Annotated in this window: 27 protein-coding genes, 1 pseudogene and 1 other annotated feature; of the genes and pseudogenes, 21 read left to right on the forward strand and 7 right to left on the reverse strand. The window is 65.1% G+C overall.

Annotated features, from left to right (window positions below; genetic code table 11):
• Positions 1-55 precede the first annotated feature (55 nt).
• From ABD211_RS20860 to ABD211_RS20910, 11 genes are all read left to right on the forward strand, one after another.
• Positions 56-850 (forward strand): thiopeptide-type bacteriocin biosynthesis protein, encoded by a 795-nt coding sequence (locus ABD211_RS20860; protein ID WP_344134512.1) that lies wholly within the window; start codon positions 56-58, stop codon positions 848-850.
• Complete coding sequence (locus ABD211_RS20865) at positions 847-2,145, forward strand: lanthionine synthetase C family protein (RefSeq protein WP_344134441.1); 1,299 nt, start codon at positions 847-849, stop codon at positions 2,143-2,145. Before ABD211_RS20860 ends, ABD211_RS20865 begins: the two co-directional genes overlap by 4 nt.
• Entirely contained in the window at positions 2,142-4,190 is a 2,049-nt protein-coding gene (gene fxlM, locus ABD211_RS20870; RefSeq protein WP_344134444.1) for a methyltransferase, FxLD system, read from the forward strand. Before ABD211_RS20865 ends, fxlM begins: the two co-directional genes overlap by 4 nt.
• A 1-nt stretch (position 4,191) precedes the next feature.
• A complete protein-coding gene (locus tag ABD211_RS20875; protein ID WP_344134448.1) occupies positions 4,192-5,280 on the forward strand; it encodes a hypothetical protein in 1,089 nt (362 codons plus the stop codon).
• Positions 5,281-5,581: 301 nt separating this feature from the next.
• Positions 5,582-5,851, forward strand: a complete 270-nt coding sequence (locus ABD211_RS20880) for a helix-turn-helix domain-containing protein (RefSeq protein WP_344134515.1) — start codon at positions 5,582-5,584, stop codon at positions 5,849-5,851.
• Between the two features lie 88 nt (positions 5,852-5,939).
• Positions 5,940-7,076: a tyrosine-type recombinase/integrase gene (locus ABD211_RS20885; protein WP_344134451.1), complete on the forward strand. Its 1,137-nt coding sequence runs from the start codon at positions 5,940-5,942 to the stop codon at positions 7,074-7,076.
• Positions 7,077-7,481: 405 nt separating this feature from the next.
• Entirely contained in the window at positions 7,482-8,075 is a 594-nt protein-coding gene (locus ABD211_RS20890; protein ID WP_344134454.1) for a TetR/AcrR family transcriptional regulator, read from the forward strand.
• Positions 8,076-8,149: 74 nt separating this feature from the next.
• Positions 8,150-8,977: a TlpA family protein disulfide reductase gene (locus tag ABD211_RS20895; RefSeq protein ID WP_344134457.1), complete on the forward strand. Its 828-nt coding sequence runs from the start codon at positions 8,150-8,152 to the stop codon at positions 8,975-8,977.
• Positions 8,978-9,672: 695 nt separating this feature from the next.
• Positions 9,673-10,509 (forward strand): hypothetical protein, encoded by an 837-nt coding sequence (locus tag ABD211_RS20900; protein WP_344134460.1) that lies wholly within the window; start codon positions 9,673-9,675, stop codon positions 10,507-10,509.
• A gap of 683 nt (positions 10,510-11,192) precedes the next feature.
• Entirely contained in the window at positions 11,193-12,305 is a 1,113-nt protein-coding gene (locus ABD211_RS20905) for a hypothetical protein (RefSeq protein ID WP_344134462.1), read from the forward strand.
• Positions 12,306-12,382: 77 nt separating this feature from the next.
• A complete protein-coding gene (locus tag ABD211_RS20910) occupies positions 12,383-12,682 on the forward strand; it encodes a hypothetical protein (RefSeq protein WP_344134465.1) in 300 nt (99 codons plus the stop codon).
• Between the two features lie 106 nt (positions 12,683-12,788).
• Here ABD211_RS20910 and ABD211_RS20915 read toward each other — a convergent pair whose 3' ends face one another.
• Positions 12,789-13,847 carry a hypothetical protein gene (locus tag ABD211_RS20915; RefSeq protein WP_344134468.1) on the reverse strand — a complete coding sequence of 353 codons (1,059 nt, stop codon included), beginning with the start codon at positions 13,845-13,847 and terminating at the stop codon, positions 12,789-12,791.
• A gap of 101 nt (positions 13,848-13,948) precedes the next feature.
• On the opposite strand from ABD211_RS20915, the gene ABD211_RS20920 reads away from it, so the two are divergent.
• Entirely contained in the window at positions 13,949-14,524 is a 576-nt protein-coding gene (locus ABD211_RS20920) for a hypothetical protein (RefSeq protein WP_344134471.1), read from the forward strand.
• 230 nt (positions 14,525-14,754) lie between these two features.
• On the opposite strand, the gene ABD211_RS20925 is transcribed toward ABD211_RS20920, so the two are convergent.
• Positions 14,755-16,446: a hypothetical protein gene (locus ABD211_RS20925; protein WP_344134474.1), complete on the reverse strand. Its 1,692-nt coding sequence runs from the start codon at positions 16,444-16,446 to the stop codon at positions 14,755-14,757.
• Positions 16,447-18,512: 2,066 nt separating this feature from the next.
• On the opposite strand from ABD211_RS20925, the gene ABD211_RS20930 reads away from it, so the two are divergent.
• A complete protein-coding gene (locus tag ABD211_RS20930; RefSeq protein WP_344134477.1) occupies positions 18,513-21,917 on the forward strand; it encodes a hypothetical protein in 3,405 nt (1,134 codons plus the stop codon).
• Here the strand turns inward: ABD211_RS20930 and ABD211_RS33950 are convergent.
• Entirely contained in the window at positions 21,901-22,338 is a 438-nt protein-coding gene (locus ABD211_RS33950; RefSeq protein WP_425560474.1) for an ArsR/SmtB family transcription factor, read from the reverse strand. The genes ABD211_RS20930 and ABD211_RS33950 overlap by 17 nt on opposite strands.
• Entirely contained in the window at positions 22,335-23,453 is a 1,119-nt protein-coding gene (locus ABD211_RS20940) for a hypothetical protein (RefSeq protein WP_344134480.1), read from the reverse strand. Before ABD211_RS20940 ends, ABD211_RS33950 begins: the two co-directional genes overlap by 4 nt.
• Positions 23,454-24,552: 1,099 nt before the next feature.
• Here ABD211_RS20940 and ABD211_RS20945 point away from each other — a divergent pair.
• Positions 24,553-25,500 (forward strand): hypothetical protein, encoded by a 948-nt coding sequence (locus ABD211_RS20945; protein ID WP_344134483.1) that lies wholly within the window; start codon positions 24,553-24,555, stop codon positions 25,498-25,500.
• A 258-nt stretch (positions 25,501-25,758) separates the two neighbouring features.
• Here ABD211_RS20945 and ABD211_RS20950 read toward each other — a convergent pair whose 3' ends face one another.
• The gene (locus tag ABD211_RS20950; RefSeq protein ID WP_344134486.1) at positions 25,759-26,745 is read right to left on the reverse strand and encodes a DUF2199 domain-containing protein; all 987 of its coding nucleotides are present in this window, start codon (positions 26,743-26,745) and stop codon (positions 25,759-25,761) included.
• Positions 26,746-27,076: 331 nt separating this feature from the next.
• On the opposite strand from ABD211_RS20950, the gene ABD211_RS20955 reads away from it, so the two are divergent.
• Positions 27,077-37,177 (forward strand): polymorphic toxin-type HINT domain-containing protein, encoded by a 10,101-nt coding sequence (locus tag ABD211_RS20955; RefSeq protein WP_344134488.1) that lies wholly within the window; start codon positions 27,077-27,079, stop codon positions 37,175-37,177.
• Positions 37,178-37,183: 6 nt separating this feature from the next.
• Complete coding sequence (locus tag ABD211_RS20960; RefSeq protein WP_344134491.1) at positions 37,184-37,615, forward strand: hypothetical protein; 432 nt, start codon at positions 37,184-37,186, stop codon at positions 37,613-37,615.
• 202 nt (positions 37,616-37,817) lie between these two features.
• Here ABD211_RS20960 and ABD211_RS20965 read toward each other — a convergent pair.
• A protein-coding gene (locus ABD211_RS20965) for an IS3 family transposase (RefSeq protein ID WP_425560475.1) occupies positions 37,818-39,046 on the reverse strand; the annotation gives its coding sequence in 2 pieces (ribosomal slippage) (positions 37,818-38,758 and positions 38,758-39,046; 1,230 coding nt in all).
• Positions 38,667-38,768, reverse strand: a sequence feature (AL1L pseudoknot). It overlaps the preceding gene by 102 nt.
• Positions 39,047-39,147: 101 nt before the next feature.
• On the opposite strand from ABD211_RS20965, the gene ABD211_RS20970 reads away from it, so the two are divergent.
• The 4 genes from ABD211_RS20970 to ABD211_RS20985 all read left to right on the forward strand — a co-directional run bounded on the left by ABD211_RS20970 (position 39,148) and on the right by ABD211_RS20985 (position 43,537).
• Complete coding sequence (locus ABD211_RS20970) at positions 39,148-39,936, forward strand: hypothetical protein (protein ID WP_344134497.1); 789 nt, start codon at positions 39,148-39,150, stop codon at positions 39,934-39,936.
• Positions 39,937-40,069: 133 nt separating this feature from the next.
• Complete coding sequence (locus ABD211_RS20975) at positions 40,070-41,974, forward strand: hypothetical protein (protein ID WP_344134500.1); 1,905 nt, start codon at positions 40,070-40,072, stop codon at positions 41,972-41,974.
• A 60-nt stretch (positions 41,975-42,034) separates the two neighbouring features.
• A complete protein-coding gene (locus tag ABD211_RS20980) occupies positions 42,035-42,994 on the forward strand; it encodes a WD40 repeat domain-containing protein (protein WP_344134503.1) in 960 nt (319 codons plus the stop codon).
• Positions 42,995-43,036: 42 nt separating this feature from the next.
• Positions 43,037-43,537: a hypothetical protein gene (locus ABD211_RS20985; protein WP_344134506.1), complete on the forward strand. Its 501-nt coding sequence runs from the start codon at positions 43,037-43,039 to the stop codon at positions 43,535-43,537.
• Positions 43,538-43,798: 261 nt separating this feature from the next.
• Here the strand turns inward: ABD211_RS20985 and ABD211_RS20990 are convergent, their stop codons facing one another.
• Positions 43,799-44,524, reverse strand: coding sequence for a hypothetical protein (locus ABD211_RS20990; RefSeq protein WP_344134509.1), 726 nt, complete (start codon positions 44,522-44,524; stop codon positions 43,799-43,801).
• A gap of 43 nt (positions 44,525-44,567) precedes the next feature.
• Between ABD211_RS20990 and ABD211_RS20995 the strand changes: the two are divergent.
• Positions 44,568-45,986, forward strand: a pseudogene (locus ABD211_RS20995) (hypothetical protein); the annotation flags it as partial.

Raw genomic sequence — 45,986 nt, forward strand, 5'->3', positions numbered from 1 at the left:
CACTCCGAAACGGACATAGCCTCACGGACCGGCCTCTCAGCTGCTGCTCGCCGAACTGCACGGCGACCGGGGGACCCAGGACCACATCCTTGCGAGCCATCTGCCGGCACTGCTCGAACAACTCGCACAGCGGTGGGACGGAGGGTTGCCATGGTGGTTCGTACGGTTCCGTAACCCTGACCATCACCTGCGGCTACGACTGGACCTGCCGACATCCGACGACTTCGGTGCTGCGGCCGCCCTCGTTAGCGGCTGGGCCGACCAGTTGCATGCTGCCGGGCTGCTGAAGGACGTGCGCTACTGCACCTCCTATCCCGAGACCGGCCGATGGGGATCAGGGCCAGCACTCGCAGCCGTCGAAGAGGTGTTCCGCGCCGACTCTGCTGCCGTGCAAACGCAGTTGCAGCAGCCGCGCACGCCGTCACGTCGGGCACTGATGGCCGCCACGTGCGCCTCGATCGCAGTCGGGTACTTCGGCAGCGCCGAGGACGGCATGAGATGGCTTATCGACAACGTCCCAGCCGCCGCACCCGGACCGATCGACCGCACGCTGCTCAACGAAGCGGTGGTACTAGCTGATCCCAACGATGAGTGGGCCGCGTTGCGGGCCGCGCCTGGTGGCCCGGCGATCGTCGCCGCGTGGGCGCCGCGCGATGCTGCACTGGCCGCCTACAACCGCCACATGGTCGGACCGCACACGATCGGCGTCGACAGCGACGACGTCGCGGGCTCGCTGCTGCACCTGCACCACGCACGGGCCTACCGGATCGACTTCGACGACGAAGCGATCGCGCTGTATTTGGCTCGCTCCGCCGCCAAACGGTGGATCGCCCGCAGAGGAGCCTCATGACCCACCCAGCCGGCCAGCTCGCAATCGCGGTCGCCGACGAACTCGCCGACCCCAACCACATGATCAGGGACCTTCCCGAACAGCCGTGGCTTCGTCAGAGCTTGTGGCACGGCATGCCCGGCGTGATCATGTTGCACACCGAACTGGCCGCCGCCGAACAACGCCCGTGGCACCGCGTCCGGACCTGGGTCGACGCCGCGTGCGGCAATCAGATCACCACCGGCCCGCACACCAACCTGACGCATGGTGCGCCCGCCATCGGCCACGCCTTGGCCGGCGTCGCCGAGGTGAAGCCCGGCGCCTACGAGCGAGCGCTGCTCACCATCGACACCGCCGTCAGCGCAGACGCGCGCCGACGCGTCGACGCCGCACATGCCCGCATGGACGCCGGACAGCCGGCTACGTTGGCTGAGTTCGATGTCATCCGCGGCCTGGCCGGCATCGGAACTTACCTGCTGCGCCGCGAGCCTGATGGCACCGCTGTCCGTGCTGTACTGGAGTACCTCGTGCGGCTCACCGACACCGTCACGACTACCAGATGCACCGTGGTACCTGGCTGGTGGACGCCCACCGGACCGTCAGGACGGGCAGACAACCGGTACCCCGAAGGGCACCTCAACTCCGGTGTAGCGCATGGCATCGCCGGACCGCTTGCGCTGCTGGCCTACGCCGCTCGCGTGGGCGTGCTCGTCGATGGCCAACGTGCCGCAATCACTGCCATTACCAACTGGCTGAACAGCTGGCGCACCACCACTGCGGCAGGCGTCCCGGTCTGGCCGTACTGGATCACACCAGCGGAAGTCGGTACGCCCGCCCGCAGCCGGCCGGAGCAGCGGCCGTCATGGTGCTACGGCAGCGCGGGCGTAGTCAGCGCGCTGCACGCCGCCGCGCTGGTCGTCGCCGACCCCGAGGCAGCTGCCGATGCTGCCACCGTGCTGCTGCAAGCCCTCACCGACGCCGACCACCTGAACGCCACCGGCGACGACACGTCGCTGTGCCACGGGTACGCAGGATTGGCCCTGGTCGCGCTCCGGATCGGTACCGCCACCGCATCCGAGCCCGGCCCTCAACTCCTCGCGGTCGCCGACGCACTACTGGACCGGATCGCCACACACGATGCCAGCCCTGCCGACACAGCGGCGGCACTGCTGCGCCGCCCGTCGGGTCCAGGGCTGCTCGAAGGAGCCGCAGGAACCGCCCTGTGCTGTTGGGCCGCCGCCACCGGCACGGCGACCGGTTGGGACCGCAGCGTCCTGACCAGCAACCCGCAGAGGAAGGCTGACGAGCGATCATGATCTGGCATCAGCTCAATATCGAGTTCGACAACCCGGTGACCGCCGGCCGGGTCCTCATCGACGAACTCGGACCGGCGATGACCACCGCACAATCGGCCGGAGACCTGCACGGCTGGTGGTACCTACGGAAGAGCCCACTGCGGCTGCGCTACCAGGCCGCCGATCCGGTCCCAGGCCTCAGCGAACTACTCGACAAGCTTGTAAGCGGGGGAGACGCGCGCAGTTGGTGCATCGCCGTCTACGAGCCGGAAACGACAGCGTTCGGCGGTGACGACGCGATGGCCGTAGCCCACGACCTGTTCCACGCCGACAGCGCGCACCTGCTGGCCCAGCCCCGCCCGGTCGGCCTCGGCCAGCGCGAGACGACAGTGCTGCTCGCCAGCGTCCTTATGCGCGCCGCGGGCCTGGACTGGTACGAGCAAGGCGACGTGTGGCGGCTGCTCGCCGAGCACCGCAACGACGTCCCCACCGCGCGGACCGGCGACCTCTCACAGGTCCAGAGGCTCCACGACGCCACCCGTCACCTCATGACCATCTCAGCCCGGCCGCTATGCGCTGCAGGCAAGCCGATGCACGGCTTCGACGGCTGGATCGACGCCTTCGAGGCTGCCGGGCAAGCGCTGGCCCACCTCAACCGCCACGGGGACCTCCGGCGGGGCCTACGCGCTGTCCTCGCCCACCACCTGATCTTCCACGCCAACCGGGCCGGCTTGTCGCTCACCGACCAGGCCACCATCGCCCACATGGCGTTGAACAACGTGTTCACCGGCGGCGAGCACGGCCACACTACTAACCAGGAAGGATTGACCGTGACGGCAGCAGCCACGGCAGACGACATGACAAACGCCAGCTCCCTGCGCAACGCCCTGACCGATCAACTCGTTACACGGGGCGCGATCACGTCATCCGTGGTTGAGGACGCGTTCCGGTCCGTGCCCCGGCACCTGTTTCTGCCCGGCGTCGATACCGAGGCCGCATACGCGGACGCACCTATCTACACCAAGTACAGCGGCGACGGCACCCAGATCAGCGCCGCGTCGCAACCCGGCATCGTGGCCGTGATGCTGGCCCAACTTGATGCTCAGCCCGGCCACCGCGTTCTCGAGGCTGGGGCGGGTACCGGCTACAACGCTGCGCTGCTCGGCGCTGTCGTCGGTGACAACGGGTACGTCACCACGCTCGACATCGACGACGACATCGTGGACGGCGCCCGCCGTCATCTGCACGCCGCCGGTAGCGCCAACGTCGAAGCCCTCGTCGGCGACGGTGCGCTCGGCTACCCCGCGAACGCACCCTACGACCGGGTCATCGCCACCGTCGGCGCATGGGAGGTCCCGACCGCGTGGCTGGACCAGCTCGCCCCCGACGGCCGCCTGGTCGTGCCCCTGCGCCTGGCTGGAGCGGCGTCGCGGTCCATCGCTTTCGAGCGTGGCGAGGATGGCTGGACCAGCGTCGGTAGCGAGCTCGCCGTGTTCATGCCGCTGCGCGGCATCGGCGATGACGCCCGTACTGAGGTCAGCATCGACGCCGACGTCATCCTGCAAACCCACAAGGACCAGCCAGTCGACGGATCGGCTCTGGCCGGAGTGTTGAACGACGACCGGCGCGAGGTCTGGACGACGGTTACGTTCCCCGCCAACGTCCCGTACGAGTGGATGGACCTCTACCTCGCCGTCACCCTCCCAAATTCGATCATGCGGATGAACTGCAAGCCGACAGCCGCCCAGCGCGGCGTGGTCACCCCGATGTTCCCGTGGGGTTCCATGGCCACCACGCATGACGGGACGGTTGCCTACCTCACCACACGGGCCGCCGATCCAGCCGCCGACGGCCGCAGGCTCTACGAGGTCGGTGTCATAGGGCACGGGCCTCACGGCAGAAATCTTGCCGAGCAGGTGGCCGACGTCGTGCTTACCTGGAACGACAGCTACCGCGATAAGAGTGTCCGGTTCAGCATCCCCGACTCGGACGCCACCCACGACCCGGCATCCGGGCGTTTCGTCCTCGAGCGCCCGCACCACCCCATCGCCGTGGTCTGGGAATGACGTGGCCGCCGGCCGGCCCTTCGCACGGTTTCCCCTCGTCGCGCGGCCCCGGCCCGTCTGCATGCCGCTAGCGGACCGGGTTGCCGACCTGACCGCACGCGCCAGCGCCGCGACCGCAACCGGCGACCTTGCTAGCGCAGCGTCGGTATACAACCTGGCTGCACTGATCGCCTCCGACTGCGACCTACCGGACCTGGCCCGGCAGTGGTGCCACGACCACACCAGCGCCTACCTGCGCGCCACCAACCGCGGTGCGCAGGTAGGCCGCTACGCCCTGGAACCCATGGTCAACCTCGCCCGGCTACATATCCGCGCCGGACGCTCCGACAGCGGCTACCAACTACTCGAAGGTCTGTTCACCGCGATCACCAACGGCGACGACGTACGCGTCGAAGGTTTTACCGTTCCCGCGGACCTCATCGCCGGCGATGAGGAGCGCCGCACCGTCCGGGAGTGGTTATGGACCATTCTTCTCTCGGACGGCACCCGAGCGCTGGCCAGCGCGGGCCGATGGGCCCAAGCCCATCGGCAGCTGCGCGCCTACGGCGGGATCGGCAAGCGGATGCTCGACGGCCGCCAGGTCGCTGTCATCGCCCACGCCACCGCAGGCGACCTGGAGACCGCTCGCCGCCTCGTCGATACCACCGACCACGATGAGCAACCCTGGCTCAACGCCGTCACAGCCTGCCTGGCCGTCCTCTGCAACCCCGAACCCTTCGCAGACCAGGTCGATACGATGACGACGCAGTACCAACAGCTCGCCCTGAGCCCCGAACTCGCCGTCTTCGGCACCCGGCTCGGTTTGGCCGTGATCGAGGCGGCGGGCGGCCCGACTCACCCGGCTGCACAGGCAGCCACCACCCGGCTGGTCGACCACGCGATGGCGGTACGCGATGGCTACGCCGCCCGCGACGTGCTGAAGCATCCAGGCATCACCGCACTGCTCCAGTGGCGCCAGCAAGTCGCACTGTGTGCGGTCGTCCGCGCCAGCGCGTTGGATGGCAAGGACATGCCTCCGCGTCTGCGCCTTGAGATAGAAGGCGCACTGACCGCCGCCCGAGCGGTCATCCGCAGTGTGTCGACCGCCTAAACGCTTGGGACGGCCGTTCGCCCCTGCTGCACGCGACATGCGATCCGTATTGCTCTGATCATGTCCGGATGATGGTCAGACGTTCGAGCGTAGAGCCGACATACTGCACGAGACGAACACCGAACGTCCGCAACACCCCGACATCTGCGCGCACGACGAAAGAGTCGCTGAGACCGAACCGCCGCGTACTCGGCGAGATAGCTAGCGACCATTGATGTACAGAGGGGCGAGTCCTTTACGGACCCGCCCCTCTGTCTGTTCCCCGGCCACGATCGGCCACCCTTCCTCCTTGGAGCTCTCCATGGCTTTGCCATCCCGAATTCCCCGATCCACGCTCCCGACCCGTACACCTACCGACCGCGGATCAACCGGTCCGCTGCTCTACACGCCCGCCCAGGCCGCGCAACGCCTGCAGGTCCGCGAGTCCTGGCTGCGGAAGAAGGCCGCCGCCCGGGAAGTGCCCTGCACCTTCCTAGGCAAGCATTTGCGGTTCTCCGCCGACGATCTCGCCGCAATCGTTGACGCCAGCGCCCGAGCCGCGGTCGGGCGGAAGGGCCGACGAAAACCATGACCACCGTTCGGGATCATGACTTGCCACACCGGCCCCGGCGAAGCGTTGATCACCACCCACGTGACCACACATCGCATGGGAGCAACATATGGCCTGGGTAGAACAACGCGGCACCTCCTTCCGGGTGCGCTACCGCAAGACCGACGGCAGCGTCGGCACCGACTCATCCCACCCCACCCGCAAGACCGCCGAGATCCGCTGCAAGCAGGTCGACGTCGACCTCGCCCTCGACACCTTCCTCGACCCCGCCCTCGGACGCATCACCCTGGCCGAGTGGGTTGACATCTGGCGGCCCGGCCACGAAGCCGGCCACGCGAAGTGGGCCGCCTACGACAGCCATCTACGCATCCACATACTGCCCGCCTTCGGCGATACGCCCCTAACAAAGATCACCCGCCAGCACATCAAGGTCTTCGTCAAGCAGCTGAAGTCCAAGCTCGCTGACAGCAGCGTCGCCAGTGTCATGTCCCTACTCAGCCTGCTCATGCGCGAAGCGGTCCACGACCGGCGCATCGGCTACAACCCCTGCACGGGAGTCAAAGTCGTCACCCGACGCCCACCCGAGCGACCCCACGCCACCACCAGGCAGGTCAACACCATCGCCGACAACATCCACCGCCGCGCCGACCAGATCCTGGTCATCACCGCCGCCTACACCGGCATGCGATGGGGCGAACTCGCCGGCCTCGCCCGCACCAACACTCACCTCGGCACCGGCCTCATCCGCGTCCACCCCGACGTCGGGGCGCTGCACGAGGTCGCCGGCAACCTCTACCTGGGACCACCCAAGACCACCACCTCCGCCCGCGACATTCCCCTACCCCCGTTCCTGATCACCCTCCTTCAAGAAGTTCTCGACAGCCACGACCACCAGCAGGTCTTCTGTGGAGCACGCGGAGCGTTCCTCCGCCGCTCCAGCATGTCCCGACGCGTCTTCCGACCCGCCGTCGACGGCACGAAGACCACCCCACCAGTCATCCCCGGCATGCACTTCCACGACCTACGACACACCCACAAGACGTGGCTCATCGAGGACGACATCCCCGAAGTCGCCCAAGCGGAACGACTCGGCCACCGCATCCCCGGGGTGCGCGGCATTTACAGCCACGTCACCCCCGCCATGCGCCAACGCATCGTCAACGCCCTGCATCAACGCTGGCAATCCACCCAACCACCCGTCCCAGACCAGCTGGCAGTTGTACGAGCCCTACGCCCAGCCGCGTGACTATCACACCAGTACATCGGGGCAGCGCTGATTACGGCGCTGCCCCGATGTACTCCTTGGTTGATCACTTCCTCACCTTCGTGACCATCGCGTGCGCCCTGATCTGCCACCGAACGCTCATCAAAGCGATGTCGTCTGAGTGGGCCTTGACTCACCAGGACGAACATAATTCTCGGCAGGTACAACGGCGGGAGCCTCGCCGGCAGGCTCGCGCATTCCTGCTCACAGCGGTCCCGGGATGGATTACTAACCAACCGCAGCTCCAAAGCCCGACGCGAACCGACTGTGGGTGGCCGAGGGCTGAGCCGGTCGGTGACCGTCATCCGTCAGTGGCCGGGGCGAAGACTTGACCGCCCGGTCAAGTCAGGCTAGCTTTTGACCGTACGGTCAACTAGGGGAGGTGTGATGGCGCGCGACACCCGGGAGCGGATCGTCGCGGCGGCCCGCGACCTCGTGCATGCCTCGTCGCTGGCCGAGGTCAGCACCGACGAGGTGTGCCGGGCGGCCGGCGTGCACAAGGGCAGCCTCTACCACTTCTTCCCCTCCAAGGAGGCGCTCGGTGTCGCGGTGCTGGAGTGCAACTGGGCGCTGATGCGGGCGATGCTGGACGAGGCGTTCGGCGACGACGTGCCGCCGCTGGCGCGGATCGACAGGTTCGTCGACCGCTTCGCCCACCGGCTGGCAGTGATGCGCCAAGCGCTGGGTGCCACGCCCGGCTGCCCGCTGGGCGGCCTCGTCGCAGAACTGGCCAGCCACGGCGACGAGGCGCGAACCCAGGCCGCGCGGGTTCTGCACGCCTGGACGCGGTACTTCGCCGACGCCGTCACCGAGGCGAAAGGGCGAGGCGAGGTCGGTCCGGCGGTCGAGGCCCCCGCCGCCGCGCGGCGCCTGCTCGCCCATCTGCAAGGGCTGGCGCTGCTGGCCATGGCGTACGACGACCCGCAGCTCGTACTGGACGCCAAACAGGCCTTCCGGCTGCTGCTCGCGACTTCCGGCTGAACCGCCCACCGGGCCGGTCAGCGCTTTCGCATGACCCAACACTTGACCGATCAGTCAACTCAGGAGGAGACGCAATGCAACCGTCAGCGCTCGACGCGGACACCCGCGCCGGCACCGCCTACCGGTTCAACCGGTTCGGCACGGCGCTGCTCATCGACGACATGACGTTCAGCCGCGACGCCCCCGGCCCAGGCGCCCCGATGCCGGCCTTCGACCTCGCCACGGTCGACGGCGGCCGGTTCCGCGACACCGACCTCGGGACACGGCCGGTGCTGATGGTGTTCGGCTCCCGCACCTGCCCGGTCACCGAAAGCGCCGGTCCGGTACTACGGCGCCTGCACGCCCAGTTCGGCGACCGCGTTCGGTTCGTGCTGGTGAACACGCGCGAGGCGCACCCCGGCGACGTCTTCGGTCAGCCGGACACGTTCGCCGTCAAGCACCGCCACGCCGTACAGCTGCGCGACCATCACGCGATCGACTTCGAGGTCGCCGTGGACGACATCGACGGGCGTCTGCACCGTGCGATGAGCCCGAAACCGAACTCGGCGTACCTCATCGACCCGTCCGGTGTCATCCGCTACCGCGCCCACTGGGCCAACGACGAATCCGCCCTGCACACCGCGTTGACCGAGATGGCCGCAGGCCGTGTCCCGGCACGCGGCCGCAGCCGCGCCATGGCCGGGCCCCTCCTGCGCGCCGTCGGTCACCTGCCCGGCATCGTGCGATACGCCGGCCGGCGGGTCGAACGCGACGTATGGCTCGCCGCACCACCACTGGCAGTCCTCGGGCGGCTGTCCCGACTGTTCAACCGGCTCCCGGCGGACCGCCGCGGGCCTGCCGCCGTCGTGCTGCTGGGCGTGGCCGTCGCCTCGGTGCTCGGGGTGCTGTTGGCCACGCAGTGACCGTTCGGCCGAAAGGGTGGAGGCATAGTCCTGGAGACCCCGGCGCCGCCAGCCGAGCCGAACAGCGCTACCTCGTCCAACGCGCCGCCGCACTCCGGCCAGGGACTTGAATTTTGGACGATGCCGGCTGGGCAACTCATCGGCCAACGCGGTGGGTCGTACGCCCGTTGGGCCCCTTCCGGCAGGTTGCTACGCGACTGCTGCGGCGCAGGGAAAGATGGAAGCGTCTGCACGCACCAAGCGGTAACGCTTAGCAGGCTGTCAGGTCCCAGTGGCCGGTAACTGAAGCGGCCGCTGGATCGACTCGTTGAGCGTTGCAGATGATCAACGAGGAAGACCCACGTCAGGCACCGGCGTGATCTTCAAACGCTGCGGCTGCCGCCTCAGGGACTCGAACCCGAACCCGCGGATCAAGAGGCCGGACGGGGTGGCTGACGTCCGAGGACCGAGCAACCAATGTCCGACCTTGGGATGGGGCTGATGCGGGTGCCGGCACCGCGTTCATCTGTAGGCGTCCGTCTGTCCGAACGGCTGGCTCGCGCCCGATCGCCGCCCAGCAGTTCTGCCGGCCATGATCGAGCGTGCCGCGGGCACGATCCTTGTTCACCGCGGGTGCGAATATCGCCAGGATTCCTGCTCGATCACGCCGACACCCAGTTCGACCGCCCACCGGGCGTAGCCGATACCCTTGCCTGATGATCATCACGCCGCGTCGGATTCCGCTCGGTGCCGAGCGGGACATCCTGATGCGCTGCTATGGCTACCGCCTCACCCGGACATCAACGGTTATGGGAGCCGATCCGTCCTACGCGGCCGCCGACGTCGCTGCCGCTCGCGGCGCAGGCTGGCCGGTGCGGCAACCCGAGCGGTGGAGCGCACGCGAGGTCGTCGAGCGGGCCGACGAAGCCGCGACAGCGCTCAACGAGGACGCGGTGCTCGCGGCGTTTGTTGCCGGGATGAGCAGTGCCCCACGCGGACGCCAAACAATCATTTCGTACGGCTGGGCGCGCTTCCTCCGCGCCTCGGCGAAGCGCGCGGGTGACGTGCCCGATTGCGGCCTCGAACCAGCAACGGATGTCGATGTCACGGAGGTGCTGCTGCGATTGGCGCTCGGCTGGGCATGGAACGAGATCCCGAATCGCTACCTGCCGGACCTGGAGGCCGCGACAAGCGAAGGGCTGCCCGAGCCGGACGCGCAGGACCGCGCACAGCTACGCGCCCTGCTCGACCTCATCCGGTCGTCGCCTACGGGAACGATCCCAAGTGCGCTGGAGAAACGCCTGGCACGGGCGAAGCTCTTGCCAGGCACTGACAAATACCAGCGGTACGGCATTCTGATCGGACTGTCGGAGTACGGAGTACTGCCGAGCCCTGTACTGCCACCGATGTGGGATCGGTTCATCCCCACCGCCGAGCGGCACGCGGCGAGTCGCACGCTGCGGGGCCCGCGGCGATCAGACATCACGCTCCCGCTCGCGGGGTGGAGGGGCGGCATCGACGAGTACCGCGCCGCACGCCTGCTGGCACTGTGACCGACGAGTGTCGCGGCCAGGTCCGAACTGAACTGGCAACGTCTCGGGACCGCTGCGCGCGGACTACACAGAGCAGGTGGCCGGGGGAGATCCGGGCAACACTGACGCCCATGCGGGTGGCGACCTGGTCCTGGGTCATCTCCCAGGGCTTGCGTAGTGCGGCCAGCCGCCAGCCGCGTGCCGGGACGAGCATCTGGCCGAGGGAGGCGTCGAAGGTGCCCTGGCCGCCGGCGGTGTCGACGGCGCCTTCAGGTGTCGGTGTCGCGCCACCACTTAGCGCTGCTCATTGTTGATCCTTTCCCGCGCTCTATAGGTACGTCGCGCGAAGCATCCCTCGAAAGACCCTCCTCTCTCCATCAGGCCTTATCTCGGCGTGGCTGCGTGAGCGGGACAACCAGCCCGGCTGCGCCAGAGCGGTGCCGGCGTCCCCAGATCCAAGCTCTGCTCGAGCACGCCTTCATGAAGACCGCCGGACGCTACTTCCGCGTCGGCGCCGACGAGCAGGCCGTTGTCGTGGGGGCGCATCTTTCACATGTAGCCGCCCGGCAACTGGCCGACCAACGACATCGCCAAATTGACGTACCGTGTTGGTACCGTCACGCGTCCGGCATCCTGGGGAGGTTGTCATGCCCGGTAAGTCGTGGACAGTGGCTAGTGCGGCGCGGTTTGCGCGCGAGGCGCGCATGAGCACCGTGGCGCACCTGCAGACCGCGCCGATCGCGCGGCAGCTGCGTCAGCACAAGTTGACCCGTGCCTATGCGATCCACAGGGCCAACACCGGTAGCCGTGAAGCGGCAATGGACCTGTTGTTCGGCGGCCTGGGCTACAAGCGGCCGTATCCGGCTGACTGGGCTGAGGCGGCCGAACTGCTGACCAGCGACGAGGCCAGGTGCCTCGCTGCCGCCGAGCTGTACGTGCTCACCCCACAGATGTGCGACGTGGTCATCGCCGCGGCACAGGGCCTGACCCGCGATGATCTCCAGCTGCTCGCGGAGGACGACCTGCCCAGCCCGACGGGTTTGCTGGTATTGCCGCATCCGGTGCTGGTCAGGAGCGTCGGCGGGGATCTGGGCGATGTCCGGGCGTTGTGCTGGCACCCCGGCCAGTTCAACGTGCCAGATCCGCTGGCTGCGGATGGTGTCCGTGGTCTGCCCGGCGTGCGAATCGCGGTCTTCCACGACACGTCCGGTCCGGTCCGGCCCGACTCGTTCCTTGAGCTGGTGGCCGAGGCCCGTCGCGAGGGCACCCCGCTGCCGCCGCTGCTGTTGGACGCCGTGCGGTGTCTGGAGTTCCAGACACAGCGCGCCACTGACCCCCATGAGGTTGAGCGGCTGGCTAGCGCCGCCCAGGCCGTCGACGGTGCGTACCGCAAGTCCGCGGAGATGATGGGACAGGACGAGGGTCGCCTGCTCGGCGAATACGCCTCGGGCAGCGAGATCGACGACGCCGATGACAGCTTCGCCTGGCGGTTCCTGTACGCCTTCTGGCGCCTGTGTGAGCAACGCATCGCCGGCGTCGAGCAGGCGGAGACCAACCACGCGGCTCGGGTGATCGGCCAGCGTGCCGGTCTGTCGCCGGACGTGCGCGTTATCCGGTTGCGGCAGCGCGACGAGCGCGCGGCTGGTGAGCCGGTCGGCCGCAATTGGCAACATCGCTGGGTGGTGCGGATGCACAAGGTTCGCCAGTGGTACCCCAGCGAGCAACGCCACAAGGTCATTTATCGGGGTCCGTACATCAAGGGCCCGGACGGCAAGCCGTTGCTCGGCGGCGAGACGGTGCGTGCGCTCGTGCGCTGATCTGGTTGCGCCACCCCCGACCCGTACGCTGTGGATTCGACCAACCACAGAATGTCGCGCTGCTGAAAGGTGTCTTGATGGCCCACCCCCCGAACCTGCGCGAGCTGGCCGCCCACCTCGACCCCGTCGCCCAGCAGTACCGCACCATCGTTGAGCCCTACACCGGTGACGACACCCTGAACCCTGCTCTACAACTCGCTCCCGTGGCGGGCGAGATCGCCGTGCTCACCGGCTACGTCCTCAACACCGTTGGCGATCTACAGGGCACCGGACAGCACGACCTGGAATCGCTCGCCCAACTCGGGCGGCGCCTGGCGGAGCTGGTCGATGTCGCACGCCGCAGGGAGCCCGTCCCCCCAGGAATCCAACGCCCGTAGGGCGGCGCTGGTTCGCGAAACGGATCACGCACGGCCCGGCCCGATTCCCCGCCTTCGATCGCCGGCAGGCCCTCCTCCCGCAGACGCGGCCCGCCGGGGTAGCTCACTACTGCTGAGTGCTTGGCTGGGCGTCTGTCAATCCGGCGAGGAGGGGCGGCATGCTGCGGTGGCCCTCAGGGTTGGGCCGCGCTGTAGCGCCGAACGGCGGCTGGTTGTGCAGCCAGAGCAGGCCGGCGAGGTCGGCTGGCATCTTCCACTGTGCAGGTCGCGCCAGGTTGACCGACTTGGTGCCCAGGAAGGTATCGCCAGGGCTGAACTGAAAGCTGATCGTAGCGACTCCTTCGAGAAGATCATCAAGATCGGAAAGGTCGACGCGGGTAAAGCGGTGTGCTCCAACAGCAACGATAAGCGGAACGTCATGACGGACAGCTAGTTTCGCGTACTTGCTCACCTTGTCGTCGACAGCTTGCACTAGGCGGCCGGCATCGACGGCGCCGGCTACGCCGCTGGGCGCGGCGAACTGAGCGCACAGACCGTTCTCCGAAGGGAGAGGCCCAAGTCTGTCGGCAAGAACGACGAACGTGTAGCCGCAAGCCTGGATGCGCGTAGTGGTGGGCGAGCCAAGCAGCCGCGCATGGATCTCTCGTGCGACCTTTTTTGCTGTTCCAGCATCGGGTGGCCGCGGTGCCACGTGTCCGTTTCCCTGCAGCGCTAGGACTACGTTGACGGGTATCCCGGCAATACGCCTTTCGAGCGCCTTCCACGCGCGGATACGTCCGTAGGTCTCTCTTGAGGGCTGGTCCGTGTGCACCTCGACGAAGAAGGCTAGCTCGCCCTCGGGAGTAAGCGCGGACCAATCAGGGGTCAGGCCGTCATAGTCCTTTTCGTAGCGAGCCGTGTAGCCGGCTGACCGGATCGCGGCACCGGCGGCCAACTCGAAGGTGACGGGCCAGAAGTGTTCGTCCTGCCAGAGGCGCCGGACGAGCTCGTCGGCCTGCGGCGCCGGTAGGTGGGCGAACTGTTCGTCGTACCAGCGCCGCCAGGACTCGAACGCTGCATCCACGGCGATGTCGTACGTCAACTGCCGCTGCTCCGGCGTGCGCTTGCCGTGCGCGGCCCGGTGGGCCGCAACGAATTCGGGGCCGAACCGGCTTTGGTCATGCATGACGTCCATTCTCATCCGTGCGGCAACCACAATTTCGCTTCGCACGCGGGAGAACGCCTCGGTGGTTGTCGCCGTAGGCGGTGCGCAACGACAATGTCGCCGTGAGCGACGACTCCGGAGGCTACGAATACGGCGACGACACCGGGCATCCCGACGCGTTGTTCCTGCTCGGATGCATCGTCGCGACTGTACTGGGCATATCTCTGTTGATCGCGCGTTCCGCGCTGGACCTGGGAGTGTGGAGCGTCATCGTCGGGTTCGTATGCCTTGGGCTGGCGACCCCGTTCGTCTTCTTCTTCCTCGGCCGTCACGTCGCCGTTCCCGCCGACCGGCTAGTCTTCTACTTTGGCTATGCGCTACCCGGCATTGCACTAGTCGCCATCGGCACCATCGTCTGGCACGTCGGGCTGACCAGCGAGATTGCCCGCAAGGGCTGGGGCATCCTCATCATTTTCGGACTCGTCTGGCTTGTCAGCTTCTTGGGAGGAGGCATCGGACGGTTCTGGTGGCTACGTCGAAACGGCCACAGCGGCGTCCCCCACAGCCCCGACGAGCACGTCGATGTTGGCGAGCCGACACGGCGCGGATGGACCTCGTTCGAATGGGCCAGCCTCCTTGTTGCCGTCGCCGGCACGGCCGCATCGATCGCTGCGGTCCTAGTGGAAGTCATGAACTAGGACGATGCATCACGACGTCGTAGCCCTCTAACTCGTAGCCATTGAGTTGACTGAGCGAAGTCGATGCCAACGACACGGAGCACCGTCCTGGCTCCCGGGAGGCCAGTTTCGGATCCTAAACGCGCCGCCAGGCACCCGACTCGCCGAGCCGTGCGAGAGCGCCGCGAGCAGGCCCATGCCTATGACTTCGCAGAGCAGACCCGATCCATCTGGGACCACAATCAGTAGGTCTACCTTGGCCCGACCAGCGCGAAGACGCCGGTCAACTTCGCTGCAAGCTCGCGGACTTCAAGAGCGATCTTTAACACCGGAGTATCTATGGTGGCGCTTGCGTACTCGGCCTCGCACTTGGTCAACAGGGTCGGCCAGAGCAGACTGGCAAGCTCCACTTTGTCGTCTTTGACCCGCATCCGGCCCAGCGGCACCTTGATGTCGCGGTGGGCGGCTCGAGCGGCTTGAAGCTCGGTCCGCAGATCCACCTCCCAGGCCGCTGTCGACACACAGGCGTTGTTCTGTCGCGTAGCGAGTGTCGTGATCGCCTGGACCAGCTCGTCATCGGTGAAGTTGGCCAACTCATATGTGTCCTCTCCCCAGACACTTACGTGAATGAGGGCATCGAGCTCGTCCTGGCCGATGTCGGCGTCTTGGTACTTCACCTCCTCGCGGATGGCTGCCTGCAGGTCGGCCCTGACCTTTCTCCGCTTCGCCTGCGTGGCGAAATCGTTCTCGGGATCCATAGCGATGTACAACGCCGTCGGAGACGCGTCCAACATCCAACGGTCATGCAGGCGCCGGCCGACGCGTGGCGTGACACCGTAGCGAGCGATCAGATGAGCGTTGATCTTCGACCCTTTCGTCCGTTGCGCGCGGACGTCCTGCGGTCGAGACAAGCCGAACTCGGCGAGCAAGCGTGGAACGTGGTAAAGCTCCGTCTCGCCCTCCACCAGAAGGATCACCTTCGGGTGCGGCGACAGGCCCAGCTCGGCGAGCGCGCGTTCGAGTGTCTCTGCCTCGGCGTACCGCGGCGCCAGCCGATCATGCTGGGCCGCCCACCACGACGTGCCGGACAGGTCTGGCAACGGATCGACAACACCCTCACCGGCCAGGTCTTCGTGGGCGCGCAAGAGCACCTCGGCGGCCACGCGGTGCCACATGGCCGCCAGCGGTGCGCCCCGCAATTTCGACCAACCCGCATAGCTCGCATACCGCACCAGCGGAAGCCACTTCGCTAACGGATCCTTGTGAGCATGCAACAGCAACGCGTCGGCCTCCGTCCGCAGGTCGGAGGGTTCAAAGCCCGCAACCTGGATCAGTTCCAACAGGTCCGACGTTGCCCGATACCGACGTAGTGCCGCCTCGTCCACCCCAGGCGGGAAGCTGAGCCGGCCGAGAACGCTCGGAAGGTAACGAGTTGCCAGAGCGGCCAGCACGCACGTTAGCCGACGCGACTGCAGCGCTCGCTGCTCAAAGGCGGAAGTGCGCATGCCGGACCGAATGAACTCGTACTGATTCACGGCGCGTGGAAGCTCGAGCAGCTGCCAGGGCGAGTAGGTGAAGCCGTTCCACCACTCCTTCGCTGCGGCGTCATCGATGTCCTGGGGGAGCGTGTACGGCCACCGATCCGATAACTCTACCTGCCACGCATCGCACACGCGGCCACGGCGGCCGGCGTCGAGTGTCCAACCGCGAGGATTGCTACCCAGGATCGGTTCGGTGCCGTTGTCGATGCACAGACCGTCTACCAACTCATCATCGACCAGGTACAGCGGCACGAGCAGACGGCTCTTGTGCAGCGCTCGCAACTGGTCAAGGGATACGTCGATGCCGCGTTCCTTGGCCTCGTCGAGAAACGTGCTGGTGCCTAGCAGACCATCCTGCGTAAAGACGAAAGGAAGTCCCAACAGCGCGAGTGTGCCTTCCATCCGCTCAGACGTAGACATCGTTACCCGCAAGGCCAGAGAACATAAGACGAGAACGTTAGCAGGTTGCGACGTATGCCGAGCCCGCACCAACCGCTTCGGACTCCGGTCTGGATCGTGACGACACGGTCCACGCTGGCACGCGTTCCTCTGCCGCGCGCACGAGGCTCCGAAGACGCCTAGCTCCATCGGCTGCTCCGACGTCTCGCCAGCTCAACACCCACTCTCCGTCTAGCTCGATGCGGCGAGTGCCGACAGATCCGCAGTCGCGGTCACGACCGTACCGGCTGCACTGCAGGCAGCAGCCGGCCGGAGATGCGCCGCTATCTGGCGCGGGGCGCTGCCGCGGCCGCCGACTTGCCCGGCCACCGGACCGAAGGCCGTAGGGAGGCCGGGACAAGAGTGCCACGGCCGGCGGCGCCCCCGGTGCACCGCGTCAGCGCCGGACAAGCGAGCAATCCGGCAACAAGGTAGCCACCATGCGGTGCCTACGCGGACTTGGGCGTCGAGCGAGCTGCCGTAGAAGTCGAAGAAGGCTGCCGAATTGTATGAGGACAGAGCTTTGGCCTACGACGATGCTTCTAAAATGTCATCGGGCGAGCTCAACCAAGGTCACCCTGCACGATCCCGATCGTGGATCCACAAGGTTATCTATTGCTGCGGCTTAGGGTTGATACCTGCCATTTTTACCATCTTCTTTTGGGCTGGGCTCGTCGAAGATGCTTGGGGGCCCGGCCTCATGGTCTTCCCCGTAGTTCTCGCATTTCCGGTATTTCTTATATACCAGGATGCGAAAAACGTACTCGGATCTGCGCGGATTGTGCCGGTCGTAGCGAGCCCTCCGGTGATTGTGGTTCTATGCATCCTGCTAAGCTCCATTCCGTCCAGGACTAACACATCAACTGTGCCGGCAACTGCGCGGCCTAGTTCTCCGCCGCCGTCGATTGAGCATCCATTTGCGTTAGTTGACTGGGACCCATACCTAACGTGTGCTGATGGATGGCGCTCGGGCAGCATTGGCAAGCGTGGAGCCTGTAGCCACCATGGAGGCGTTGTCGTCGCCTTCTATGTTGGTAGCAACGGTCAAACGTTACACTGCGAGCCAGGCGAGTCGCCGCCATTTACTGAACGCGCACAACGGCGGATGTTGCGGCAAGTCGGCTATTTGGCATGTACCGAAGACCCTTTCTAAACGCCAGGCCAAATGTTCCATGCAGATAGCGAATCCGGGTACACTGCGGGCGGTTATCTTCCTTACGCGTACCGGTTTACGCAACACGAGAAAACATTCTGGGACCAGTTTTGCTCCCATGGTAAGTGCCAAAACACTGACCGTTCATTACCAGTGGCTGTAGGCGTCGTCCCATCGGTTCTGCAGTGCTCGCAGTAGGGCGGTCTGCATTCGGTCGGTGGCGTGGGCGTAGACGCCGCGGATGCCGGTCGCCTGGTGGCCCAAGCGGTGACAGGGCGACGGCGTCGGGAGTCGTGTCTTCGTCCATCCAGGTTCGGTGGGTGTGGCGAGATCGTGAAAACGCAGCCCAGGATTGCCGCCGGCTCATCGTGTCGCGGGTCGCCGTCGCATGCTGGTCGCCATGTTCGTGCAACGAACGTAGTCCGCCACAGCCAGCCACCACTGTCGGTACAAACGACTGTCTCGTACGGATGGTTGTGCTGCAGTTGGTCGAGCCCGTCGACGAGAAACGGCGGCAACCTGACGTCGCGTACGGCCGCCTTGGTCTTCGGCGGTCCGAGCCAGGGACCGTGCCATCCCTGGCTCCCCAACAGCGTCTTGATAGGGGTGGGGCTGCCGGAGTGCGACACGTCCGGTCGGCGGGAGAACGACGCTTGGGCGATCCGCACGTCCGGCTGGAAGCCTCAACGGAGGCCGATCATGTCGGATCAGGGCCTGCGCGGACAGCCCGTGCCGTCTGCCGTCGTGGCGCTGTGACGGCCCAACACGTCGGTGCGGTGTGCTATCCATGCGGTGAAAGCGAGCCGCCTTGAAGAACATGACTGTGCAAATTTCGGAGTCTCACGATGTCGGTTTCCTCGAGCTCAGGCAGGAGCGAATGACGACGAAGAGCCCCGTGTCCCCGGCGGCTGCCGGTGGCGTGGGCACCATTTACGAGTACCGAGTTGCCGCAATTGCCTTGACCTACCTGTTGTCTGGTACGCACCCGCCTGGACTTCAGATGCCGCTGGTTGGCGTGGCCCTCCAGCAGCGCGCGCTCGGCCACCTTCTTGATGACGTTGTGCTCACCGCTGAGCCCGGACCGTCGCCGTTGTGTACTGAGTACCAGGTGAAACACACCCTGTCTGTCACAGCCAGCGATTCCCCGTTTGTTGACGTGGTGGTCCAAGGACTACACGTCCTTCGCGACAGAGCCAACGACGTAGCCCGCGGAGATCTGGGCCTGGGCCTCATCGCTAGGGGAGAGGCGGAACCCTTGGCTCAACTGGCTGTATTAGCGCAGTTCGCTGCGGGCCATTCTTCTGCCACAACGTTCGCCGCAATCTTCCAGCGCGGCGTTATCGATCGGAAGGTCCGTGATCGACTGACGCAGGTCCGCAAGGTCGTCACTGCTGCGATTGCGCGCGGGGCACCCGATCTCGGCGGTGTTGATGCTTCAACGCACGCATTCTTGTCAGCGCTGCAGGTGTGGCACGTGAGCGAAGGTCCTCGCGGGGCCGACTATCTTGCAGCCCTTGACAGGCTCAGTCCCATCGCGACATCGTACGGCCTCAAGCCGATCGATCTCTTTGGGCATTTGACCGCGCTGGCTCAGGACTGGGGAGTTACGGCTGGTGTCGTAGACGCAAGCAGTGTTCGACGTCAGCTTCGACGTCGTGGGCTCGGTCTACGCGAAAGCACAAGCGAGGACCTGCAAAGTGTTGGCCGTGTGGAAAGCGTGGACGCAGATGCGGTTGTGAGGGGACCCGTAGCGGCGGTCGGATTAACAGACATGCTCGACAAGGCTGAGCGAATGCTAGCGGACGCGGATCCTGCAGCCGCCTCATCCTACGCCCAAATCGCCAGCAGGTTGGAGGCGGCAGGCTACTGGCCGCACGCAGCGTTCATGCGACGGCAGGAGGCCGAGGCGACTCAACGTGCCGGGCACCCAGACGAAGCGATGATCGCTTTGATGGGTCTGGCCTGGAACCACCTCGAGGTCGTTCAACCGTGGGAGGCAGGCTTCGCGTTAGAGGATGGACGCCGTCCAGACTGGGCAGAGAAGTTGAGTATCTCGGTTGGGCGAGCGAGGAAAGCTGTCGGTGCCGCTGTATGGGTCGCCAAAGGTTCCGATCTCGAAGGTTTCATTGCAGCGTTCGATGCACTTGAAGAGGGCGATCCGTACCGAGAGCGGGCAGCAGCGTTCCTTTGCGAAGAGGCGATCGCCGCAGCAGCTCCTCAGCACGTCGTGGAGCGTCGCAACGTACTAGAGGCGATCGTTCTCGCGTCGGCTGCGCGTCACGACGATGCAGCGCAGCGCAGTGCGGCACGGGTGCAGATGTGCCTCGCAGATGCGACGGGCCGCTGGGCAGCCATTACGCCCGAGATTCATCGGAGATACCGGCGCCCGATTGTGGCATGGGCGCACGCACGCTATGGCCGCTACCTGGCGCTGTCGGGCGACGGCCCCGGCGCGCAGCAACAATATCTGCTGGCCATCGAGCGAGCGTGCGTAGAAAGGATGTTCGACGACGCCGCCGACTGGCTCTACGCGCTCCGTACCGTCCGGCATTGGTATTCCGATATCGGAAGGGACGAACAGCATCCGCTTGCGCAGGCGCTGCGAGCCAATTCGACTCCGAGCGGACTGCCGGGCTCGCCGCACACCGCAGAGCACGCCCGCCGTGCGATGTTAGACCTGGACAGTCCCAGCGAGGCTCTTCGGACTGCTCAGCGATGGCGGTGGCAGACGGTCGTCCGCGGGCAGCTTGCCGAGGAACTCGAAGCTGTACGTTCGTTGGCGCAACTCCAGCAGCGGCTTGGCCAAGTAGAGGAAGCAGTCCACTCTTTTGTCCGAGCCGGCGCACCTGACCAGGCTGCAAAGGCGGCGAAGGCACTACCCGACAGACCAGCTCGCCTCCAGGTCAACATGCATGTGACGCCGGTGGAGTGCTGCCGGGCGGCCGCGTTCGCGGCGGTCGCCGCGGCTGCCGATCTTCTTAGTGATGACGACGCGCAGGCGTGGGCGAGCGCCGCTCTCGGCGAAGTCTCCGCACCCGACCCAGATGTCCGTACCTGGGGCGCGCAGGCGCGACCTCGGGCCTTCGACGCCCTGGCAGTGCTATGCGACGTCCTTACTGACGGCCAGGTCGATGTGCTTTTACGCGTGCTGGATCGACTCGTCGGGCCGCGTCGTCCTCGGGACACCGACGAGGCGGTCGCGCGGATTTTGATCTCACTTGCAGCCAGGCGAGAAGATGTCGTGCCGCTACTAGTCCGGGCATTGCTCGCTGATCAGCGGATGGCCAGCGTCATTCTGGACAGAGGTGAGCAGACACTTACAAAATACCGGGAAGCGTTCGGCAAGCTTCTCTCAGAAGCAGCCGCAGAAAGTCAAGATGCCTGCATAGCGCTCATTATCTCCGGCGCTGACCCTAAACCTGCGCTGGCACTTGCGCGTAAACGAGTTGATCAAGCGCTCGATGATCGAGCCGGTGGTTCGTCCCTGATGACAATTCCTGCCGACGCCTCCCAGGTCGCTATTCTCGCGTCCGTTCTGGACTCAATGACATGCAATTCCGTTGCCCGCAAACTGTTGGGCCAGGCGCTGGACCCTAGGGCGGAGACGTTTAACCGGCGGTTCGCTCTTCAGTCGTTGATCAATGTTATCCGTGCGGTTGACGCTAAGACCCAGGCAACCATCTGGCCGACAATCATGGACATTGCCCGTGGCAATCACGACGCAGACTTAGTCCAGGTCCGCTATGGAAGCGAGCCCTCGCTTGAGGCAAGCAACGAATGGTCTTCCCGGCCAACGTTGTGTGACCTAGCTCTCGCGTGCGCGGCTCGCGTCGCCAGTGATGACACTCATTTCCAAGCCATCGAGGAACTCGGCATTGCGCTTATTCGTACGGTCGGTGACGCTGCCCAATGGCGGATCGGGCGGGCTTTATTTAAGCTACCAATGCGTCGGGCAGGTCTGGATCTCAATCACTATGCAGTACATCCACTGCCAGCGATGAGGGCCATCGCGGCCGCCCGCTGGGCTAGGGATCCAGGTGCACTCGACGTTGGCGTAGCCCTCCGTCTTGCCGGCGACGAAGATCACCGCGTGCGAAAGAACCTTGCCTTGGCGATGAACGGTCATCTGGCTGTCGTGGATACCAACCCTGCCATTACGGCCGTGGTTGAAGTCCTGCGGACGGATGCTCGCCGCAGCATCCGCGGCGCCATGTCAGATCTTGAATTTCGCCTTCACGGTAGGGAACAATTATTAATTAATGCCGCTACTGAACGTCGTTGACGATCTGGTCTACTCGGAGGATTTGGTGGGCATTTGGATGCTCGGCTAAGGCTGGAGGTGCGCTTGCGCCTCCATCTGGTCGGCGCGTAGCAGTGCGACCGCAACGCCCCGTCGCGCCTATTGGTGGAGGCGTCGGGAGCACGGTCCGAGGTTCTCGACGTTGAGGATGTCGTCGAGTGATGCGCTGAACGGCTGTACCGCCGCGGGCCGCCGGCCGCTTATGCTTATGCCGGCGAGGTGTCAGGCGCCGGTCAGGGTCGCGGCGTCGAGGGAGCGCGGCGAGCTGTTGCAGGCTGGCGGGTACGGGTCGGTTGTAGACCCAGGTGCCGCGGCGGTCTCCGGTGATGATGCCGGCCTCGCGGAGCACTTTGAGGTGGTGGGAGATCGTGGGCCCGGGACACCTCGAGTGCCCAACCCTCATCCGGCATGCGGAGGCTTGGCCATGCGCCCAGCAGGGATCCACGTCCGAACGCTTTCAGACGTCCAGCCAAGACCGGTGCCGGCCTCAAGCGCGTAGCCTGGCCGTTCGAGGGCGGCGCGCCCGCGGCTGAGCACGAGGGCCCACTCGTCCGGGTCTGCACCGTCCGGCATGCCGGGATCCCACTCCGTCGGGTGTGTGCTTTCGTCCGTTTCGGCACGGCGGCCAAACGGGAAGGGGCGCCGCGGGATGGCCTCGACGGCGACCACCACGCCGAGGTCGCGGTACTCAATCCCTGCCGTCGTGATCGCCCAATCCTCGCCGACCAGTTCGTGCAGCGCGCCAGACAAGTGCCACCCGCCGTGCTCTACCGGCAGGGCCACGTCCAGGCTGCGTTGGAGGTTCCGCATCGCGACAGTCCAATCGGGAGTGTTGGAGGCGCCACGCGCACCGTTCTTCCGGAGCCTGTCGCTGAGTCGCAGTGCTACCTGCGATAGCTGCTCGCCTGAACCCCAGAAGTCCTCGATGAGGAGCAATCCAGGGCCTCTCCTGGTCAGCAGTGGCCAGACCTGGATTAGCAACTGGTCATCCTCAAGGCGGTCTCGCCCACGGAAGTGCGCGCCGTAGGAGAAGGTCACCCAGATGCCGTGCGGGTCCTCGTTGGCCTGCACAGTTACTTGGCCAGCGATGGCATTGAGCCTGGTCGCTTCGCTGAGCGCGGCGCCAACTGATCCAGCGGTCGGAGGGTCAAGAGCCATCACAAGATCATGGTGACGAGCTGTTTGTTCCTGAAGGCCCACGTCAACTTCTCGCTGCAGATTCGCGATCTCGGTCGCGATATTGTCCACACGGGCCTCAAGCGGGGCGACCACCCGGTCACGGACCTCTCGGACGACGGTGGACGTGACCCTCGTGGTGAAGCTCCGCTCAAGGAAGAAGAAGAAGGCAAGCAGAAAGAGCGCCGCAGCAGCTTCCACCATGAAGGCGACGGCGATGTCCTCTCTGGAGTCCGGCCCGGCGATCTTGAACGTAACCCAAATCGCGACCCCACCCGCGGCCGTGCATGAGAGCACAAGCCACCAGCGAATGCCCTGGGCCTTCGGCTCTTCGACCGTCACGATCGGTAAGCGTAACCGGCGCGGGGCCTCAAAGCGGGTGAAGTAAACGTCCATTTCTGAGCGTGCCGTAGCGCGTAGGCCAACCGCGTGGACCGTCGCGCTCGGTTGCGTGCAGGCGATCAGCGAGGTCATCGCCGACCAGGTCAGCGCCCGTGGGCACGCGGTCAACCATCCGCTCATGCCGTGATCCGCGCGGCCACCCAGGGCTATGTCGGCTGGGGCCGCAGTTGCGGCCGTGGGAGCAGATTGGGAGCAGCAGGTCGCTCCCAACGGCGCTGAACCGTGCCCAGCGGGCGTGACCTGCACTGAACGGCGCTGCCGTGTTCGCAGGCTGTTGCAGAGTCGCTGGTCAGCGGCTTGCGGGCCGATCGTTTGACACGGAAGAGGTCACTGGTTCAAACCCAGTATCGCCCACCATCTATATCAACAGTTCAGCTAGCCCGTTACCGAAGATGCGGTAACGGGTTTTTGCATTGTTGGTCCTTACATTGGGAGCAGATTGGGAGCACAAGATCATTTAGCTCCGGTGGTGCGATGCGGGAACAGGCGCGGCGGGCCGTGAACGGCGTTGGGCTGCACCGGGACGGTGCCGCTCCGGTATGGCCGACGCCGCAGGCGACGTCACGACTCCCTATGCCTTGGCATCCAAGTTCAAGGTCTGGTTCATCGAGCACGATGACCGGGCCCCGTTCGTTGGCGTACTGGGAGAACGCGGCGAGGCGATAAGAACGACCCGAGCTCGATGCGACGGCCGCTAGATCAATGGCAGAGCTGAGGACTTTAAACCGTTCGCCCCATCTCTCGCATAGATGACCACCGCATGCGCTCGCGTCATCCGGCGTTATCCCAGGTCATTCGGGGTCGACTTCTGAGCCCATCGAATAGCGACGATGGACTTTTGTCTTCTGCTCGGTCGTGATCTCCCGTACCCCCAGGTACTCCTACAGACCCCCGCTGGTAATCGGAACAGCTCGTAAACCGAGCTGGTTCTCTGGGTCCGGGGTAGTGATGGCCGATGTCCGCTGCGGGCGCACGCCGGGAGCCTCATCCGCGTGGCCGGAGCTGCGTTCCGCCCTCGCCACCATGAGATCCTCGGAGTATGGGCCACGACATAACCGAGGGCTTGGCGCCGTGGGTTGCGGAGGCGCTGAGGGCTCCTCGCACGGAGCAGCTGGCCGAACTGGCGCGCCGGTTCGAGGCTTTGGACGACCTGACGGCTGACGCGTATACCCGTGAAGTCGTCCTTGTGCCGCTTCGGGGTAGTGCTGTAAAGCGGTGGCGAGATCTGGTCGCTGCCGGACGCGAAGATTGGATCTTCGTACAGTCGACCGAAGAGGAGACTGTATTGGCGGTGGATCAGCCGTCCGAGATGGGCCAATGCGACCCGGCCGCCGGTGTGATCTATCCGGAACTCCACTCGCGTCTGATTAGCTGGTACCTGGTCCACGCGTGGCGTGCGGTGGATCTGGCTCAGGATTCCTTGTACAACCTGGGCAGTTGGCGGATCACATCAGGGGCAGTCACGGTACGCGCCCTGATCGAAGAGGCAGCCTGCCTCTTGGACGAGTGCACGAAGCTCACAACCGCTTGGGAGCAGGCGAAACAGACTCCTCCCGACCCAGTGGCTCGTCCGGATAAGGTCCGGAGCCTGCTCGCGCAGGTTCTGACCGAGGCCGGCTTCTCATCGCGGCTGAAGGACTTCCCCGAACTGCCGAAGGCCACGAATATTCTCACTTACGTCGCCAGACTCGTCCGTGCCACAGGAGACGAGCGGTACCGGACCTGGTACGACTGGCTGTCGGACGCGGCGCACCCTGCCTTCGGTGCGCGAATCGCGCTTGCCTCGCCACCGATGGCGCACCAGACAGGGGCTGTGGTGGAGCGGTATTACGCTCGGTCGCCACTGTCGATGAGAACATCCAGCGGTGGTGAGTGGTCCTTGGACAACGAAGTTGCGTTGCACGCCGCAGACGCGCTGATATCGGCGGGATGCCTGGTGTCCGACCTGATGACAACTTCTCTTGAATGGTCGACGACTTCGGCCTGACTACCGGAGCGGCGAATTTGACGATCCGCAGCTACTGGCGAAACCTGCGACCTGTCAAAGGAAGCCGCGCCTGCCCTTGCGGTCGTGGGGCGTGGTCGACCTGCCAACACCGGTGGGGCCGCCCCGCACCGACCGTTGCCTTACACGGCCGGTCAGCGGCAGCTGGGTAGTTGGCTGTGCCTCCATTCGGAGGTGGTCGACGGAGCGCTTCTCCAACTCGGAAGCGGTCGACAGAGCGCTTCTCCGAGTCTGAAGAGGTCAATTTCGTGTACCCCGGCGCGACGACGCGCTCCTGTTCGTGGACAGACTGACCGGCGTCCTCGGCCGTCTGCTCATCCGAGTCGACAGCCTTGTTCTGTCATGCGGCGGAATCGGGCGCGGCTGGTGAGCGTTGCGGCCACGGAAGACCTCATGCAGCGCCCATGATCGGGTGAGTACGTCATGGAGAAGCTCGTTGTCGGTCTCGGTCAGGTACGGCGCCCGTGTCTCGGTGACGGCCGTGTCCGCCGGGACGGTTGCGGTCACGATCGCGCCGAACGCGTCCGGCCACGGCTGCACCGCGGTTGCCAGCCGCCCGGAGATGCGCATGCCCTGCCAGGTCGAGACGCCACCGGTGATGGCATGCCGGCCCCGCTCGTACTCCTCGTACCGCAGGTAGATCCAGACACCCAGCGCGGCGGTCCGGCCGTCGTCCATGTCCACCGGCATGATGCGGATGAAGTTGCCGATACCGTCGGCGATGCAGACGCTGCTGTTCAGTACGCGCACCCGGTCGGCCTCGGCGTCCGGCAGCAGCAGCATCGGATCGGGCGCTTCGTAGTCCCAGGCGGCGTTGCCTGCCGGTATCGGCTCGCCGCAGCATCGGCAGGTACTGACCGTCGAAGGTTCGGTCGGCGGCGTCGCGTGCGCCTTTGCCAGCAACGACGAGTTGGCCATGCCGCGCTCGAAGCTCTCCCAGGCGATCGGATCCTTCTCGCGCCGTGGCCGGCTACCCTCGCTCCCAGTGGCGGCGCGGATCAGCCCGGCATTGAACCGGTCGAAAACGAACTCGCCGTCGTCGGACTGGCCGAATCCGTCCGTGAGCTCGGCCGGGATGTCGTCGCCCGACGCGCCTCGACACACCGCCCGTGCCAGCGCATCGACCAGGTCCGTGTTCGTTTGGCCGGACGGCAGCGCAAGCGTGAGATAGCCGCTCGGCTGTCCCATCACGCGCGCACGGTGCCAGTGGCTGACGATGCCTGGCATCCACATTCAGGGGCAGCCCTGCTCGCACAGCGAATGCAGCGCCCCAACAGTCCTTAGTAGATGGCAAAGCGTGGCATGTGCCGAATGTGTCTCCCACGTTGTTGTGCGAATAGTGATGAGATCGCATGCCTCTGCGTGATCGGCTTGCCCGGGTGAAAGCTCGGCGTCCCATTTGTGGTCACCAGTTGTAGGTGATCTTTACAGCCGGCGCCCAGGGTTCGTACCGTGCTTGCACAGTTGTTGTGCTGTGCGGGGAGGCGCTGTGCGTAGTCGTTGGCTATCCGGGTTGAGCATTTCGGTGATCGGGTCGCGGCTACGGCGGGCATGGCCGGTGGTTCTGCTGGGGCTGGTTGCGTCGCTGTTGGTGGTCCTTCCGTGGCAGCAGGCCGCGTCGGCTGGTGATCCCAAGCTTCCGGCGGGTGCGCGGTTGAGTGCGCCGAAGCAGGCGCAGGGGACGGCGGCGGGTCGCTCACATGAGGCAGCGGCTGACCAGGGGCGTACGCCTTTGGCGAAGGGTGCCGGGTCGGCTGCGGGTTTGAAGGCGCCTAATCCTGAGAAGCGGTACAAGAACCCGCTGCCGAAGATCTCCGAAGCGAGCGATGAGGACCAGAAGCTCGAGGTCGCCGAGCCTGTGGATGGCTCGAGTGCGCAGACGACCTCGGGCCTGACCCGCGAAGTGCCCTCCATGCGTACGCCCAACTCGACGACGTTCGCCAACGCTGATGGTACGTCGACGATGCGGGTGTACTCGCAGCCGCACTATGTGCCGGACGGCAAGGGTGGCTTTGTCGAGCTCAACTCGACGCTGCGTGATGGTGCGTTCGGGCGGCTGGAACCGGTGGCGGCGGCACCGGTGTCGATTGCGACGGTGGGCTCGGACGCGCAGCTGGTGAAGGTGCAACTTCGAGACTCCTACTACTTCGGGTTCGGGTTGGCGGGCGCGGCTGCGGCCGCGGTGACCGTGGCTGGCGATGAGGCCGTCTTCGAGGACGTTCGTCCGCATGCGGATGTGCGGCTGTCGGCGACAGCAACGGGAATCAAGGAATCGATCGTCTTGGAGTCCGCCGCCGCGCCGCGGTCGTGGGCGTTCCCCCTGTCGATGTCGGGTGTTACGCCTCGCCTGGATGAAGCGTCCGGTGAGGTCCAGTTGGTATCGGTGGGCGGCATTGTCGAGGGTGTCATCCCGCCGGGCTACATGGTTGATTCAGCCGATCCGGGCCACCGCGGGTCCGGCGCGGTGTCCTCGGGCGTGAGCTACCGGTTGGACAAGCGCGACGGTGTCTGGACTCTGCTGGTCGACCTGGACGACGCGTGGTTGTCTGACAGTGACCGGGTCTACCCGGTGATCGTCGATCCGAGCTACTACACCGCCAGCGATGACACGTTCGTGTCCTCGCACGACTACGCCAACCAGAACAACTCCGGTAACACCGAGCTCCTCGCGGGCACCTGGAACGGTGGTGGCGACAAGAACGCCTCCTATCTTCACTTCCCCGACATCACCGGTGCGTTGCACAACAAGTACATCAAGAGCGCCAACCTCAATGTCTACAACACGTGGTCATGGTCGTGTACGGCGAAGCCGTTGAGCGTGTACAAGGTGACGCAGTCGTGGGCAGGTTCTACGACGAAGACGTGGCCGGGCCCCTCGTATGAGTCGACCGCGTTGGTGACGAAGTCGTTCGCGCACGGCTACGACCCATGTGGCAGCGCAAACGCGTGGGAGTCGCTGACCCTGCCGGCGTCGCGGGTGATGAAGTGGGCGCACGGCACCGAGTCGTTCTACGGGCTGACCCTGCGTGCCTCCACGACGGACAAGCTGGCGTGGAAGCGGTTCTCGTCCTCCCAGGGCTCGCACACGCCGTACCTGGACATCACCTACGCCGATCAGGGCGCGACGTACTCCTTCCCGGCTGTGTTCGACCCGCCGGTGACCGCGACGACAGCAGGCAAGATCGCGGTCCGGGTGACGAACTTTGGCACCACGACGTGGACGCCGACGAACAACTACAAACTGCAGTACAAGATCCTTAACTCGTCGGGCACCGCGGTGCAGACCAGCACCGTGACCATGCCGAGCAACGTCGCGCCACACCAGTCGGTAGACCTCACGCTGACGGTCAACGCGATCGCCACCATCGGAACGTACACGTTGCGGCTGGACATGACCAATTCCGGCGGGTCGTTCAACAGCCAGTACGGTGTTCCGTTCGGTAGTGCCACGTTCACGCGCGCTAACGGAGCCCCTTACGTGGCGAGTTGGTGGCCGCTCGGGGACACCATCATCGACACGGTCCGACCGACTTTGTGGGCGCAGTACTACGACCCGGACAACTCATCAACGACGCGCTGGTACCAGTTCGAGGTCTGCGGCGGCTACCCGAACGAGAAGTACAACTGCCAGGCGTCGGGAACGATCACGAATGCGTCGTGGCAACCGAACAACGATGTCATGACGTACGACGACTACGGCTGGTATCGCGTGCGGGTGTCGGACACGGCAGCGTGGTCACTGTGGACCGATCCGATTACGTTTACCGCGCAGGTGAAGCAGCCGCCGGTCACGAGTCATCTGCAGGGTGCCGCTGACGGGCAGGACATGCCCGGCGTTAACCCGCGGGTCGGCAACTTCTCCACGACGGTCACTGACGCGACGGTGGGGGTCGTGGGCCCGGAACTGTCGGTGGTGCGTACGTACAACTCGCTGGACCCGCGCACCGACGGTGCGTTCGGAGCAGGATGGGTCACGCCCTGGGACCAGCGACTGACCGTGGAAGACGACGGCAACGCGTTGGTCACTGCACCGACCGGCCTACAGATCCGGTTCGGGCACAACTACAACGACACGTACACCCCACCGCCGGGAACGAACCTCGCACTCGTGCACGCGACGTTCCCTGTAGAGACGTGGACCCTGGTGGAAGTAACTGGTACGCGTCGTGTCTTCGACACGACCGGTCGCGTCATCTCGGTAACCGATGGTGATGGTCTGAAGCAAACGTTGACCTACTCGTCGGGCAAGCTGTCGAAGGTGACCGACGTGACGTCGGGCCGTGCGTTGCATGTGACCTGGACCGGGTCGCACGTCACGAGCGTAAGCACCGACGCCCCGAGTACTGGACAGCCGGTCTCCACCTGGAACTACACGTATACGGGCAACAATCTGACATCGGTGTGCGGACCGTTGGGTGCCGGCTCCTGCGTGACCTACGGGTATCAGGCCGGATCGTTCTACCGGACGTTGGTCACGGACGGCTCCCCGGCTGCGTACTGGCCGCTGGGAGAGACCGATAACGCGACCGCCTCGAACGTGGTAGCAGGCGAGCCGGGCAAGTTCGACGGCACCTATGCCAACGTCACACTCGGCGCAGCCGGCGCACTCGGCGGGTCGGCAGACACGGCCGCCTCATTCAACGCCGCGTCCAGCACCTCGGTGACCTTGCCGAGCAACCTGACCAACCTGTCCACGTTCGAAACAGTCGAACTGTGGTTCAAGACATCCTCGACCGGCGTGCTGGTCAGCGAGCAGAGCGGGTCGCTGTCAGCTACCAGCTTCGCCAGCTTCGCCCCATTCCTCTACGTAGGAACCGACGGCAAACTTCACGGACACTTCTACACTGGTGAAACCGCCGACCTAGCCTCCGCTGGCGTCGTGAACAACAACGCCTGGCATCACGCGGTTCTCGTCTCGGAAGGCAATGAGCAGCGTCTCTACCTTGACGGGACACTGGTTGGCACACTGTCCGGTCAGGTGATTCATCAGTCCAACGCGTACGCCTTCCTGGGCAACGGCCGCACCAACAGTGGCTGGGCCTCGACCCCCGGCGGGAACTTCCCGTACACCGGACTCATCGATGACGTCGCGTTCTACAACAAGCCCCTCTCCGCGCAGGACGTGGCGGCTCACTACGCGGCCCGAACAGCGGGCACCCGTCTGACGACCATCACAGAGCCAGGATCATTTGTCGCTGCACAGGTGGGCTACGACAGCGTCACCGAACGAGTGACCACATTGACCGACCGCAACGGCGCACACTGGAGCCTATCGGCGCCAAGTCTCGGCCTGGCCGCGAACGGTGATGCCCAAGACACCGTCACCGTGTCCTCCGACATCCACGAACAGGTCGCCTACACCTACGACGTACGCACCGGCGGACGCTTGACGTCCCGAACCGTCGGTGACGAGAAGCCTTCGCTGTGGGAGTACGACGCCTACGGGTTCGTCAGCAAGGCCACCGACCCCAACGAAAACGGAGCCGTACTCGTCAACGACGCCCACGGCAACGTAACGGCGAAGACCACCTGCCGCACCGTGGCCCCGGACTGCCAAACCGAGTACACCGGCTACTTCTACAACGACTCCGACCCACTCGACCCACGCAACAACAAGGTCCTCTGGCAGTCCGACGCACGCTCCAGCAGCGCGACCGACACCACCTACCGCACCACCTACACCCTTGACAGCGCCGGCCGGGTCATCAAAACCACCTACCCCAAGCCGGCCGGGCAGTCGAACGCGCCGACCGAAACATCCACCTACGCCACCGGCACCGACACCCCGTACGCCATGACGAGCACGGACTCCACCCCCTACACACCTGCAACGACGAACCTCACCTTGACCGGCGATGACGCCGTACAGCAGGTCACACCAGAGTTCCCGATCGAACTGTACGGGCAGACGTACAACACCGTGTGGGTAACGACCAACGGCTACGTGTCGTTCGACCCGCTCGACACCAGTGCCAAACCGCCGGCGATCCGGCGCATTCCCTCCACGGACAAGCCCAACGCGGCCGTCTACGTGTTCGGCGACGACCTCGAGATCGACTCCAGCGCGAAGGTCCGCACCAGCAAGAGCGGTGACAGTCCAAACCGCACCTACACCATCGAGTGGTACAACGCCACGTTCTACGACGACCCCCTCGACATCCGGCTCGATGCCCAGGTGACGTTCTACGAGGACAGCGACGAGATCACTTTCAACTACCGCAATCTCACCTCAACCAATGGGCGCGAGCTCGGCGAGACGGCCGTCGTCGGCATCGAAAACGCCGCAGGCACGGTCGCCAGTGTCTTCTCCTCCTTCCGAACCGGCCTTGCCTCCGAGCGGTCAATCACGTTCACCCCGCCCGCCGACGCCACACCAGCAGCCGGCGGAGGCAACGTGCCCGCCGGAGTGCTGCTCTCGCAGAAGGCCCGCAACGGCGGCATTACGAACTACGCCTACAACAGCAAGGGCGACCTACTCACGGCGACTGACCCAGTCGGCCTGGTCACCACGGCCACGTACGACAACCTTGGCCGTCCGCAGACGGTGGCCACCTCGAGCGAGGTCGGTGGTCACCACGACTTCATGACCAAGACACTCACCTACGACGTCGCCAGCAACATGCTGACCACGACGCAGGTCGCTGTCCCGAACACGATCACCGGTGTAACCCACACCAGCAAGACCACAGTGACCTACGACAGCGCAAGCCGGCCTACACAACAGGTGGTTTCTGACCTCACCGGCGGCGATGCCTCAAGGACGACGACTTGGGCCTACGACCCTGCGGGCCGACTTACCAGCACCACGAACCCGGACGGGTCGGTGGAGACACTGACCTGGAACACCAGCGGCGACGTCGCCACCCGTGTCAGCCCGAGCCAGCCGCAGATCACCTACCAGTATGACGACAGCCACAAACTGCTCGAAGCGACCGCGGTGGGTTCCAACGTGGATCCGGCCGACTCGTCCAAGACTTCTCTGGTCCTTGTGTCCAACTCGTACGACGCCGGCGGACGCCTCGTATCGACAACCGACGCGATCGGCCGCACCACGCTGACGGAGTACAACAACGACAACAGCGTCTACCGCACCCGCCGCCCACGACTCGACGCCAACGGAGCTCCCACCGGCAGCTTCCTGGACATGACAGTCAACACCTACGACGCGGACGGCAACCCCACCACCGTCGTCACCGCAGGCGGCGTCACGACCTCCTCCACCTGGGACGCGGCCGGCAACGAAACCACCACGACCCTCGACCCGGGCGGGTTGAACCGCACCACTACCCGTACTTTCACGGCGAGCAGCCAAGTCGCCCGCACCACGCTGACGGGCGCCGGATCACCGGGACGCACCGAAAAGACGGACTACACCTACGACCTGGCCGACCGTCAGCTCACCTCTGTGATCGACAACACCGGCGGTTCACCCACCACCATGACGACCACCGTCGTCCGCGACGCCCGCGGCCTCGTGACATCGCAGACCGACGCCGGCGGCGGCGTGACCGACTACACCTACGACCGCACCGGCCTCGTCGTCACAGTCAAGAGCCCAGCCCGAACCATCTGGGAAAACGGGTCAGCGATCACCGGCCAGCGACCGCTGACCACCGTCGGGCACAACACGTTCGGTGACCTCACACAATCCTCCGACTCGAACGCCAACGTCACCATCACCGCTGTCGACGCCGCAGGCCGGACCACAGCGGTCACGATGCCCTCCTACACGCCGCCCGGCGGGTCGCCGATCACCAACGCGACCACGACGACCACGTACACCACGGCCGGACTGCCCCAAACCGTCACCGACCCCCTGGGCCGCAGCACAACCAACACCTACGACCTGTACGGCCGCCTGATCACCCGCACCCAGCCCGACCCGGATGGATCGGGCCCGAAGACCTCCCCCGTGTGGACCTACACCTACGACCGAGCCGGCGAACAGATCGCCGCCGTCGACCCCACCGGCGGACGCACCGAAGCCACCTACGACTACCTCGGCCGTCCGGTCACCTCCACCCGCATCGAACGCACCGGCACCACCACCTATGCCTATGTCACCACCACCGGATACGACGACGCCGGCAACGCAACCAGCGTCACCACTCCCATGGGCAAGACCGGCACAGCCACCTACAACGCGGCCGGGCAGATCATTCGAGGCACCGACCCCACCGGACGGTTCACCGAGAACCGCTACGACCTCGCCGGCCGAACCGTCCTGACCGCCTCCGGACAGGGAAGCAACTACGCCAACCCGGTCACCACCGCCAGCTACGACCTGGCCGGCCGGTCAGTGACGACCTCGCTGTGCACGGCCACCGGCAGCGGAACCTGCGCAACCACTTTGTCCACCGCGAGCGCGACCTACGACGCGATGGGTCAGGTCACACAGACCACCAGCGCCGCAGGCCGACCCACCTACCTCAGCTACGACGCAGCCGGTCAACTCACCAGCGTCACCCAACGCGCTGACCCGGCCAACGCCACCACCGCCGTCACCGTCACGCTCGGCTACGACCGGCGCGGCAACCAGGTCCGCACGGTCGACGGCAAGGGCAACCTCACCGAAAACACCTACAACACCTGGGGTCTGCTCGAGACCACCATCGAACCCGCGACCACCGTCCACCCCAACACCGCCGACCGCACCTGGACGCTGGCCTACGACGCTGCCGGCCAAGCGACCACAGCCATCCTTCCCGGCGGCATCACCCGGACGAAGACATATGACGGCCTCGGCCGGGTCACCGACGAAGCCGGCACCGGCGCCACCACCACCGCTCGACACGTCGACTACGACGCCCTCGGGCGCACCACCCAGGTCAACGCACCCGGCGGCAACGCCACCTTCACCTGGAACGACCGCGACCTGCTCACCGCGTCAACCGCACCCGCCGGCAACGCGACCTTCACCTACGACGGTGACAACAGACTTACCGAGCGGGACGACACTGCCGGGCACACCACCTTCGGCTACGACGACGCCGGCCGCATCACCACCCTGACCGACCCGCTCACCGGTACGACCGCGAGCTACGACTACAACAACGCCGGTCAACTGGACTCCATGACCCTCGGTGCCGGCAACGGCACCCGCGACCTCACCTACGACAACCGCGGACGCCTCACCACCGACGCGTGGAGCCAATCCGGCGGCACAACCGCTGTCTCCGCCATCTACGGCTACGACGACGACAACCTGCTCACCTCAAAAACAACCTACGGCGTCGCCGGCGCTGGACCCAACGCCTACACCTACGACGGCCTCGGCCGCCTCGCCACGTGGATCAACCCGGCCGGGGTCACCACTACCTATGGCTACGACAAGGCGTCCAACCGGACCACGATCACCAACAACATCGGCATCCGCACCACCACCTACGACGAACGAAACCGGCCACTGACCGCAGTCGGCGGCGGAATCGCCAGCCAAACGTGGACCTGGACCGCCCGCGGCACAATGGCCAGCGAAACGAAGGCAACCACCACCACGACGTACACCTACGACGCCTTCGAACGGCTCACCCAAGCCGCCATCAGCGGCGGGACCACCACCACCTACACCTACGACAGCCTCGACCGAGTCATCAAACGCGGCAACGCCGCCTTCGGATACACCGACCTGTCCAACAACGCCACTGTCGTCCCCGACGGAGCGAGCACGACAAAACTTGTCCGCGATCCGTCCGGCACACCACTGAGTAGCAAGACCGGCAGCAACGCAGCGCAGATCCTCATCAGCGACGCCCTGCACGGCGACGTCACCGCCACGATCGCCGCCACCGCCGCCGTCACAGCATCGACCACCTATGACCCGTGGGGCGTCAAGACCGCCAGCTCATCAACGACCCCGCTCGGCTTCCAAGGCGGCTACGCCGACCCCGACACCGGCCAGGTCAACGCCGCCGCCCGCTGGTACCAACCCGACCTCGGCACCTTCGCCTCCCGCGACACCTGGACCCTGGCACCCAACCCCATCGCCCAAATCAACCGCTACCTCTACGCCAACGGCACACCCACCACCCTCAGCGACACCAACGGACACCGCGCCCTACTCGACTACACCACCGCAACGGGCACCAACGGAACACTCGAAATCCCCACCCAGGGCCAAACTGCCAAGAAAACACGCGAGCGAATCAACCGCGCAGTCACCATCCAAAAGAACAACAAGAAAACCTCCGCCGCCAGAGGTGACGGCAAAGGCAGCTGCAAAGGCGTTCATACCTCGCCGCATGACCCCTGCACGCAATCTGGGCAGATAATCATTCTGGACCCCGACACGGTCGCATACCTCAACAGTCCTGCCACCGTAAGCACGAGGCCCGGCGCTGAAATCCCACTGAAGGGCATGCGGGAAGCCGGATATACCGGACCCGCGGTACCCACCTGGCTCGACATCTACAAGTTCGCGGCAACATCAGACCAAGGATGGCTGTTCCTCTGCGTCGCGTTCAAGGGCTACTCGTTCAGTCAATGCGCAAAAAACCAAATCACCGGCAAAACCATCGAATACAACGATCCGGGTTTTGCATTCTGGGCTGCCTCCATAAAGGTTGGCCTGGCCGTCGTCGCCATTGACCTCGTCGCCGTCGTTGCCCTCCCCGCAATAGCCGCATGCTTCGGTGCCCTTGTCGCATGCGCAACCGGTGTAGGTGAAGGCATTGTCGACATGTACGGCTTTGGCGGGAGCGGGTTAGGACTTGCGGGAGGAGCAACCGGACTAACCGGAACCGCCGCCGTCAAGGGGAGCGAAATGCTCTTCGAGGGCGGAGCCCGAGGCGCCGCCAAACTAGAAGATGAACTCGCTGCCGCCGTGGTGGTGCAGCGGCAAAAGGCAGCGGGGGCGTTCTGTAGCTTCTCCAGCAGCACACCCGTCCAAATGGCCGGAGGAACAACCAAACCGATTGGCGACGTCAAGGTCGGTGACTGGGTCCGCGCTACCGACCCTATCTCTGGACAGACCACGGACCGCCTTGTAGGCGCCAAATTCGTCCACCAGGACAACAACCTCACGGACCTTGTTATCCGTGACTTGGATGGACAAGAAAAAACCATTCATACCACAGATAACCATCCGTTCTGGAACTACCGGGCCCGCACCTGGACCGAAGCAGGCCAACTCCACCCCGGCGACCAACTGATGACCGACCAGCTGAAACCGGTCGTCGTGACAGAGGTCCGTGAAGTCCTCCGCGCCGAAGCCATGTACAACCTCACAGTGGACAAGGTCCATACGTACTATGTGATCGCTGGGCAAACGTCTGTTCTGGTTCACAACTCAAACTGTCCGACGGGTGCCAGATTTGTGGCAGACGCCAAGGGCGAAGTAAATGATCTTTTTGGTCCACAAGGCAGCGAGGCGATTAATAAGCTGGCTGGCGACGGTTATCGAAATGATGTGGCAGCGTACCTTAGAGAACACGGTCTGATGGTGGTAACGGACTTGGAAAATCGGGTCGCAATGACCTTTGCAACGCCCTACGGAGATCGAGTTTTCGATATGGGCGTTTGGGACCGCGATGGTAAGCTTATTGCATATGTTGAGACAAAATGGGGTGCGAAGAAGTATGGTGGTGTACAGAAGATGAAGGACGATTGGTTGCGCGATAACTTTGGCTACCCAATTCACATCCAGCAAAGTCACTATTAGATTGGTGTGCTGATTGTGGCGTACGGAATTACGTTCTTTCTGCGAACCCAGGGCCTGGCTGCCGAAGAGCTCTATTCAGTAATTTCCTCGTCGCTCATAGGCAATGACGACGACATATATGTGTCAAACGAGAAGTCGGGTAGGGATTGGAGATCCTGCCATCTGAGTCGTGAATCACAACCGTCTAACGGCGATCCGATCCTGTTGGAAGCGCATTCTGCTGTCCAAGTGGTTCAAGCGACCGTTGCTGAAGTGGCTGATGACTCGCCGACAGATGAGATCTCGAATGCCGATGCGATGTTGATTCTAACGTTAATAGGCAACAATGCTGACTGGGTAACGGTACGGTTGGTGTGGGAAATTTTGAACAATCTTTGGTCGCCGATTCCTTTCAGCGATGGATCCGGTTTTGAAGTTCAGTTTGAATCGATGTCATAGCGTTTAGAGGGCGGTATGTGCGGTTTTTCATACTGACTCCTACGACGTCGTCTGGTGGATCGCTGCAGAGAATCCTGACTTGATTCCGGAGCGGTACGCCGCCCTCGCCATCGAACTTAAGCTTGTCGCGCCGACCGTCGACGCTGCCACCGCGCAGTCGGTGGTCCGAACTGAAGCGCGCTGGGTTCTGTAGAGGCTCAGTTCATTGGGTACCGGCCTCGGTCAGAAGCGCGGTTTGAGCGTAGTGGGTTGCCTCGGCTTCGGCTGGGGTGCGCATGCCGATCTCGCCGTGTAGTCGGCGGTGATTCCACCAGTCGATGTACTCGAACAGGGCGTATTCGAGCTGTTCAATCGTGCGCCAAGGGCCGCGTCGGTGGATCAGCTCGGCCTTGATCTGGCCGATGGTCGACTCGGCGAGGGCGTTGTCGTACGAGTCGCCGACCGATCCGATCGAGGGCAGCGCGCCGACATCGGCGAGGGCGTCGGTGTAGCGAATCGCCGTGTATTGAGAACCGGCGTCGCTGTGGTGGATCAGCCCGTCGAGGCGTTCGTTACGCGCCCAGATCGCCATCTCCAGGGCCTCAAGGGGTAGGTCGGTGCGTAGATGGGTGGTCAACGCCCAGCCGACCAGACGCCGGGGGTACACGTCGATGACCAACGCGAGGTAGCAGAACCCGACCCAGGTGCGGATGTAGGTCATGTCGCACACCCACAACTGGTTGGGCTTGCCGGCGGCGAACTGACGCCGGACCAGGTCTGCCGGACGCGCCGCCGCGGAATCAGCGATCGTGGTCCGTTTCGGCCGTCCCCGGCGCACCCCGTGCAGACCCAGTGCCCTCATGAGGCGCGCTACCCGATCGCGGCCCGAGTCCACGCCGACACGACGCAGGGCCGCGTGCATCTTGCGGACCCCGTAGACGTCGTAGTTCGCCTGGTGCACGACGGTGATCTGCTCACACAACGCGGCATCGGCCACCGCACGCGCCGACGGCGGCCGCGTCTTGGCGGCGTAGTAACCGGACACGGACAGGAACCCGGCGTCGGTACCCCGCAGGACACCGACGATCGGCTCGACCCCGAAACGATCCCTGTGCTCGTCGACGAAGCGGATCATCTCGGCCCGGGGCGGTCGAGCTCCGCCGCGAAAAACGCCGACGCGGCCTTCAGGATCTCGTTCGCCCGCCGCAGTTCGGCGTTCTCCCGCCGCAGCCGCTTCAACTCCGCCGACTCATCCGTTGTCGTGCCCGGCCGCTGCCCGCCGTCAACCTCGGCCTGACGCAGCCACTTCCGCAACGTCTCCGTACTCACCCCGAGCTTCGCAGCCACCGACGTGATCGCCGCCCACTCGGTCTCATGATCAGGACGGGCCTCGCCAACAAGGCGGATCGCCCTCGCGCGGAAGTCCGGTGAATACCGGCTCGGTCGTGCCATGACTCCATCTCCTCACGGAATGGAGCCTCCACCAAACCCAGCGCGCTTCAGTACGCGCATCTGCCGCCGTCCGTGCAATGTCGCATCGGCATTGTTCGGCGGTGGACATCGAGCACGTCGTGGCATCGGTTGAGGAACTGCTCTCGCGGCCGTTTCATGGCGGGGCACATGATGTCAGCGACTGGCTGGAAGGATTAGCGCAGAGTGGGGCAAGAGCTCACTTCGCGTCGATCGCGGTGTTTGAGAGTCTGCACGAGACGGCCGCCGACTACGACCTCACGGCCTGGCGGCTGTACGAGGAGGCGTACGACCGCTTCGAGCAGCAGCGCCGGGACATCGTCGAGGCGTTGACGGCCCGGTGGGGACCACCCAAGCACTACTCGTTTCACGCGGAGTATGACCGAGTCGTCGCCGGCGACGAGAGCGTCTCGCGGCTCGAGTACGACCTCGCCATGTTCGCCAACTCGGAAGTGGCCGACGGAGCGCTTCTTCAAATCGGAAGCGGTCAGCGGAGCGCTTCCCGCTCGTCGCCACAGCCATATACCACGCCGACGGACGTGCCGATGCTTGGAGGCCGGGATCCTCGGTCAGAGCGGATCGTCTCCATGCTTGCAGCGGTGCGCGCCCAGCCGGTACCGCCGAGGCTTTCGGGGTGGAGTCCCGCAGGTTCGAGCGCCCTTGCCCAAGGCGGTGGTGGTCGACTCGAGAGACGGCACGAGGCGCCGCTTCCGCAGGCGTACCGGACGTTTCTCATTGAAGTGAGCGACGGCAGCGCCGGCCTGGGCTACCGGCCACGCCGGCTGGCCGACGTGTGCGACGGAGCTTGCTGGACGGGGCACCGGACTCCGGCCAGTCCTATCTGCCTGCCCCAGGGCGGATCGCACCAGTAGTAGGGCATGAACCGGCCACCCATCGTGGCTGTTCGGATCTTGTCAGCATGGTCCAGCGTGTGTCGTTGGCGTCGGTTATCGTTCTGCCCGCTGGCCGCTGCGGCCGCGGGGAAGGCGAGGAGAGGACGGCGCGGTGGGTCTGTGGGCGGCGTACGCGGTGATCCGTACCGATGACGCGGTGGGTCTGTCCGAACCGGCTGAGTGCGGCTGGTTTCCCGGGGTCGGCCCGGTTGACGGTTGGTCGGCGCTGGTGTCGCGGAACGCGGAGCCTGACGGTGTCGAGGTAGGCCAGGATGGGTTCCCGTGGACGGGCGTCGGCGGCCCGATGTTGACAGCGGTCGTCATGGACAGCGATGTCGCTCTGCTCGTGGGCTGGGATCGCGGCGAAGAGCGGTTCCGGTGGCTGTTCAACGAGGAGGCTGGGCCGGCGTACGGGCTTCCGGGCAGGGTCGAGGAACCCGACGAGGCGACGCTGGCCGCTGAACGGGCACCGGTGGTGGCCGCGATGGTGGAGTGGGCGCGTGCGGCGGGGTGCGCGGCCGACGCTGCCCGGCTCGACGATGTTCTCGCCCGGGGTTACGTGCTCGCTGAGGATGGCCTGTTCGCCGCGCTCGCCGATCTCGGACTCCTCGATGCGCACGGGAGTATCTGTCCGGCCGCGCCCCTGCCGTCGACGTTTGAGGCGGATCTGGAACGCCTGCGCCATCCGGAGCCGCTGGCCATCACCATCGCCTCGGGCGACGGGGCCGTGCTGCCGCGCGAGGCCGGGCCGATGTTCCTGGCCGCAGCGCTGAACACGACAGGCGATGCCTGGAACGAGTTTGTGCTGCAGCATGAACTCGAGTACTGGGGTCGGCCGGGCTGCCTGGTGGCACAGTCCGTCGGTGAAGTGCCGGCGGGTGGCCTGACCGGTCACGCCATGTGGACGATCATCCTTGCCTCCGACCCGCCGGTAGGCATCACGATGTACATGGGCCCGCTCGGCGCCGACCTATGGTTCCTGCCGATAGCCGGCCCGTGGCACGTCGTACCGCAGGAGCACACCGAGCTGGATTCGGCGATCGCCTGGGCCCGGGCCAACGTGGGCACCATCACCGAGCCGGTCCACCCCGACCACGAAATGTTCCTGGCGGACCTACCCGAGCAGGACCTCGGTGTCGATCTGATGGACCCCTCGCCGCTGTACCGCACCAGGCCCAGCTCACTCGTCGGCGAGCTATACACCTACACCGACCTCGCGTCGCGGACAGACGCCCTCGCCGCATGGCTGGACCAGGCGCGGCAGCTACTCATTGACCCGGTCCTGGACGTGGCAGGCGAGCGCGTCTGCTTCCCGGCCGGCGGCAACCGAGGCCGACCCTACGGCATAGCCGTCACCATCGAAGCGAAGTCCGCGAAAGGCCGCTGGTCGCATACGGGCGGTGAGGCTGCCCGTTGGCACGCCGTGCTCGACCGGTTGCGCGCCGGGCAGTTGCACTTCCTGTCCCTCCGCCTCGACCAGCTCAACGGCACCGGACGGTCAGCGCAGTACCGTGGCGGCATCCATATCGCCGTCGAATTGCGTGACCAGTTCACCGACGCGACCGGCCCGCTTCCGGACGATCACCCTGCCCGGATCGCGGTCACCGTCACCCGACCGCTTCTCGGCTCCGAAGGACTTGAACGGGTACGTGGGCTGCTGCACAACGCCGCGGTCGTGTTCGACGCGGTCACCGGTTACCTCCACGGCTCCGGTCATACCGGCGAGATGCAGTCGCCCTACGAGCGACGCGGCTCGGCCGTGTGGCGAGGCGAACGACTCGACGTCATGACACGCGGCATGCACTGGGGAAACCTGATAGGCGCAGGTCACGTTGCTGCACTCGGCGGGCTCAGCCGGCTTGAACAGCTCCTCGCCGATGGCCGGATCCAGCGCCTTGAACGCTGGTCGGACACGCCCGAACTCTGGTGGTTCGAACTGTTACCCAACCCGCTGGACGCCTGCAACACACACGCCTCAACCATCGCGGCCGAACTGCCAGAGATTGCGCCCGCATAGTGATCGTTCGCCCGCGGTGGCGATGGCTGCCCAGGAAGCTCACGACAGGAAGGCAGTTTCGTGAATGACCTCGCGGACGTCAAACTCGAATGCCTACCCGAGCAGCAGGTTGAGCGGGTACGGATGCTGGTCGTTGGCGACGACTCCTACGGTCGAGCCTTACCGCTGGTGGGGGTCGACGACAGTAACGGGACGTTCGTTCGCCTGGCGGGCATTCCCATCACACATCGCCGGACAGTTCATGATCTCAGCTACAGCGGGCGAAAGATCCTCTTCGACGCCTCAGCGGACGCGACCTCGACACAGGCCAGGCTGTGTCTACTCGACCTGCCGACAGGCCAGTGCGACTGGTTCGTCCTCAGCCACTGCGAACCGCGGAACACCATGGCGGCCCTCTCGCCGGACGAACAGAAGATCGCCGTCCTCTCGTCAGCCGACGACCGCGCGAGAGTCGACGTGATCGACATAGCTTCCAGAACCGGCGCACGGCTCTGGACCGCCGACGACGAGTCATGGAGTACCTGGGAGAGCAGCATTAGCTGGTCACCAGACAGCAAGCTTCTTGCGGCCACAATCCTTTGGTTTGATCATGTTGAGACCCACGATAGCCAAGACGCCGTCGTGGTCCTGAGCACGGCTGACGGTTCCCCGCAGCACCGTTATGACTTCCACGGCCATCTCGGCTGGCTTAATGACCGCGACCTGGGTATGTACGACTATTACTCGACCGGCGGCGATCTCGTGCTGGCCGACGCGGCCTCCGGCACCACGCAGCCGTTTCCCGGCGTCCCTTGGGAACCCGGACAATCCGCAGGTGGACCCATCGGCGTCCTCGATGACCGCATCGTGACCTGCCGCGGGTACAACGACCCCACCACTGCCTACGTCCACACCGACCGCGACGGCCAGGACCCTCGACCCCTCTTCAAAATCAACACCTGGCCCCCTCGCCTCCTCCTCGCCGCAGGCACCGACCCGTTGCGGCTTGGCCAACCACAAGACCAGCCACCGACAAGTTGAACCCGGCTATCGCGTTGGAGCTGACGCCGGTACCGTGCCGGCATGCCCGCAGTACCGCCGTATCTGATGCCATGGCAGCCGCATCCACAAGATGAGGCACACTTCACGTCGGCGGTCGCGGTATCACAGTTCGCGGTCTCGTCACCGGACTTGACGGACAAACATCGGATACGTCTACTCAACGATGCAATCTGGTACCGCACCGAGGCAGCGAGCAAGATCCGCATCAGGTACCGTTCCGGCGGAGTGCTGGCGTTGGGCTCCGCCGCACCTGCGGTGTGGCGGAAGGTCATTCGTCACGAACACGTTCAGACGCGCGCGTCGTTAATCGCACGTATGCTGGCTGAGCCCGACCAGGTCGAGGCCATCCTCGCCGAGGCAACGTCATGTCTGGTAACTGTTGACGAACACCACTTGCTCACCCAGTACGACATCAGCGCGAACGGCTGGGACCGGTATCGACTCGCCGGTATCGACGTCTACGACTTTAACGGCGACCCGCCGACACCATTCATCAGAAACAAGCGCCAAGTTGACCAATAGGTGAACCTGCTGACCCGGTGATCGCGAGCGCGCAACTGGTTGCGATCCGCAGCCACCCAGGGCCAAGCGGCCCGCGCCACAGTGGGATTGACGGTCCGCATCGAAATAGCAGCGGTACGTTCGCACACGTCACTCCACAAGACTCACTATTCGCCACAGGGAGCCGTGGTCCTTCACGCATCAGGATGCAGGCCTGGGAGCAGCCCAGCTGCCTCCCACTGCCGCAGCCACCCCGCCGCGGCCACCGCGTATGACTTTGACTCAGGTCACGTCGTGTCTGCCGCGGTGATCTTCGGCCACGCCGTGGCCCGCGGCTGACGGGTCACAGGCGGCCAGCGCCGCCGATGGCGGCAGGCCATAGACGCCCGCGGCAACGACAGCGTCGTCGTCGATGGTGGTCGGGTTAACGCTCCAGCGGCCGGCCATCGTCATGACGTCAGATTCCGACGGCGTCGTGGCGAACCAGGCGTCGCATTCCTCCTCCGACCAGTTCTCCCAGTCGGTGTTCGGACCTCGTGTGCCCTTGCCCAGCTCGGTTTCGTCGGGTGTCGGCTCGCCAAGGAACAGCGGTATCTCGCCCCGCTCGCCGATGAAGCAGTAGGCGCGCAGGATTTCGCCATCGCGAGACCGCGCCCAGGCGTGGTAGTCCGGAACCCGTTCGTTGGCGAAGAACTGGACCTCGCCGAGCTGGCGGCTCAAATGCCGCAGCCAGTCAGGAAAAGCCGGGTCGGTTGCGTCGAAGCCCGCCGGAATGTGCATCCGACCGTGGGCCAGCGTCCAGCCTGGCACCGGCGACGCCACGTACACGCCGTACTTGTAAGCCCGCTCGGTGCCGGTGGCCCAGTCCAGTACCTCACGATGGTCCAGATTGAGCGCGTCGGCGACGTCCTCGACGGACCGGCCCGGTACGGCCAACCATGATGTCTTGTAACTGAATCCCGCCACAGCGAGCTCATCCCGCCTTCGCCAGCCGAAGAAGATCACCATCGGGCGCAGCATCCCATACGCCCAAGCCGCGTGGCCAGGGCTTATGAAGGCTAAGTCGTGGGTTTCGGGCACCGGCCCGGCCTGGCTGGTTGAGTCCACCTCGGCCTACGACGACTATGGCCGGCCGGAGGACGTCACCGATGTGCGGGGCAGTCACACCCTCACCACCTACACGCCCGGAACGGGCCCGGTCACCTCGGTTACGTCAACGACACCGCTCGGCGGGACCACGATCACCGTCGAGCCGGCGTGGGGCTCCACCACCGCGAGCGTCGACGTGAACGGCAAACGCACCGAGGCCGGCTATGACGCGCTCGGCCGAGTTACCGAGGTATGGATGCCGACCCGGCTCAAGGCGTCGTTCCCGACCACGCCGTCCAAGCGTTACGCCTACACGTTACGCAACAGCGGTGGGGTCAACGCGGTCACCACCCAGACCTTGAACGCGGCGTCGACCGCCGTGAACGCCTATTACGTCACCTCGTACGCCCTCTACGACGGTCTGCTGCGGGCACGGCAGACCCAGTCGATGTCCATGGCCAACGGCGCGGTAGGCACGGTGTTCGCTGAGACCAAGTACGACAAGCTCGGCCGGGTCGTGTCCGAGTCCCAGCACTTCGACGCCACCGTGCAGCCGTCAACAACGCTCTTCACCATCGCCGACGGGGTGCCCAAGAAGCAGACCGCGACGGTCTACGACCGCGCCAACCGGTGGACGGCGCAGATTCAGAACTCGTCCGGCGTCGAACAGTCCCGTGTCACGAGGATCTACGGAGGTGACCGGTTGTCGCTCATCCCGCCTGATGGTGGTACGGCGACAACCACGATCACGGATGTGGAGGGTCGCACCGTTGAGCTGCGCTCCTACAAGGACCCAGCCAACGTCGGCTCCGAGACCCGCAGCCACTACGACGCGACCTACTACCGCTTCAACAGCAAGGACCAGCAGGACAGGGTCACCGACAACGCAGGCAACGTCTGGAACTTCGGCTTCGACTTCCTCGGCCGGCAGATCTATGTGGACGACCCTGACAAGGGTGAGGTCGACTCGACGTACAACGACTTCGGCGATTTGCTGACGACGACCGATGACCGTCCGGCGACGTTGGTCTACACCTACGACGGGCTCGGTCGCAAGACCGGCCTCTACAGCGGGTCCGTTTCGACTGCCAACAAGCTCGCCACGTGGGAGTGGGACCCGCTCAACGCCAAGGGCTACATGGCTTCGTCGAGCCGGTGGTTGAACAGCGGCACTGAGGAGTACAAGGTCAAGTATCGGTCGTACAACGGGCTTTACCAGTCGACCGGAGAGGATTACACGATCCCGGCGACCACCGCGATGACCGGGCTGTCCGGCACGTTCACCGTGCTGCACTCGTTCACCCACGACGGCTCTCCGAACACGGTGACCTATCCGGCGGGAGGCGGGCTGAGCCAGGAGACCGTCACCTACAGTTATGAC

The organism is Luedemannella flava (genome assembly GCF_039528515.1).
Classification (GTDB): domain Bacteria; phylum Actinomycetota; class Actinomycetes; order Mycobacteriales; family Micromonosporaceae; genus Luedemannella; species Luedemannella flava.

Excerpts from the sequence above, each read along its gene's own strand:
- fxlM (WP_344134444.1), top strand. The coding sequence starts at position 2,142 with ATGATCTGGCATCAGCTCAATATCGAGTTCGACAACCCGGTGACCGCC.
- ABD211_RS20900 (WP_344134460.1), top strand. The coding sequence starts at position 9,673 with ATGATCATCACGCCGCGTCGGATTCCGCTCGGTGCCGAGCGGGACATC.
- ABD211_RS20950 (WP_344134486.1), bottom strand. The coding sequence starts at position 26,745 with ATGCCAGGCATCGTCAGCCACTGGCACCGTGCGCGCGTGATGGGACAG.
- ABD211_RS20905 (WP_344134462.1), top strand. The coding sequence starts at position 11,193 with ATGAGCACCGTGGCGCACCTGCAGACCGCGCCGATCGCGCGGCAGCTG.
- ABD211_RS20885 (WP_344134451.1), top strand. The coding sequence starts at position 5,940 with ATGGCCTGGGTAGAACAACGCGGCACCTCCTTCCGGGTGCGCTACCGC.
- ABD211_RS20880 (WP_344134515.1), top strand. The coding sequence starts at position 5,582 with ATGGCTTTGCCATCCCGAATTCCCCGATCCACGCTCCCGACCCGTACA.
- ABD211_RS20890 (WP_344134454.1), top strand. The coding sequence starts at position 7,482 with ATGGCGCGCGACACCCGGGAGCGGATCGTCGCGGCGGCCCGCGACCTC.
- ABD211_RS20930 (WP_344134477.1), top strand. The coding sequence starts at position 18,513 with ATGACGACGAAGAGCCCCGTGTCCCCGGCGGCTGCCGGTGGCGTGGGC.
- ABD211_RS20985 (WP_344134506.1), top strand. The coding sequence starts at position 43,037 with ATGCCCGCAGTACCGCCGTATCTGATGCCATGGCAGCCGCATCCACAA.
- ABD211_RS20895 (WP_344134457.1), top strand. The coding sequence starts at position 8,150 with ATGCAACCGTCAGCGCTCGACGCGGACACCCGCGCCGGCACCGCCTAC.
- ABD211_RS20945 (WP_344134483.1), top strand. The coding sequence starts at position 24,553 with ATGGGCCACGACATAACCGAGGGCTTGGCGCCGTGGGTTGCGGAGGCG.
- ABD211_RS20865 (WP_344134441.1), top strand. The coding sequence starts at position 847 with ATGACCCACCCAGCCGGCCAGCTCGCAATCGCGGTCGCCGACGAACTC.
- ABD211_RS20990 (WP_344134509.1), bottom strand. The coding sequence starts at position 44,524 with ATGGTGATCTTCTTCGGCTGGCGAAGGCGGGATGAGCTCGCTGTGGCG.
- ABD211_RS20915 (WP_344134468.1), bottom strand. The coding sequence starts at position 13,847 with ATGCATGACCAAAGCCGGTTCGGCCCCGAATTCGTTGCGGCCCACCGG.
- ABD211_RS33950 (WP_425560474.1), bottom strand. The coding sequence starts at position 22,338 with ATGAGGGTTGGGCACTCGAGGTGTCCCGGGCCCACGATCTCCCACCAC.
- ABD211_RS20910 (WP_344134465.1), top strand. The coding sequence starts at position 12,383 with ATGGCCCACCCCCCGAACCTGCGCGAGCTGGCCGCCCACCTCGACCCC.
- ABD211_RS20925 (WP_344134474.1), bottom strand. The coding sequence starts at position 16,446 with ATGGAAGGCACACTCGCGCTGTTGGGACTTCCTTTCGTCTTTACGCAG.